The sequence below is a fragment of the Micromonospora sp. NBC_01412 genome (assembly GCF_045040215.1).
Lineage (GTDB): Bacteria > Actinomycetota > Actinomycetes > Mycobacteriales > Micromonosporaceae > Micromonospora > Micromonospora rubida.
Genome location: NZ_CP109528.1, coordinates 5,377,219 through 5,434,889, shown reverse-complemented (window position 1 = coordinate 5,434,889; position 57,671 = coordinate 5,377,219). Strand labels below are relative to the sequence as shown.

Annotated in this window: 23 protein-coding genes and 1 pseudogene (2 of these 24 only partly in view); 10 read left to right on the top strand and 14 right to left on the bottom strand. The window is 75.4% G+C overall.

Annotated features, from left to right (window positions below):
- The 4 genes from OG617_RS24050 to OG617_RS24035 all read left to right on the top strand — a co-directional run.
- Positions 1–79 carry the final stretch of an alpha/beta fold hydrolase gene (locus OG617_RS24050; protein WP_405103928.1) on the top strand. It extends 722 nt beyond the left edge of the window, so 79 of the gene's 801 nt are visible here — the last part of the coding sequence; the start codon falls outside the window, past its left edge; its stop codon occupies positions 77–79.
- Between the two features lie 86 nt (positions 80–165).
- Positions 166–795, top strand: a complete 630-nt coding sequence (locus OG617_RS24045) for a hypothetical protein (protein ID WP_405095237.1) — start codon at positions 166–168, stop codon at positions 793–795.
- Positions 796–893: 98 nt separating this feature from the next.
- A complete protein-coding gene (locus OG617_RS24040; protein ID WP_405095236.1) occupies positions 894–1,289 on the top strand; it encodes a hypothetical protein in 396 nt (131 codons plus the stop codon).
- Positions 1,290–1,441: 152 nt separating this feature from the next.
- Positions 1,442–2,491, top strand: a complete 1,050-nt coding sequence (locus tag OG617_RS24035; RefSeq protein WP_405095235.1) for an NAD(P)-dependent alcohol dehydrogenase — start codon at positions 1,442–1,444, stop codon at positions 2,489–2,491.
- 44 nt (positions 2,492–2,535) lie between these two features.
- Here the strand turns inward: OG617_RS24035 and OG617_RS24030 are convergent, their stop codons facing one another.
- The gene (locus OG617_RS24030) at positions 2,536–3,045 is read right to left on the bottom strand and encodes a mycothiol transferase (RefSeq protein ID WP_405095234.1); all 510 of its coding nucleotides are present in this window, start codon (positions 3,043–3,045) and stop codon (positions 2,536–2,538) included.
- 81 nt (positions 3,046–3,126) lie between these two features.
- Here OG617_RS24030 and OG617_RS24025 point away from each other — a divergent pair, with 81 nt between their 5' ends.
- Positions 3,127–3,642 (top strand): 2'-5' RNA ligase family protein, encoded by a 516-nt coding sequence (locus tag OG617_RS24025; protein WP_396684466.1) that lies wholly within the window; start codon positions 3,127–3,129, stop codon positions 3,640–3,642.
- A 34-nt stretch (positions 3,643–3,676) separates the two neighbouring features.
- Positions 3,677–5,932: an ATP-dependent RecD-like DNA helicase gene (locus OG617_RS24020; protein ID WP_405095233.1), complete on the top strand. Its 2,256-nt coding sequence runs from the start codon at positions 3,677–3,679 to the stop codon at positions 5,930–5,932.
- A gap of 96 nt (positions 5,933–6,028) precedes the next feature.
- On the opposite strand, the gene OG617_RS24015 is transcribed toward OG617_RS24020, so the two are convergent.
- The 4 genes from OG617_RS24015 to OG617_RS24000 all read right to left on the bottom strand — a co-directional run bounded on the left by OG617_RS24015 (position 6,029) and on the right by OG617_RS24000 (position 9,155).
- Entirely contained in the window at positions 6,029–6,340 is a 312-nt protein-coding gene (locus tag OG617_RS24015) for a DUF5988 family protein (protein WP_405095232.1), read from the bottom strand.
- A 207-nt stretch (positions 6,341–6,547) separates the two neighbouring features.
- Positions 6,548–7,285, bottom strand: coding sequence for an ABC transporter permease (locus tag OG617_RS24010; RefSeq protein ID WP_405095231.1), 738 nt, complete (start codon positions 7,283–7,285; stop codon positions 6,548–6,550).
- Complete coding sequence (locus tag OG617_RS24005) at positions 7,282–8,229, bottom strand: ABC transporter ATP-binding protein (RefSeq protein WP_396684474.1); 948 nt, start codon at positions 8,227–8,229, stop codon at positions 7,282–7,284. The genes OG617_RS24010 and OG617_RS24005 overlap by 4 nt, the downstream gene beginning before the upstream one ends.
- Before the next feature lie 137 nt (positions 8,230–8,366).
- Positions 8,367–9,155: an HAD-IA family hydrolase gene (locus tag OG617_RS24000; RefSeq protein ID WP_405095230.1), complete on the bottom strand. Its 789-nt coding sequence runs from the start codon at positions 9,153–9,155 to the stop codon at positions 8,367–8,369.
- 260 nt (positions 9,156–9,415) lie between these two features.
- Between OG617_RS24000 and OG617_RS23995 the strand changes: the two genes are divergently transcribed.
- On the top strand, positions 9,416–10,825 hold the full coding sequence (locus tag OG617_RS23995; protein WP_405095229.1) for an acyl-CoA synthetase: 1,410 nt from the start codon (positions 9,416–9,418) through the stop codon (positions 10,823–10,825).
- Between the two features lie 77 nt (positions 10,826–10,902).
- Here OG617_RS23995 and OG617_RS23990 read toward each other — a convergent pair whose 3' ends face one another.
- Positions 10,903–11,565, bottom strand: coding sequence for a 4'-phosphopantetheinyl transferase (locus OG617_RS23990; protein WP_405095228.1), 663 nt, complete (start codon positions 11,563–11,565; stop codon positions 10,903–10,905).
- Between the two features lie 156 nt (positions 11,566–11,721).
- Here OG617_RS23990 and OG617_RS23985 point away from each other — a divergent pair, with 156 nt between their 5' ends.
- Entirely contained in the window at positions 11,722–12,156 is a 435-nt protein-coding gene (locus OG617_RS23985) for a cold-shock protein (RefSeq protein WP_405095227.1), read from the top strand.
- A 33-nt stretch (positions 12,157–12,189) separates the two neighbouring features.
- On the opposite strand, the gene OG617_RS23980 is transcribed toward OG617_RS23985, so the two are convergent.
- Entirely contained in the window at positions 12,190–13,578 is a 1,389-nt protein-coding gene (locus tag OG617_RS23980) for an AMP-binding protein (protein WP_405095226.1), read from the bottom strand.
- Between the two features lie 1,556 nt (positions 13,579–15,134).
- On the opposite strand from OG617_RS23980, the gene OG617_RS23975 reads away from it, so the two are divergent.
- On the top strand, positions 15,135–17,969 hold the full coding sequence (locus OG617_RS23975) for an AAA family ATPase (RefSeq protein ID WP_405095225.1): 2,835 nt from the start codon (positions 15,135–15,137) through the stop codon (positions 17,967–17,969).
- A 498-nt stretch (positions 17,970–18,467) separates the two neighbouring features.
- Positions 18,468–21,305: an ATP-binding protein gene (locus tag OG617_RS23970; protein WP_405095224.1), complete on the top strand. Its 2,838-nt coding sequence runs from the start codon at positions 18,468–18,470 to the stop codon at positions 21,303–21,305.
- 60 nt (positions 21,306–21,365) lie between these two features.
- Here OG617_RS23970 and OG617_RS23965 read toward each other — a convergent pair whose 3' ends face one another.
- The 7 genes and pseudogenes from OG617_RS23965 to OG617_RS23935 form a co-directional block, all read right to left on the bottom strand.
- Entirely contained in the window at positions 21,366–22,208 is an 843-nt protein-coding gene (locus OG617_RS23965; protein WP_405095223.1) for an ABC transporter permease, read from the bottom strand.
- Positions 22,205–23,239, bottom strand: a complete 1,035-nt coding sequence (locus OG617_RS23960; protein WP_396674130.1) for an ABC transporter ATP-binding protein — start codon at positions 23,237–23,239, stop codon at positions 22,205–22,207. Before OG617_RS23960 ends, OG617_RS23965 begins: the two co-directional genes overlap by 4 nt.
- Positions 23,240–23,326: 87 nt before the next feature.
- Positions 23,327–28,861: pseudogene (locus OG617_RS23955) on the bottom strand (type I polyketide synthase); the annotation flags it as partial.
- Positions 28,862–28,886: 25 nt separating this feature from the next.
- Positions 28,887–38,333, bottom strand: coding sequence for a type I polyketide synthase (locus OG617_RS23950; protein WP_405095222.1), 9,447 nt, complete (start codon positions 38,331–38,333; stop codon positions 28,887–28,889).
- 45 nt (positions 38,334–38,378) lie between these two features.
- Positions 38,379–43,373, bottom strand: a complete 4,995-nt coding sequence (locus OG617_RS23945; protein ID WP_405095221.1) for a type I polyketide synthase — start codon at positions 43,371–43,373, stop codon at positions 38,379–38,381.
- 36 nt (positions 43,374–43,409) lie between these two features.
- Complete coding sequence (locus OG617_RS23940) at positions 43,410–54,410, bottom strand: SDR family NAD(P)-dependent oxidoreductase (protein WP_405103926.1); 11,001 nt, start codon at positions 54,408–54,410, stop codon at positions 43,410–43,412.
- An 11-nt stretch (positions 54,411–54,421) separates the two neighbouring features.
- Positions 54,422–57,671, bottom strand: partial view of a type I polyketide synthase gene (locus OG617_RS23935; protein ID WP_405095220.1) — the 3' portion only. The gene runs 11,030 nt beyond the window's last position; only the last 3,250 of its 14,280 coding nucleotides appear in the window; its start codon lies off the right edge, out of view — the gene reads right to left on this strand; it ends in the stop codon at positions 54,422–54,424.

Genomic DNA, 57,671 nt, shown 5'->3' with positions numbered 1-57,671 from the left:
CTTCGTCTGGGTACGCGCCAGCGCGCCGGTGGCCGCCCGGGTGGCCGCCTTCGCCGCCGGGCTCCCCCACCGGGACTGACCCCGCCCGAGGACCGGCCCGGCCACGGTGCGTACCTGCGGAATCGGCGGGTATGCCGCACTGCCCGTACGGTGGAAGGGGATCAGATGTCCGAACGGCACACCGCACTGCGTTCGATGCACGACCTGGGCCTGGCAGCCTGGTTCGGCGGCTCCCTGATGGGGGCGCTCGGCGTCAACGGCGCGGCGGCACAGATCAACGACTCGACCCAGCGACTGCCGGTGGCCTCGGCCGGGTGGGCCCGGTGGACCCCGGTGAACGCGGCAGCGATCGGCGCGCACCTGATCGGCGGCGTCGGCGAGCTGGCGACCGAGAGCCCCCGGGTGCTCGCCCAGTCCGGGGTGGCCCGGATGAGCGCGGCGAAGACGGCCCTCACGGTCGCCGCGCTCGCGGTCACCGGGTACAGCCGGCTGCTCGGCATGCGGCTGGAGAAGGCGGGCGGCCCGTCCGTCGAGGGGACGACCGAGCCGAACCCGCAGACGCCGGCCAACGTGGCCTCCTGCCAGCGGCAGATGAAGATGCTCCAGTGGGCCGTCCCGGCGCTCACCGGCGCGATGGTGGTGGTCACCGCGTACATGGGTGAGCAGCAGAAGCCGGGGCAGGTCCTCCGGGGCCTGCTCGGGCGCGCGGGCGGGCTGGCCAGCGCGCCCAAGGCGATGGGGAAGGTGGCCGCCCTGGGCGCGGCCAAGCGGCACATGGCCATGTCCGGCCGCTGACCGCCGCGCCGCCCGTGCCCGATCGGACCGGTGGGGCATGGGCGGCGCGCAGGCGGGCAATCAGCGCCCGTAGCACCGACCCGACCAGCGAGGTGACCATGACGAGCAGGGACGGATCGACGACCGGCGGGGACGAACGCGGACCGGGGTCCGCCGCCCCGTTCGGCACCAGCGACGGGTTCGACGCCGGTCCGCCGTGGGGTGCCGGCGAGGACTCCCCGATGGGCGAGGGCAGCGAGGAGACCGCCGTCCCGGAGGGGAGCCTCGGCGACCGGCGGGCCGGCGCGACCGCCGAACCCACCCCGCCTGCGGGGCGGCACGGGTTCGGCAACGTCGAGGAGCGGCCGGTCGCGGAGGCCGGCCCGGGGGCGCCGCCCGACCCGGCGCCGGCGCGGCGCACGTTCCCGAACGACAGCGCCGGCGGGGACCTGCCGGACAACGCGATCGAAGAGGCGACCGGGATGCACCCGGAGGGGATCAGCCGGCGCGGCTGACCGGCGTCCCGCCGGCCGGCACGCCCGCCCTCAGCCAGGATCTCCGCCAGACGGGCGGCGTCGCGCTGGGCCTGGTCGCCGCAGTCGTTTGCCCGCGCGCCGAACGGGCAGCCCACCTCGGGAAGACCGAAGCGGAGGAACAGGAGAAGCGGATGCGCGCGCTGCGGTTGCCGGGATGGAAGTCGGAACCCGAAGTGGTCGAGGTGCCCGAGCCCACGCCGGGCCCGGGCCAGGTGGTGGTGAAGATCGGCGGTGCCGGCGCCTGCCACTCCGACCTGCACCTGATGCACGATTTCGAGGCCGGGGCGGTCCCCTGGAACCCGCCGTTCACCCTTGGCCACGAGAACGCGGGCTGGGTGCACGCCCTCGGCGCCGGGGTGAACGGCCTCGAGGTCGGCCAGCCGGTGGCCGTCTACGGCCCGTGGGGCTGCGGCACCTGCGCCCGCTGTCGGGTCGGCGTCGACCCGTACTGCGAGAACCCGGCCGGCGCGCCCGTGCCGGGCGGGGGCGGCGGGCTCGGCCTCGACGGCGGCATGGCCGAGTACGAGTTGGTCCCGGACGCCCGGCACGTCGTGCCGCTGCCCGAGGGTCTCGACCCGGTGGAGGCGGCGCCGCTGACCGACGCCGGCCTCACCCCGTACCACGCCATCCGAAGGTCGTGGCACAAGCTGCCGCCGGACAGCACCGCCGTGGTGATCGGCGTCGGCGGTCTCGGGCACGTCGGCGTGCAGATCCTCAAGGCCACCACGGCGGCCCGGGTGATCGCGGTGGACACCCGCGCCGACGCGCTGAAGCTCGCCGAGGAGTACGGGGCCGACCTGACGCTGCGCTCCGGCGACCGGACCGCCGAGGAGATCAGGAAGGCCACCCCTGGCGGCCGGGGCGCGGACGTGGTCCTGGACTTCGTCGGCGCGGACGCCACGTTGGCGCTCGGCGCGGCCGCCGCCCGCACCGTCGGGGACCTCACCATCGTCGGGATCGGCGGCGGCACGCTACCGGTCTCGTTCTTCTCCGTGCCCTACGAGGTCAGCATCCAGACCACGTACTGGGGCAGCCGGCCCGAACTGATCGAGGTGCTCGACCTCGGCGCGCGCGGGCTGATCAAGCCGAAGGTCACCACGTTCGGGCTGGACGACGCGGTCGACGCGTACCGGCAGATGCAGGACGGGTCCCTGGAGGGCCGCGCCGTCATCGTGCCGTGACCGCCGGCGGGGCCGCGCCGCGACGCGCGGCCCCGACCGGTCAGTCAGTCCGCCCCGAGCAGGCCGCGCACGTACGCTGCCTGGCCGACGTGTTGCAGGTCGTCCTCGACGACGCTGACCAGCCGGACCCCGAGGGTCACCGGCGGGTCCCACGCCTCGTCGACCACCCGGTCCAGGTCCCTCGGCCGCAGCCCGGCGAGGAGCCCTCGGGTCCGCTCGGCGACCGCGTCGAAGTAGTCGAGCAGCGCCTCGGCGGTGTCCGGCCGGACGGTGGCGACCTGCTCCGGGGTGTGCCCGAAGCCGACGTCGTCCGGATCGGCGGGCAGCCCGAACCGGCCGGCCCAGTCCCCGCCGACCCACACCTGCTCCGCGTCGAGCAGGTCGGCGACGTGGTGGTCCTGGATCCTCGTCAGGTGCCACACCAGCCATCCCACCGGATTCGCGCCGGTCGCCGGCGCCCGGCGCAGTTGCTCCGGCGACAGTCCGTCGACGGCGCCGCGGACCAGCCCGGGCAGCCGGCCGTAGGCCTCGGTCAACACATCACTCACGTCCACCCGGTCCTCCTCGACGCTCGACTCCCCCGGCGCAGTACCGCGTCAGCGGGCCGGCAAACCTCGGGCCCTAGGGTGATCGGCGTGGTCGCGGCACTGGAGCTGTATCTGGACACCGACGCAACCCGGCGCATCCGGGTGCTGTGGGACGCGCTGGAGTCCGAGGGGGTGCAGAGCATGCGCTCCCTGCTGGAGCAGCGGCACCGGCCGCACCTGTCGCTGGCCGTGGCCCCCCGGCTGGACCCGGAGCGGGTCGTCGCCGCCCTCGCCGGCACGGCGGTGGCGCCGCCGCTGCGGCTGACGTTCCAGCACGCCGGGCAGTTCGTCGGGCGGGTGCTGTGGCTCGGGCCGTCCCCCACCGCCGAGCTGCTGGCCCACCACGCGCTCGTGCACGGCCGGCTCGCCGACGCCGGCGTCGGGCTGGCCGAGCACTACCGGCCGGGGCACTGGGTGCCGCACTGCACGCTGTCCATGCGGGTGCCCAACGCCCTGATGGCCGCCGCGGTGCGGCGCTGCCTGGAGGTGCTGCCGCTGGAGGCCACCGTGGTCGGCGCGGCGGTCACCGACCACGCCCGGGGCGTCTGCCGACCGCTGCCCTGACCGGCACGACAGGAGGTCTGCCATCATCGTCACGATGTCCGCCAACCCGTCCACGCCGACCGCCGACACCGCAGGCGCCCCGGTGCGGGGCACCGTGCTCGAGGCGGTGCTGGAACGCATCACCTACGCCAACGAGGAGACCGGGTACACCATCGCCCGGGTCGCCACCGACCGCTCCGGCGACGACCTGCTCACCGTCGTCGGCCCGCTGCCCGGCGCGCAGCCCGGGGAGCGGCTGCGGCTGGTCGGCCGGTGGGGGTCGCACCCGCGCTACGGGCGGCAGTTCGAGGTGCAGCACTGCACCACCGTGCTGCCCGCGACGGTGCAGGGCATCGAGCGTTACCTGGGCTCGGGACTGATCAAGGGAATCGGCCCGAAGATGGCGGCCCGGATCGTGGCCGCCTTCGGCGTGGACACCCTGCGGGTCATCGAGGAGGAACCCGGCCGGCTGGTCGAGGTGCACGGCCTCGGCAGGAAGCGCACCGCGGCGATCGGCACGGCGTGGCAGGAGCAGAAGGCCATCAAGGAGGTGATGATCTTCCTCCAGGGCGTCGGCGTCTCCACCTCGCACGCCGTGCGCATCTTCAAGCAGTACGGCGACTCGTCGATCGCGGTGGTGCGCGACGACCCGTACCGGCTGGCCGCCGACGTGTGGGGCATCGGGTTCCGGACGGCCGACAGCATCGCCAAGGCCGTGGGCATCCCGCACGACAGCCCCCAGCGGGTGCGCGCCGGCATCCGGTACACCCTCTCCGAGGCCGCCGACGGCGGGCACTGCTACCTGCCCGAGCCGAACCTGGTCGCCGACGCCGCGACGATCCTGGAGGTGCCGGCGGAGCTGGTCGCCGCCGGCCTGGCCGAGCTGGTGGCCACCGAGGACGGCGTGGTCCGCGAGGCGGTGCCGAACCCGAGCAGCGAGGGCGCCGTCATCCCGGCGGTCTACCTGGTGCCGTTCCACCGGGCCGAGTCGGCCCTCGCGGCGAGCCTGGTCCGGCTGCTGCGCGACCCGGTCGACCGGATGCCGGCCTTCGCCGACGTGGACTGGCCCAGAGCGCTGGCCTGGCTGCGGGCCCGCACGGGGGCCGAGCTGGCGACCGAGCAGGAACAGGCCGTACGGCTGGCGCTGACCTCCCGGGTGGCCGTGCTGACCGGCGGTCCCGGCTGCGGCAAGTCGTTCACCGTACGGTCGATCATCGAGCTGGCCGCGGCGAAGAAGGCGAAGATCGTGCTGGCCGCGCCCACCGGCCGGGCGGCGAAGCGGCTCACCGAGCTGACCGGTCACCCGGCCACCACCGTGCACCGGCTGCTCCAGCTCCGCCCCGGCGGGGACGCCACCTTCGACCGGAACAACCCGGTCGACGCCGACCTGATGGTGGTCGACGAGGCGTCCATGCTCGACCTGATCCTCGCCAACAAGCTGGTCAAGGCGATCCCGCCCGGCGCGCACCTGCTGCTCGTCGGCGACGTCGACCAGTTGCCCTCGGTCGGCGCCGGCGAGGTGCTGCGCGACGTGCTGGCCGCCGACACCGTGCCCCGGGTCCGCCTCACCCGCATCTTCCGGCAGGCGCAGGAGTCCGGGGTGGTGGTCAACGCGCACCGGATCAACGCCGGCCGGCCCCCGGTGTTCGGCGAGCACCCCGACTTCTTCCTTTTCCCCAGCGACGAACCGGAGGTCACCGCCGAGCAGGTGGTCGACATCGTGGCCCGGCGGATCCCGCGCCGGTTCGGCCTGCGCCCCCGCGACGTGCAGGTGCTCACCCCGATGCTGCGCGGCCCGGCCGGCGCCGGCAACCTGAACACCCTGTTGCAGCAGGCGATCGCCCCGCACCGCGAGGGCGCCCCGGAGCGGCGGCACGGCGGCCGGGTGTTCCGGATCGGCGACAGGGTGATCCAGGTCCGCAACAACTACGACAAGGGCACCGCCGGGGTGTTCAACGGCACGGTGGGGGTGGTCACCGCCCTGGACCTGGACGACCAGACGCTGACCGTGCGCACCGACGAGGACGAGGACGTGGGCTACGAGTTCCACGAGCTCGACGAGTTGCAGCACGCGTACGCCATCACGGTGCACCGGTCGCAGGGCAGCGAGTATCCCGCGGTGGTGGTGCCGGTGACCATGAGCGCGTACACGATGCTGCAACGGAATCTGCTCTACACCGCGGTCACCCGGGCCCGGAAGCTGGTGGTGCTGGCCGGGTCGCGCAAGGCGCTCGCCATCGCGGTGCGTACCGCGGGCACCGGCCGGCGGCACACCGCCCTCACCCACCGGCTCTCCCCCGACCGGCCCTGAGCCGGGGGCGGCCGGACCGCGCCGGGCCGAGCCGGGGACGCCGCCCGGCGCTACCCGGTGCGCGTGGCCCCGACGACCGCCCGGCGCTGCGTTCCGTTACTCCGCGATCCTGGTACGGCCGGTCCAGCGGAAGACCACGGGCAGCTCGTCGGCGACCCTGACGGAGTCCCGCTCGAAGTGCTCGTACCCGCCGTAGTGGCTTACCTTGATCTTGTGCTCCGCCGGGGAGATCCGGTGGCTGCGCTGCTCGGCGGGGAGATTGTTCGGGCCGCCCTCCAGCACCACGTCGATGATGCTGGCGGCGTCCCCGCCGATCGGCGTCCGCGCCGACCAGGCGCTCCGGTCGTCATCGTTGACGATGCGGCCCGCCGTCCGGACACCGGTGGCGGAATCGGAAGAATCTGTCATCGCACGACCTCCGTCGCTTGTCGCTCCGCGGCCTCGTTCAGGTAGAAAGTAATCTAGGTCACAATAGCCGAACACCCTTAACGACCCCTACCCCCAAGTTGGACGGACCCTGGGCCGGCGGGAACGGAACGGGCAGAGACGGCACGGGCCCTCCCCGCCACCCGGGCGGGAAGGGCCCTCGCTTCCGTCAGCTTCGCCGGGCGCTCGTCACTCCCAGCGGAAGAAGCGGGTGGCCAGCACGGATCCGAGCACCGCGGTGGCCGCCAGGACGAGGAGCTGCGACGGCGCCGGGCTGTCGCCGGCCCACGAGGCGGCAAGAGTGTCCACCGTGGCTCCCAGCGGCGAGTAGTCGCCGATCCGGGCCAGCACGGTCGGCATCTGGTCGCGGGGCAGCCAGGCCCCGGCGAGGAAGAGCAGCGGGAAGAACAGCGCCGGGCCGACGGACTGCGCCGCCCGGGCCGACGGCGCGAGCGCGGCGATGAGCAGGCCGATGGCGAACAGGCACGCCACGCCGAGCAGGAAGGCCAGCACGAAGCCGGGCATGTTCGCCGGGGACGACTGGTCCAGCAGGAACCGTACGCCGATCGCGGTGACCACCGCGCCGGCCACCCCCATCACCAGGTTCACCACGACCTGCGCGACCAGCAGCAGTCCCGGGTGGACCGGGGTCGTGGCGAGCCGGCGCAGCACCCGCCGCTCGCGGTAGACGCCCAGCGCCATCGGCAGGGTGAACAGCGCCAGCATGCCGATGGTGAGGGCCAGGGCCAGCGCCGGCAGGAAGGTCAGCTCGCCGTGCTGCCCCGCGCCCTGGGTGGACGATCCCCGCTGGGGCAGCCCGAAGACGAGCATCAGGCCGATCGGCAGCACGAAGACGAAGAACAGTGACACCGGTTCGCGTACGAACAGCTTCATCTCGACGGCGATGAGCTTGGTCAGGGCGTTCACGAGGACCTCTTGTCGGTCGGCGTCTGGGTGGCGGCGGCCCGGCCGCCGTGGCGACCGGTGAGCGAGACGAAGGCGTCGTCCAGGGTGGGCTGCTCGACCCGGAGGGCGGCGTACCGGACCTTGTGCTCCGCCAGCGCCGCGAGCACCGACTGGAGCACCTGCTCCGGGCCGGTCACGGTCACCTCGTCGACGCCGCGGCTGACCCCGGTCACGTCGGGCAGGGCGGCGAGCAGCGAGTCGTCCAGCTCGTCGAGCGGGCGGAAGTGCACCCGGTGCTCGGTGCCGACGCGGGCGAGCATGCCGGAGGGGGTGTCGATGGCCACGATGCGGCCGGCGTCGATGATGGCCAGCCGGTCGCAGAGCCGCTCCGCCTCCTCCATGAAGTGGGTGACCAGCACGACGGTGACGCCCCGGTCCCGGATCCGCTCGACCAGGTCCCAGGTGTCCCGCCGGCCCTGCGGGTCCAGGCCGGTGGTCAGCTCGTCGAGGATGGCCACCTCGGGGCGCCCGACCAGCGCCAGGGCCACCGAGAGCCGCTGCTTCTGCCCACCGGAGAGCTTGTGGAATGCGGTGTTGCGCTGCTCGGCCAGGCCCAGGTCGGCAAGCAGCTCGTCGATGTCGGCCTTCTGCCGGTAGAAGGAGCGGTAGAGGTCCAGCGCCTCGCGGACCCGCAGCTTGTCGGGGAGCTGGCTCTCCTGCAACTGGGCGCCGACGCGCTGGCGCACCTCGGTGCGGTCCCGGATCGGGTCCAGGCCGAGCACCCGCACGGAGCCGCCGTCGGCGCGGCGCAGCCCCTGCACACACTCGACGGTGGTCGTCTTGCCCGCCCCGTTCGGCCCGAGCACGCCGAAGATCTCGCCCTGCTCGACGGTGAAGGACACGTCGTCGACGGCCACCTTCTCCCCGTACCGCTTGTGCAGGTGCTCCACCTCGATGACCGGCATGGGCGTCGTCCTCCGTCACGTGCGGGTTGCCGTCGGGAGGGCGAACCCTCTGGAATCGCGGCCTGTCTTGCGGTACGCGGAATCGGTCGCACAACGGCGACCGACGCCGGACATCATCCGGGGATCTGAGTCACGAATCAACCCATCGGCTGACGAACCGGGGGGCCGTCCGGGGCCGACCGGCCCGACAGGGGTGCCCACCGGTCACCGCGCGTGTCCGCCGCCGCGCCCGGCCGGCCGGAGGGCGACCCGGAGCCGGGTGGCGGGCAGAGCGGCAGCAGGTCCGCCGGGCGGGCCAGCACGACGTCGGGGCCGGCCGCGAGCAGGACCTCCCGGTCCGACTCACCCCACAACGCGGCCACCGCCACCACCCCCGCGGCCCGGGCGCTGACCAGGTCGGCGGGCGCGTCGCCGAGCAGCACCGCCTCGCCGGGGCACACCCCGAGCAGCTCCAGCGCCCGCCGCACGATGTCCGGAGCCGGCTTCGGCCGGGGCACCTCGTCCGCGCCGACGACGTGGTCGACCAGCGGCAGCATGCCGAGCCCGCCGAGCAGGTCCCGGGCCCGGGTCCCGCTGCGGCCGGTGGCCACGGCCAGGCCCAGCCCTCGCCCGCGCAGGACGCCCAGCAGCTCGACCACCCCGTCGACCGGCGTCACCCGGTACGCCAGCCGGTTGCTCTCCCGGACGAACGGGCCGGCCATCGCCGCCGGCAGACCCAGCAGCTCCAGCACCTCGGGCAGGTACCGGCCCGGGTGCCGGCAGTATTCCTCGACCGGCGCCACCCCGTCGCCGACCACCTCGGCGTACGCGAGGGCGAACGCCTCCCGGGCCACGCCCAGGCTGTCCACCAACACGCCGTCGAGGTCGAACACGACCGCCCGGACCTGGCCGGACGTATCCCGCCGGTCTCCCGCCCCACCGGTCACCGGCGGCACCTCCTGAGGGACGTCGACGACACGGCCGGCGACGGCCGGTAGGGGTGGCCGGGCCGGGGGCACCCCGACTACGGTCGGGTCGTCCCGGGACCCGCCGTGCCGGGCCTCCGGCGACGACGCGCACCGCGCCGGCGCCCACGCGAACCCTACCGGCGACCCGGCCGGGCCGGCGGACCGGAGAAGGTCCGGCGTGGCGTCGGCCCGGCGTGGCGCCGGCGCCGGATCCGAGCCGCTGGAGAGGGGCGCAGGGCATGACGTTGCTGCGTTGGCTGGCAGAGTCCGACGACGAGCGCCCGGGCGCGGTCCGGGTCGACGACGGGGCGGTGTCGTGGGTGGAGCTGCGCCGCCGGGCCTCGGCGGTCGCCGACGAGCTGCGCGGCGTCGACCGGGTGGCCGTCGAGGCCACCGCCACCCTGGAGACGGTGGTCGCGGTGGTGGGCGCGTTGACCGCCGGCGCGGCGGTCGTGCCGGTGCCGCCGGACGCGGGGCCGATGGAGCGCGAGCACATCCTGCGCGACTCGGGCGCGGCGGCGCTCCTCGTCCCGGCGGGCGGTCCGCAGCCGGTCGAGGGCGCCGGCCCGCCGGTGGTCCCGGTCGACCCGACCCGCGGGTCGGACACCGTCCACCCGGAGCCGGACCCGGCCGGCACCGCGCTGATCCTCTACACCAGCGGCACGACCGGGGCCCCGAAGGGCGCGGTGATCTCCCGGGGGGCGGTCGCCGCCTGCCTGGACGGCCTCGCCGACGCCTGGTCCTGGACCCCGGACGACCTGCTGGTGCACGGCCTGCCGCTGTTCCACGTGCACGGGCTCGTGCTCGGCGTGCTCGGGCCGCTGCGGCTGGGCAGCCGGCTGCACCACGTGGGCCGCCCCCGACCCGACCGGTACGCGGCGGCGGCCGGCTCCGTCTACTTCGGCGTGCCCACCGTGTGGTCCCGGATCGCCGCCGACCCCGATGCGGCGCGGGCGTTGCGCCCGGCGCGGCTGCTCGTCTCGGGCAGCGCGGCCCTGCCGGCGGCGGTCTTCGCCGACCTCGCCACGCTCACCGGCCACCGGGTGGTCGAGCGGTACGGGATGACCGAAACGCTGATCACGGTGAGCGCCCGCGCGGACGGGCCCCGCCGGCCGGGCACGGTCGGCGTGCCGCTGCCCGGGGTGCGTACCCGGGTGGTCGACGAGCACGGCGCGGCGCTGCCCGCCGACGGCGCGGCGATGGGCGAGCTCCAGGTGTGCGGGTCCACCCTCTTCGACGGGTACCTCAACCGGCCGGACGCCGACGCGGCGACCCGCACCCCGGACGGCTGGTTCCGCACCGGGGACGTGGCCACCGTCGACCCGGACGGCTGGCACCGGATCGTCGGCCGGGCCGCCACCGACCTGATCAAGAGCGGCGGCTACCGGATCGGCGCGGGCGAGGTGGAGGACGCCCTGCTGGCGCACCCCGGCGTCCGGGAGGCCGCCGTGGTCGGCATCCCGCACCCGGACCTGGGCCAGCAGGTCACGGCGTACGTGGTGGGTGACGGGGTGGACGGGCCCGAGCTGATCGACTTCGTGGCCCGCCAACTGTCCGCGCACAAGCGCCCCCGCGAGGTGCGGTTCGTCGACGCGCTGCCCCGCAACGCCCTCGGCAAGGTGCAGAAGACGAGGCTGACGGCCGACTGACCGGCCGACTGGCGGCCCCGCCGGACCGGCGTGGCCCGCCGCGGGTCCGCGCTCGGACCGGCGGCCGGCGGCGGTGTTCAGGCGGTGGGCGCCGGGATGCTGATCGCGGTTAGCACCAGGCCCCGGCCCACCAGGAACCGGCCGGTGAAGGCGGTCACCGGCACGCCGCCCAGCACCGGGCCGGGCACCAGCAACTCGGCCACGAAGGTCCCGGCCGGGTCGACGACGATGTCCGCCTCGGCGAAGTCCAGCCACCGGCCGGTGAGCGGGAACCACGCCTTGTACACCGACTCCTTGGCGCTGAACAGCAGGCGGTCCCAGCAGACCGTGGGACGGGCGGCGGCCAGCGCGGCCGTGCGGGTCCGCTCGGCCGGCAGGGCGATCGCGTCGAGCACCCCCTCGGGCAGCGGCGCGTGCGGCTCCGCGTCCACCCCGAGGGTGGCGAACGCCGCCGCCCGGCCGAGGACCGCCGCCCGGTAGCCGTCGCAGTGGGTCATGCTGCCGACGATCCCGGCCGGCCAGATCGGGGCGCCGCGCGCGCCGGAGACGATCGGCACCGGCTCGACGCCCAGCTCACCGAGCGCCCGGCGGGCGCAGTGCCGCACGGTGGTGAACTCCCGGCGCCGCTTCTGCACCGAGTTCGCGACGAGCGCCTCCTCCTCGGGGAACAGGGTCAGTCCGGCGGGGTCCTCGAAGCACTCGGACACGGCCACGGAGGGGGGCAGGATCTGCTCGATCACCCGCCGATGGTAGGTGCGCCAGGTCGCCGCGCCGCCCCCTGGGTGGTCGATAGGGGTAAGGTACGGGTGCCCGCCGCCCGGGTCGCCTGCCAGTCTGTGGGATGCCGGCCCAGGTGGCCGAGGCGTGCGGAGTGGTCGGACGGATGCGGGAAAGCGATGCTCAGAGGCAAAGTGGTGCGGTTCGACGAGGTGCGGGGTTACGGGTTCATCGCCCCGGACGACGGCGGTGACGACGTGTTCGTCCACGCGAACACCGTCGATGGCGACAAGTGGACGATGGTGCCCGGCGTGCCGGTGGAGTACGAGGCGGTGGAGAGCGACCGCGGCCCGAAGGCGCTCACGGTGCGGGTGACCGGCGGCGCCCCCGGCACCGAGCGGAGCGCCGCGGCCGGTGCCGTGCGCGCCCGGGAGGTCCCGGCGGGCGCGGAGGACGAGGAGGGCCTGTGCGACGTGCTCTCCGAACGGGCACTCTCCGCGGAGACCACGGAGGCCCTGCTGACCGCCGTGCCGGACCTGACGGGCGCGCAGATCGTGGCGGTACGCGCCCGGGTGCTGGCGCTGGCCCGGCGGCACGGCTGGGTGGAGGGCTGACGCTCCGTCGCACCGGCCGGGGCGCGGGCGCGTTCAGCCTGCGGCGATCAGCAGCGACTTCCTGATCCGGCCCTGCACGCTGCGCGGCAGCTCGTCGACGAAGTGCACCCGACGGGGCCGATGGCAGGCCGACAGGTACCGCCCGACGTGGTCGATGAGCGCCTGGGCGGTGAGCCCCTCGGCGGCGACGACGTACGCGGTGACCTGCTCGCCGAGGACCCGGTGCGGGATACCGACCACGGCGGCGTCGTGGACCCCCGGGTGGCTCAGCAGCACCTCCTCGACCTGGCCGGCGTACACGCGGACGGAACCGTGCACCACGTCCGTGCGGCGCCGTCCGATGATCCGGTGTGAGCCGTCCGCGGCCACGGTCGCGAGGTCGCCGGTGGCGTGCCACCCGCCGGCGCCGGCGCCGGTGCGCTGCCCGCGCCGGTCGACGTACCCGCTGAACAGCGTCGGCCCCCGGATGCTCAGCTCGCCGACCGCCTCGCCGTCGGCGGGCACCGGCAGATCGTCCCGGCCCAGAACCCGGGCCTCCACCCCGGGTAGGGGCGCGCCGACCACGCCGACGGCCGGCGGGGCGTCCACCCGCCCGGCCAGCGCGATGAGGGTCTCGGTGGTGCCGTAGCCCTGGATGAGCGAGTGCGAGGTGAGCAGCCGGAGGCGTTCGGTCACGGCGGGCGCGAGCGGGGCGTCCCCGGAGACCAGGAGTCGGGCGCCGGCGAGGCTGCGCGCCCAGGGACGATCCCGGGCGATCCTCGCCCATTGCCCGGGCACCGCCAGGTACAGGGTGCCGGCGGGGCCGGCGGCGGCCTCCCGGTCGAGGTGGACGAAGCGGCTGCCCACCCGCAGCGCGCCGAGCAGCCCGGACACCAGACCGTACGCCCGGAACAGCGGGGCGCCCTGGACCAGGACGTCGTCCCCGGTCCACCGCCACGCGTCGGCCAGCAGGTCCAGGCCGGCGGCGATGGCCCGGCGGGAGATGCGCACGCCGCGCGGCGGCCCGCTGGTGCCTCCCGTGTAGAGGATCACCGCGTCGGCGCCCGGTTCCGGCTCAGGCTGCCGGGTCCAGGATCGCTGCCGCAGGTCGACCGGGACGGCCGGCAGGCCGAGGGTGCCGGGGCGGTCCCGGCCGAGGACCACGGTCACCCCGGCCTCGCGCAGGATGCGACGGCGTTCCCGCTCGTCGGCGGCCGGCGGCACGGGCACCAGCGGCACGCCCGCGTGGACGGCGCCGACCATGCCGACCACCGTCTCCAGGCTGGGGGTCGCATCGACGGCGACCGCGCCGGCGCCCCGGATCCGGTCGGCGACCGCGTTCACGCAGCCGAGCAGCGCCTCACTGGAGAGGGTCCGCCCGGCGACCCTGACCGCGTCGGCCCGGTCGGTACCGTGACCGCACAGTGCCGGCAGCAGTGTCATCTCCGTTAACCCCTGTCGGGGACGTGGTGGCGTCTCGGCAGTGGCTGGGACATCACGGCCACAGAACCCTTCGCGTCATGGGTACGTGCAGCCCATATCCGGCCTTCCCCGCCGTCCGCGCGGGTGCTCCGAAATTAGGCTGCCCTTTAGCTTGGCACAACCCCTAGCCGCGCGGGTCCGGGGCGCTGCTGACGGGGCGGGCTGCCGGGGCGTGACGGAGCGACAGGCCAGGTAGGACGTGATCCGCGCCGGCTCTGAGGGCGATGAGGGGGCGGGGGCGGGGGCGGGCCCGGGCGGCGGCTGGGCGGCGGCGGGGTGAGGGCGCCGCGGCGGCGCATTCCGTCGCGACGTGCAGTCGGAAAAGCGCGGCCCGGACCGGGTGGGAAATAATTGGCGACGACCGCCGCAGTGGAATTGCTAATCAGATTCCCATCCGCTTTCGCAATGTTGAGGCGGGGCGGTTGGCGGAATGGCTCGGGCACCACTCCGGGAACCGCGCGAACGCGGCGCGCGGACAACCATTGAGGCCACATAGCTCTTAATTAAGGTCAATCTCGCCTATCCGCTGTTAAAGGTTCTAATCGGGCAAGAGTGTGGCGATGCCGCCGATGCGGATCCTCCCGTTTCCTCCACCGTTCGGCCGCCGGCCGGCGCACACCACGGGGGCGGGCGCGACAGTGGCGGAAGGTGAATTCTTCTAACCTTTCGCCGACGGGACACCCGGTCGATCGGCAACCGGGAGGAACACCGGGAGCCCGGCCCCCAGGGGCGCGCTGCCGGCCCGCCGCCGGCCCCACCCGCCGGGGCCGGGGGCCGGAGTCCACCGGCGACATACCCCGCCCGGTGTGCACCGGCCGCCCACCCGACCCGTCGGCGCCGGGCCGCCCGATCGGGTGCTGAGCTGTGCCTTCTTCACACACGGCGACGGTCCGACACCGGACGGGCCCGGGCCGCGACCGGCCGCCCTGGGCGCGGGACGCGGATTCCGGGGCCGCCGCTCGCCGGCCGCCCGCGCCCGCCACGACGCCCGACGGGCGGGGCGCCAGGCCCGCCGCCCGAGGACGGGCGACGGCGGCACGGGTGCCGACGCCGATCGCCGCGACACCTCCCCACCAATCTTCGGCAAGCTCCGAAAGCGCCCCACTTCGCGAACAGCATCACGTTACGAATTCGGCCGGCAACTTTCCGTTGCGGGAGTGCGGCAGGGGTGGGTGCACCCCGTCGACACCAAACCAATGTTTGCCTATCCTTTACAACTTCCGGCTTGCCGCCCAATTCTGGGACTGCCATACTCCACCATGCACAGCGGTCGATAGCGGGGGGCAGCCCCGAGGGGGCGGGAATTGTCGATGACGCTGGTGGGGCCAGGATTCAGAGGCGCCATGCAGTCAAGTTAATCGATGGCCTGCTCCCTGAATGAGACGGCTGTCTATATTCGCCTATACGGGAATGGGTCGAAAATTGCCGGTCTCCGATCTCGTCAGGCCCCTCGGCAGCCCTGGGAAGGTGGCGTACCCGGTGTCGGCGGACCCCGCGCTCCCTCCGAGGCCACGACCATGGAGCTGACCGAACGGAGCAGCCAGCTCGCCTTCCTGGAGCGCCGGCTCGCCGACCTGCTCCGGCCGGCCGGCCGGCTCGCCGACGACCGGCCGTTGACCGTCCTGACCGGCCCGGTCGGCGGGGGCAAGACCACGCTGCTACAGGCGTTCGCCCGGCAGGTCGCCGGGTCCGGTGTCCGCTTCCTCGCCGCCGGCGCGTCCCGCGCCGAGCGCACCGTCCCGCTGGAGATCATCCGTCAGCTCGTCCGGGCCGCACCACTGGCCGACGGCGACCGCGACCGCCTCGGCCGGCTGCTCGACCGGAGCACCCTCGCCTGGGGCGACGCCGACGACCGGGACGCGGAGGGCCCCGCCCTGAGCACCGCCGCGCTCGGCGGCGCGCTGGTGGAGCTGGCCGGCCGGGGACCCCTGGTCATCGCGGTCGACGACGCCCACCACGCCGACATGCCCTCACTGCGCTGTCTGGACTACGTGGCGAGGCGGATCGCCGGCCTCCCCGTGCTGATCGTGCTCACCGAGTCGCCCCGCACCCGACCGTGGCATCCCGAGGTGTACGCCGAGCTGCTGCGACCCGCGCGGCTGCGCCGCATCCGGCTGCCCCTGCTCACCGCCGACGGGACGTACCAGCTTCTCGCCGGCCGGCTCGGCGCGCCCGCCGCCCGCCGCATCGCCGACGAGTGTCACGAGATCACCGCCGGCAACCCTCTGCTGGTGCAGGCGCTCAGCGACGACCACCTGGCCGCCACCGCGCAACGCCCGGACCGGCCGATCGTGGGCGAGGCGTTCCGGGAGGCCGTGCTGAGCTGCCTCTACCGCTGCGAGCACCTGGTACTCAAGGCCGCCCGGGCACTCGCGGTGACCGGGGGGCCGCTGCACGGCAACCTGCTGTCCCACCTCGTCGACGTCCGCGCCGAATCGGCGCTGCGGGCGATCGACGGGTCGACCAGCGGCGGCCTGGTCACCGAGGAGGGGCTGTGCCATCCGGCGGTGGCCCAGGCCGTGCTCGACGGGATGACGGCCGAGGAACGCGCCCGGCTGCACCGGGAGGCCGCCTGTCTGCTGCACGAGGACGGCACCGCGCCGGAGCGCATCGCGCGCCATCTGGTCAGGACAGAGGAGCTGGGCGAGCCGTGGATGGCCCAGACCCTGCTGGACGCCGGCGAGCAGGCGCTGGTCGACGGCGAACCCGGCACCGCCCTGCGGTACCTGCGGCGGGCCAACCGCGACTGCACCGACGCCTGCCTGCGGGCCCGCATCCGCTCGGCTCTCGCCCGGGCCGAGTGGCGGCTGGACCCGCAGGCCGCGGTCCCCCACCTGCCCGACATCGCCTCCGCGGTGCGGGCGGGGCACCTGGGCAGCCGGCAGGCCGCCAGCCCCATCCAGTACCTGCTCTGGCACGGCCAGATAGACAAGGCCGTCGAGCTCGTCCACCACCTCGGCGAACGCGCCGACAGCGCCGACCCGGGCTCCGCCGCGGCACTGCTGGTCACCAGGGGGTGGATGGCCACCTTCTACCCCGGGGTGACGGCCAACCGGCCGATGCCCTCGCCGGCCATCCGGGACCCGCTGACCCTGGCCAAGGTCAAACGGCGGCTCCAGGGCGTGACCATGCTGAACACCGTGCTCGAACAGGGCGACGTCGGCGTGGTCGAGGACGCCGAACGGGTGCTGTCCACCACCGGGCTCGACGACGAGCGCAACATGTGGACCGCCGTCTGCGCCCTCGTCGCGACCGTCTACGCCGACCGGCTGGAGCTGGCCGGCGACTGGTCCGAGAAGCTGGGCGGCACACCGGCGGCACACCGGCAGCCCACCCCGGCGGCGATGATCGCCGCCGTGCAGGCGGGGGTCGCCGGGCGCCTCGGCGACCTGAGCCGGGCCCGGGACCTCGCCGACACCGCGCTGACCCAGCTCTCCCACAAGGGCTGGGGCGTGGTGATCGGGATACCGCTCGCCGTCCGGCTGCGGGCCCTCACCCTCATGGAGGAACTCGACGCCGCGGCCGGCTGCCTCCAGGTCCCGGTGCCGCAGGCGATGTTCGAGACACCGTTCGGGCTGCACTACCTGCACTCGCGCGGCCTGTACGCCCTGGCCACGGGGAGCCTGGAGGCCGCCCTCGCCGACTTCCAGCTCTGCGGTCAGCTGATGACGTCCTGGCGGCTGGACCTGCCCGCCCTCGTCCCCTGGCGGACAGAGTCGGCCCGGACGCTGCTGCGGATGGGCCGCCGGGAGCGGGCCGAGAAGCTGGTCCGCGAGGAGCTGACCCGGCTGCGGCCCACGCACGTGCGGTACCGGGGGTTCGCGCTGCGCATCCTGGCCGCGACGGGGGAAGGGCCGGACCGGGTCCAGCACCTGCGCGCCGCCGTCCGGCTGCTGCGCCAGTGCGGGGACCGGGCGGAACTCGCCCACAGCCTCATCGACCTCGGCCACGTCTACCAGGAGGTCGGCGACCTGCGGCAGGCGCGCAACGCCACCCGCGCGGCCCGCACCCTCGCCCAGGAGTGCGGCATCCCGCTGCTGCGGCCCAGCGTCGCCACCGGGGGCGCCAGGTCCGGCGAGGTCGCCTCCGACGTGGCGGTGGTGGTCGACGGTCTCAGCGACGCGGAGTCGCGGGTGGCCACGCTGGCCGCCCGGGGCCACACCAACCGGGAGATCGCCGAGAGGCTCTTCCTCACGGTCAGCACCATCGAGCAGCGACTGACCCGGATCTACCGCAAACTCGACGTCAACTCCCGCAGCGACCTCGCCGTCCGGCTGCGCCTGGGCCGCCCCAACCCGGCCCCGACGGGGCACGGCGCCGCGCAGTCGACCCCAGGCGGCCCGGAGCGCTAGCCTCCGCCCCGCTCGCCGGGCCCCCGCTCGTTTCCTCTTCCCCCCGTCATCGCGCCGTCTCCCGCCGTTCGGCAGTGGGCGCGCCGGACAGGCGTCGGCGCCGACATTTCGACAACACCGGGCCACAGTTTCGTCACGGACCGTTTATCGTGTCCCCGCTCGCCCCCCTCCTGGGAGGCCACTCCCCTGACCGTCGTTCCGCAACCCCTATCGGCGAATGGGATCCGTAGGTTTGACGTGGGAACGGTGGGGTCTCAAGGACGTTGTCGCACACCCGACCCGGTGCCAGACTCGCCTGAGCATTGAGGATCGTCCGCTGGGGAGCGCGGTCCGAAAGGGAACTTACAAGTCCACCCGGCACGGCGGCCCGGTGCGCCTCACCCCTACCCGGCGTGCCGGGTGGGCGCGGTGAGGGGGCTGCCGCTCGGCTCGGGAGGGGCGGTGTCGGTCAGCACCGGTGACCCGGTTCGGCGCCGCGTATGAGAGAGGCTGACACGAGTGGTGCTGGTGCAGCGGGACGAACAGATCGCCTTGCTCCGGAGGGCGTTCCGCGCCTGCGAGGAGCAGCGACGCGGACACGTGGCGCTGGTGACGGGCGCGGTGGGAAGCGGCAAGACGAGCCTGCTGGAGACCCTCGACGAGTGGGTGGTGGCCGCCGGGGGGCGGGTGCTCAACGCGGCCGGTTCGCGGGCAGAACGAGGGCTCCGCCTAGGGGTGCTGGGGCAGCTGTTCCACAGCGCGCGGTTGGACCAGGAGTCGGCCGACCGGGTCGAGAAGCTGATGCGGGACGCCGCCTTCGCCGTACCGCTGCCGGAGCCCGGCGGTGAGGGGGTCGCCTCCGGGGAGCAGGTCTGGGCGCCGCTGCTGCACGGCCTGTTCACCGCGCTGCTCGACCTGACCAGGTCCGGGCCACTGGTCCTCACCGTCGACGACGTGCACCACGCGGACCCGGCCTCGCTGCACTGCCTGCTCTACGTCACCCGCCGGCTGCGGCACGCACGGATCATGATCGTGCTCGCCGAGGCGTCGACGCTGCGCCCGTCGCACCCGCTGTTCCGGGCGGAGCTGCTCAGCCAGCCGTACTTCTCCCGGATCAGCCTGCCGCCGCTGACCGTCGACGCCATCGCCCGGCTGATCGGCGCCGGCACCGACGCCGCGCAGGCCCGGGAGGCGGCCGAGAGCCTGCTCAGGATGACCGGCGGCAACCCGCTGCTCACCCGGGCCCTGATCGACGAGCGGGGCCGGGCCGAGTCGGCCGACGACGCCACCCCCGACCCGACCGCCGGCGACGGGTTCGACCAGGCCGTGCTCGGCTGCCTCTACCGGCACGAACCGGGGGTGCGCCAGGTCGCCCAGGCGTTGGCGGTGCTGAACCGCCCGGCCCCGCCGGAGCTGCTCGGTCACCTCCTCGACGTGGTGCCCGAGTCCGCCGTGCCGGCGGTGCGGGTGCTGCGCACTTCCGGGCTGATGGAGACCGACCAGCTACGTCACCCGCGCATCCTGCGCTCGATCCTGGCCGACATGTCCCCCGAGGAGCGTCGGGCCCTGCACCAGCGCGCCGCCGAGGTGCTGCACGAGCACGGCGCCGAGCCGGGGGTGATCGCCGAACACCTGGTCGCCGCCGGTTGGGCGGACGGCGCCTGGGTGGTACCGGTGCTCTCCGACGCCGCCGGGCAGGCGCTGGCCTCGGGCCGCCCGGACCTCGCCGCCGCCTACCTGCGCCTGGTCGGCCGCGCCGAGGTGGACGAGCAGCAGCGCAGCACCACCACCGCGATGCTGGTCAACGCCCGCTGGCAGGTCAACCCGCTGACCGCCAACGGGCACCTGACCGAGCTGGTGCAGGCCGCGCGGGCCGCCGGGTGGTCCACCACCGCGGCCCTGTCCGCCGTGCCGTACCTGCTCTGGCAGGGCCGGGTGGACGAGGCCACCGAGGCGGTCAGCGGCTTCTCCCCCGACGACGACCACGGCGCCGCCACCGGCGCCGCCAGCCGGCTGCGGGCGATGCAGCTGCTGGTCTCCCTCTCCCACCCCGACCACCTGGCCACCGTCCGGGAGACCCCGAGCACCTGGAGCCGGGCGGCGACCGCGCCGACGACTATCAGCCCGCAGTTGCAGGCGGTGACCGTGCTCGGCACGGCGCTGATGCCGACCGCCGAGAACGACACCGTGGCCACCGCCGAGCAGCTGCTGCAACGACACCACACCGACGACGGGGCGCTGGGCCTGCTCACCGCCCCCCTGCTGGCGCTGCTCTGGGCGGGCCGGGCCGACCGGGTGACGGTCTGGGGGGACGTGCTGCTCAACCGGCCGGCGGCCCGGCACGCCCCGGTGTGGCGGGCGATCGTGCGGGCGGTGCGGGCCGAGGCGGCGCTGCGCCTGGGTGACCTGCCGGGCGCGGAGCACCAGGCCCGGACGGCGCTGGCGGACCTGCCCGCCCCGGCGTGGGGGGTGGCGATCGCCGGCCCGCTGGCCACGCTGATCGGCTGCGCGACCGAGGCGGGCCGGTTCGCCGAGGCCGACCGGTGGCTGGCCCACCCGGTGCCGGCCAACATGCTCCGTACCCCGCTGGGTGTGCACTACCTGGCCGCCCGGGGCCGGCACCACCTGGCCATGGGCCGGCCGCACGCGGCGACCACCGACCTGCGCCGGTGCGGCGAGCTGGTGCGCGCCTGGGGCGTCGACGTCGCCGGACTGGTGCCGTGGCGACTGGAGCTGGCCCGGGTGCAGCTCAGCGTCGGCAACAAGACGCAGGCCACCCAGCTGTTGCAGGAGCAACTGCGGGGCGCCCACGGGGTCGACGACCGGACCCGGGGGCGGTCGCTGCGGCTGCTCGCCACGACCGCCGCCCCGGACCACCGGCGCAAGCTGCTCTCCGAGGCGGTGAACCTGCTGCAGTCCTGCGGGGACCGGCTGGAGCTCGTCCGGGCCCTCGGTGACACCGGTCAGACCCTGCAACGGGCCGGCGACTCCGCCCGGGCCCGGCTGCTGGTCCGCCGGGCGTACCAGCTGGCCCAGGACTGCGGGGCGTCGGTGCTGGCCCAGCGGCTGATCCGGCGGGAGCCGGGCGGCGGGCTGCCGGCATACCAGGCGAGCACCGAGCCGCAGGAACCGGACGACGGCCTGAGCGAGGCCGAGCGGCGGGTGGCCGCGCTGGCCGCCCAGGGGCACACCAACCGGCAGATCTCCAGCAAGCTGTTCATCACGGTGAGCACCGTCGAGCAGCACCTGACCCGGGTCTACCGGAAGCTGGACGTCAAGCGGCGCACCGACCTGCCGGCCCGGCTCATCGCGTTCGCGGAGCCGCTGGCCGAGGAGGCGCAGGGCGCGGCGTCCTGACCGGACGAGCGAAGGGGCGCCGGGTGGTCTCCCACCACGGCGCCCCTTCCACGTACGCGGTCAGTCCATGGATCGGCGCAGGAAGCCGCGGGTCCCGATCGCGGTGGCGACGACGAACACGCCGGCGAGGACGGTCAGGCACAGCCAGAGCGGCACCGACTCGACCCCGGGCGGGGCGACCAGCGACCGGGTGGCCTCGCTGACGTAGGTCAGCGGGTTGACCGCGCAGATCACCTGGAACCAGGGCAGGGAGTCCAGGGCCCGCAGCGGGAACTGGGTGGCGCCGGTGAACATCAGCGGCGTCATGATCACGGTGAACATGATCTGGATACGGTGCGGCGGGACCAGGGTGCCGAACGTGAGGCCCAGGGCCGCGCCGACCAGCGCGCCGGCCGCCAGCACCACGATCACCTTGAGCGCCGTCAGCACGGGCCAGGTGACCCCCAGCATGAGCATGCCGATCGGGATCAGCACCAGGCCGGCGATCGTGCCGCGAATGGCCCCGAAGACGATCTTCTCGAAGGCGACCAGGGGGATCGACAGCGGGGAGAGCAGTCGGTCCTCGATCTCCCTGGTGAAGGAGAAGTCCATCACCAGCGGCAGGGCGGTGTTCTCCAGGCCGATCAGGAAGGCGTTCAGCGCGATGACACCGGGCAGCAGGACGTTGGCGAAGTCGTTGCTGGCGTACCCCAGCTCGCCGAGCACCTTGCCGAAGATCAGCAGCATGAACAGCGGCTGGATGAAGACCTGGGCCAGGAACGCGCCCAGCTCGCGGCCGGTGACGAACAGGTCACGCGCGAGCACCGCGCGGAACGTGGCGAGCTGGTCCAGCCAGCGCACCGAACGAGGCGCCGTGAACGCCTGCGTCGGCGCGGACGGGTTGGCGGGGGCGGTGACGCTCACCGAAGTTCCCTTCCGGTCAGGTGGATGAAGACGTCTTCCAGGCTGGGCTGGCCGATGCTGAGGTCGCGGACCTCACAGTTCAGGTCGCCGAGGATCTTCAGCGCCATCGGCACGGCGTGGGCCGGCTGGGTGCCGGTGTAGACCCGGAAGGACAGGGTGGCGTCCGGGTCGGCCGGCGCGGCGGGCATGGGCATGGGCGGCATCCCCGGGAACGCCGGCATGCCGCCGCCCGCACCGCCGCGCAACTGCTCCACCCGCTCCACGTCCGCGATGTTGCCGAGCGCGGCCTGCACCTCCTCGGCCGGCGCGCCGGCACCGACCACCAGGGTCAGCGTGCTGCTGCCCGGCAGGGTGCGGGTCAGCGCGGCGGGGGTGTCCAGGGTGAGCAGCTTGCCGTGGTCGATGATGCCGACCCGGTCGCAGAGCTTCTCCGCCTCGTCCATGTCATGGGTGGTGACCACCACGGTCACCCCCTGCTGCTTCAACTCGGCGATCCGGTCGTGCACGAACAGCCGCGACTGCGGGTCGAGGCCGCTGGAGGGCTCGTCGAGGAAGAGCACCCGGGGCGAGTGCATCAGCGCCCGCGCGATCATCGTGCGCTGCGCCAGGCCGCCGGAGAGGAAGTCGGTGCGAAGCTTGGCCATCTCCGTGAGGCCCATCTGCTCCAGCAGCTCGTCCGCCCGCCGGTTGCGCTCGGCCCGCGGCACGCGGTGGTACGCCGCGTGGAACACCAGGTTCTGCCGGACGGTCAACGCCCGGTCCAGGTTCACCCGCTGCGGCACGACCGCCAGCAACTGCCGGGCCACGGCCGGCGCGCCGATCACGTCCGCGCCGCAGACGGTGGCCCGACCCGAGGTGGCTCGCACCCGCGTGGTCAGCACCCCGATCGTCGTCGTCTTGCCCGCGCCGTTCGGCCCGAGCAGACCGAAGACCTCACCAGCGGCGACGGTGAAACTCAGTCCGTCCACCGCCGGTGGCATGTTGGGCTGGTACTGCTTGACCAGCTCCGTGACCACCACTGCCTCGTCCACGTCGTCATGCTCCCGTCCAGGTCATCTGTGTGACAGATAGCGATCTTTGAATAGGGGGCGCTAGGGGGACCGCAGGGGCGCGGGCCCTCACAGGTCGTGCCCGGCCAGCCACCCCTGCAGGCTCGCGGCCAGCTCCGGGCCCCGGTCGGCGACCATGCTGAAGTGGTCGCCGGCCGCGTCCACCGTCTCGTGCGGGTACGGCCACCGGGACCGCCAGCCGTCGGCCTCCCCCGTCCACTGCCCCAGCGGCTCGCTGGCCCGCACCAGCAGAGTCGCCGACGTCATCGGGGCGGGCTGCCAGTCCAGGAACAACGGCAGGTACCCGGCCCAAGCGGTGGTCCGCCAGTCGTCCATCGGGGTGTACGCGCTGTCCCGCTCGGTCATCCCGTCGAGCAGCTCCGGCACCCAGCCGCCGAGCACCTCGCTGTCGGCCGGGTAGGTGTCCATCAGCACCACGGCGGCCGGCGGCCGGCCCTGGCGGTCCAGCTCGCGGGCGAGCACGTTGGCGACCATCGCGCCGCCGGAGTGCCCGCCCAGCACGTACGGGCCGTCGCCGACGGCGCGCAGCACCGTGTCGGCGTGCACCCGCAGCAGGGCGTCCAGGTCGGCGGGCAGCTCCTCGCCCGCCCCGAAGCCGGGGTTGGGCAGCGCCCAGACGTCGCGCAGGCCGCGGAAGCCGGACGCGAGCCGGGCGTACTCGTGCGCGCCGGAGAGCAGCGACATGGTGCAGCAGAAGACCAGCGACGCGCCGGCGCCGCCCTCGGCCAGCCGGAGGATCCCGGCCGGCCGGGAGAGCTGCCCGGGGTCGGTGAAGGACGGCCGGAACTGGGCGAGCTTGACCAGCAGCTCGGCGTACCCGGCGGAGTCCTCGCGAGCCTTGGGCTGGTTGAACAGCCCGCCGAGCAGCCCGCCGCCGCCCGCCCCGCCGCCGTCCCCCGCTCCGGTCCCCGCGTCGCCGGCCGCGCCCGCGCCGAGGAGCTGGCCGAGCAGGTGCCGGGCCAGCGCCGTCGGGGTGGGATGGTCGAACAGCAGGGTCGCGGACAGCTCCGCCCCGGTCTCCTGGCGCAGCGCGTCGCGCAGCTCCAGGGCGGTCAGCGAGTCGAAGCCGAGCTCCAGGAAATCCCGGTCGGCCTCGATCGCCCCGGGCGAGGCGTGCCCGAGCACCGTGGCCACCCGCGCCCGGACCAGGTCCAGCAGGATCCGCTGCCGGTCCGCGGCGGTGCTGCCGGTCAGCCGGGTCAGCAGCGCCCGGGCCGGGTCGCCGGCGTCGCCCCCGGCGGGCCCGTCCGCCGCTGCGGCGGCCATCGCCTCGGGAACGCCGCGCAGCAGCGGGCTGGGCCGTACCGCGGTGAAGGCCGGCACGAACGCGGGCCAGTCGATGTCGGCGACGGCGAGCTGGTCGTCGCCCCGGCCCACGGCCTGCTGCAACGCGGCGACGGCCAGCTCGGCGTCGAGCGGCCGGACACCCCGGCGGAGCAGCTGCCCCGGCTCGGCGACCTCGTCGGCCCACGGCACCCAGGCCAGCACGGTGGCCGGCCGGCCGGCGGCCCGGCGGTGGGCGGCCAGCGCCTCCAGGCCCGCGCCGGCGGCTGCCGTGACCGCCGCGCCGCCGCCACCCCAGGTGGCGGCGGTGGAGGTGAAGACCACGAACTCGTCGACGGGCCGGCCGGCGCAGGCGGAGTCGAGCAGCTCCACGGCGGCGACGCGGGCGGCGACGGCGGCGGCCAGCTCCGCCGGGTCCAGTCCGGCGACCGGCTCGCCGGCCCCACCGGCGTCGGCCACGTGGACGACCGTGCGGACCGGATGGCCGTCGGCGGCGAGCCGGTCCAGCAGGTCGGGCAGCGCGGCGGGATCGCCGACACCGGTGACCTCGACGCCCCGCCCGGTCAGCTCCGCCGCCGCCCCGGCGGGCAGGGCCGCCCCGGTCAGGACCAGGTGCGCCGCGCCCCGGTCGGCGAGCCAGCGCAGCACGTGCGGGCCCCGCACGCCGGCCGCGCCGTCGACCAGCACCGCTCCCCTGGGATGCCAGTCCTCGTCGGCGGCGGCGGGGCCGGTCGGGGCGGGTTCCAGCCGCCGCGCATACACCCCGGTGGGCCGGACCGCGAGCTGATCCTCGTCGCCCCCGGCCGCGACGAGCCGGGCCAGCGCCGCGAGGGCGGCGTCGTCCGGCTCCGCCGGCAGGTCGACCAGGCCGCCCCACAGCCGCGGCATCTCCAGGGCGAGCACCCGGCCCAGACCCCAGACGTACGCCCCGGCGACGCCCGGCGCGGGGTCGTCCTGGTCCACGGCGACGGCTCCCCGGGTCACGCACCACACCGGCGCACCGGCGTCGGCCGCGCCCAGGGCCCGGACCAGCGCGGCGGTACCGGCCAGCGCGGCGGTACCGGTCGAGGCGCCCACCGCCGAAGCGGCGGTACCGGTCGAGGCGCCCACCGCCAGCAGCGACACCACGGCCGACGGGGCGTCCCCGGCGGGCAGCACGAGGTCGCCGGGGTCGTCGCCCACGGGCACCAGCACCGGCGACAGGCCCTCGGCGCGCAGCGCGGCCAGCACCGGGTCCGCGTCCGTGCCGGTCGGCACGACCACCAGGCAGGGGCCGACCGGCGGGGTGCCGGCGGCCGGCGGGGCAAGTCCGGTCGGCGGGGCGATCCGCGCCCAGCCGGCCCGATACCGCAGGCCGTCCAGCTCCGTACGGCGGCGCTGCCGGCCCCGGTACGCCCCGAGGACGGGCAGCAGCTCGACCAGGGCGTCCCGCCGGTCGCCGCCGAGGCCGAGGACGGCGGCCAGCGCGGCGGGCTCGTCGGCCTCGACGGCGGCCCAGAAGTCCCCGTCCACGGCGTCCGCCGCCGGGGGCGGGGCGAGGTGGAACCCGGGCGGCTCCGGCCAGTACCGCTCGTGGTGGAAGGCGTAGGTAGGCAGGTCGACGCGGGCCGCGTCGGTGCCGGTGAACAGGGCGGGCCAGTCCACCGCCGCGCCCCGCAGGTCCACGGCGGCGAGGGCGGCGAGCAGCCCGGCCGCCTCCGGCTGGTCCCGGCGGGCCACCGGCACGAAGGCCGCCGCGTCGGCGTCGGGCAGGCACTCCCGGCCCAGCGCGGTGAGCGCGCCGTCCGGGCCCAGCTCCAGGAAGGTGCCCACCCCGGCGGCGGCCAGGGTGACGACGCCGGCGTGGAAGCGCACCGTGTCCCGGACGTGGTCGACCCAGTAGCCGGGGTCGGTGGCCTGCTCGGCGGTGAGCACGTCGCCGGTGCGGTCGGAGACGACCGGCAGCCTCGGCGGGTGCCAGGTGACCTTCTCGGCGACCACCCTGAAGTCGGCGAGCATGGCGTCCATCCGGGCGGAGTGGAACGCGTGGCTGACCCGCAGCCGGCGGGTCCGCCTGCCCTGCTCGGCGAGGCGCTCACCGGCCGCGAGCACGGCGTCGGCGTCACCGGAGAGCACCACCGACGCGGGGCCGTTCACGGCGGCCAGGGCGACCCGGTCGTTGAGCTGCGACGCCACCTCGGCCTCGGACGCCCGGACCGCCAGCATCGCCCCGCCGTCGGGCAGGGCCTGCATCAGCCGGCCCCGGGCGGCCACCAGGGTCGCCGCGTCGGCCAGCGACAGCACCCCGGCGACGTGCGCCGCGGCCAGCTCGCCGACGGAGTGCCCGAGCAGCTGCTGCGGGCGCAGCCCCCACGCGGTGACCAGCCGGTAGGCGGCCACCTCGTACGCGAACAGCGCCGGCTGGGTGAACTCGGTGCGGTCCAGCAGGGCCGCCTCGGGCGAGCCCGGGTCGGCGAAGACGACCTCGCGCAGCGGGCGGGCCAGGTGCCGGTCGAGTTCGGCGGCCACCTCGTCGAAGGCAGCGGCGAACACCGGGAACCGGCGGTGCAGCTCGGCGCCCATCCCGGGGCGCTGCGCGCCTTGGCCGGTGAAGAGGAAGGCGAGCTTGCCGGCCGGACGGGCCACCCCACGGGTCACGCCCGCGGCGGGCCGGTCCTCGGCGACGGCCCGCAGGCCGGCGCGCAGCGCGTCGCCGTCCGCGCCGGTCACGGCCGCCCGGTGCGGCAGCGCCGCCCGGGTGGTGACCAGCGAGTACGCCACGTCGGCCGGGGTCAGGTCGGGGTGGGCGGCCAGGTGGTCCAGCAGCCGGCGGGCCTGCCCCGCGAGGGCCGGCGCGGAGCGGGCGGAGACGATCCACGGCGCCGGTGGGGCGGGCGCCCCGGCGGGGCGGGGAGACGGCACGTCGGCGGGGTCGGGCTGCTCGATGATGGTGTGCGCGTTGGTGCCGCTGACCCCGAACGCGGACACCCCGACGCGGCGCGGCTGCCCGGTCTCCGGCCACGGCATCGCCTCCGTGAGCAGGGACACCGCCCCGGCCGACCAGTCGACGTGCGGGGTGGGCCGGTCGACGTGCAGGGTGGACGGCAGCGTCCCGTGCCGCATGGCGTGGACCATCTTGATGATGCCGGCGACCCCGGCGGCCGCCTGGGTGTGGCCGATGTTCGACTTCACCGAGCCGAGCAGCAGCGGCCGGTCCGCCGGCCGGTCCCGCCCGTACGTGGCGAGCAGCGCCTGCGCCTCGATCGGGTCGCCGAGGGTGGTGCCGGTGCCGTGCGCCTCCACCACGTCGACCTGGTCGGCGGTCAGCCCGGCGTTGGCCAGCGCCTGCTTGATCACCCGGCGCTGGGAGGGGCCGTTGGGGGCGGTGAGCCCGCTGCTGGCTCCGTCCTGGTTGACCGCGCTGCCGCGCACCACGGCGAGGACCCGGTGGCCGTTGCGGCGGGCGTCGGAGAGCCGCTCGACGAGCAGCATGCCGACCCCCTCGGACCAGCCGGTGCCGTCGGCGGCGGCGGCGAACGACTTGCACCGCCCGTCGGTGGACAGGCCACGCTGGCGGGAGAACTCCACGAAGACCGTCGGGGTGGCCATCACCGACACCCCGCCGGCCAGCGCCAGGGTGCACTCGCCCAGCCGCAGCGCCTGGCAGGCCAGGTGCAGCGCGACCAGCGACGACGAGCAGGCGGTGTCCACGGTGACCGCCGGTCCCTCCAGCCCGAGGGCGTACGAGATCCGGCCGCTGGCCACGGCGGCGGCGCTGCCGGTGCCGAGGTACCCCTCGACGCCGCCGCCGACCCCGGACAGCAGGGCCGCGTAGTCGCCCTGGCTGCTGGTCGCCGCGTACACGCCGGTGGGCGCTCCGCGCAGCGTGGTCGGGTCGATCCCGGCCCGCTCGAACGCCTCCCACGCGGCCTCCAGCAGCAGCCGCTGCTGCGGGTCCATGGCCAGCGCCTCGCGGGGGCTGATGCCGAAGAAGGCGGGGTCGAAGTCGCCGGCGGAGTAGAGGAACCCGCCCTCCCGAACGTACGAGGTGCCCCGGCTGGCCGGGTCGGTGTCGTACAGGGCGTCGAGGTTCCACCCCCGGTCGTCGGGGAACGGCGCCATCGCGTCGGCCCCGGCGGCGACCAGGTCCCAGAGCTGCTCCGGCGAGCGCACGCCGCCGGGGAACCGGCAGCTCATCCCGATGATCGCCACCGGTTCGGTGAGCGTGGCGGCGAGCTGCTGGTTCTGCTGCTTGAGCTTCTGGTTGTCGAGCAGGGACGCGCGCAGCGCGCTGACGACCTCGTCCAGTGAGATGCTCATCGAGGGCTCCTTGCGGCCAGCCGGGTCACGAGTCGGAGCCTTCCAGGGCCATCCGGACCAGACCGGCGACGTCCAGTTCGCGGATCTCGGCCTCCGGCGCGGCCGGGACGGCCACCGGCGTGTCCGCGACCGGTCCGGCCGCGCGGGCCAGCTGGAGCAGCTGGTCGAGCAGCCCGGCCTGGCGCAGCTGGTCCAGCGGGATCGCGGCCAGCACCCGGCGGACGGACTCCTCGTCGTCGCCGGCCGCCGCGCCCGCGTCGGGGAAGAGCTCCTCGTAGAGGTGGTCGGCCAGGCCGGCCGGGGTCGGGTAGTCGAAGACGACCGTGGTGGGCAGCTCGTGCCCGGTCGCCGCGGTGAGCAGGTTGCGCAGTTCCACGGCGGTCAGCGAGTCGAAGCCGAGGTCGAGGAAGCCCCGGTCGGTCTCGATCGCGTCGCCGGAGGAGTGGCCGAGCACCTTCGCCGCGTCCACCCGCACCATCTCCAGCAGCGCCGCCCGCCGCTCCTCGCCGGGCAGCGCGCGCAGCCCGGCGAGCAGGTCCCGGGTGGCCGGCGCGGCCGGGGCGGGGCCGTCGGCGACGGTCTCCGTCAGGGCCCGCACGGCTGGCAGGTCGGCCAGCAGCGGGCTGGGCCGCAGCGCCGTGAACAGCGGCTGGAAGGTGGCCCAGTCGACGTCGACGACGGTGACGGTGACGTCCCCGGCGGCGAGGGCGTGCCGCAGACCGGCCATCCCCACGCCCGGCGGCATCACCCGCAGGCCCCGGCGGCGCAGCTGCTCCGGCGCGTCGTCGGCGAACATGCCCGACTCGGTCCACGGCCCCCACGCCACCGAGGTGGCCGGCAGGCCCCGGCCGCGCCGCCGCTCGGCCAGCGCGTCCAGGTACGCGTTGCCGGCGGCGTACGCGCCCTGCCCGCCACTGCCCCACACCGCCGCGATCGACGAGAAGAGCACGAACGCGTCCAGCTCGACGCCGTCGAGCAACTCGTCGAGCAGCTCGGCACCGACCAGCTTCGGGGCGATGACGTACGCGAGGTCCTCCAGGGTGGTGTCGGCCAGCGGCACCACCTCGCTGACCCCGGCGGCGTGCACCACCGCGCGCAGCGGCGGGCCCTCCCGACGCAGCTCGGCGACGAGGTCGGTCATGGCGGCCCGGTCGGCGGCGTCACACCGGGCCACCCGGGCGGAGACGCCGAGGGCGTCCAGCTCGGCGAGCAGCTCGGCCGTGCCGGGGGTGTCGGCGCCGCGCCGGCTGGTCAGCACCACCCGCTCCGCGCCGGCGCCGGCCGCCCAGCGGGCCACGTGCCCGCCGAGCGCCCCGGTCCCGCCGGTGATCAGCATGGTGCCCCGGGGTTGCCACGGCGCGGGCTCCCCGGCGGTGACGGCCGGGACGAGCCGGCGGACCAGCACCCCGGAGTCGCGGACGGCGAGCTGGTCCTCCCCGACGCCGCCGGTGAGGATGCTGCCGAGGCGCATCGCCGACCAGCTCTCCAGGGTGGTGGGCAGGTCGATCAGCCCGGCCCAGCGGGCGGGCTGTTCCAGCGCGGCCACCCGGCCCAGCCCCCACAGCATCGCCTGGCGGGGGTTGACCGGCGCGTCGCCGTCGCCGACGCCGACCGCGCCCTGGGTGACGCACCACAGCCGGGCCGCCGCGTCGGTGTCGGTGAGCTCCTGGAGGAGCTGCACGGTCGCGGCGAGGCCGCGGGGCAGCACCGGGTGCTCGGCGTGCGGGGCGTCGTCCAGGCCGAGGAAGGACAGGATCGACAGCGTCCCGTCGGCTGCGGCGAGTGCCTCGCCGAGCACGTCGGCGAGCTGGCCGCCCAGCTCGTCGGGGTCGGCGGCGGTGTCGACGGGCACGGTGGTCACGTCGTCGCCGAGGGTCCAGGTGCAGGCGTCCAGGTCCGGGTCGTCGGCCCGGTCGGCGGGCAGCAGCACCAGCCAGGGGCCGGTGTCCTGCTCCGTCGGCGTGCCGGCCAGCGGCTCCCAGACCGCCCGGTACCGGGCGCCGTCCACGAGGGAGCGTTCCCGGCCGCGCCGCCGCCACGCGGACAGGGCCGGCAGCACCGCCCCGAACGGCTGGTCGCGGTCCACGTCCAGCTCGCGGGTCAGCGACTCGAAGTCCTCGGCCTCGATCGCCGCCCAGAACCGGCGCTCGACCTCGGTGCTGTCGTCCTCGGCGGGAGCGAGGGCGGCCCAGTCCGGCGGCTCCGGCCAGTAGCGCTGCCGGTCGAAGACGTACGTGGGCAGGTCCATCTCCTGGGCGCCGGTGCCCTCGTACAGGGCGGACCAGTCCGGGGAGACGCCGTGGGTGTGCAGCGCGGCGACGGCCCGCAGCAGGGCGGCCGGCTCCGGCCGGTCCCGGCGGAGGGTCGGCACGACCAGCGGGGCCCGGCCGCCGGCCGGGGCGCCCTCGGCGAGGACGGCCTGGGTGAGGGCGGTGAGCACCCCGTCCGGGCCGATCTCGACGTACCCGGTGCAGCCCTGGGCCCGCAGGGCCGTGACGGCGTCGGCGAAGCGCACGGCGTCGCGGGCGTGCCGCACCCAGTACGCCGGGCTGGCCAGCTCCGCCGCGTCGACCACCGCGCCGGTGACCGTGGAGACCATCGGCACGGTCGGGGTCCGCTGCTCCAGCCGGGCGGCGACGGCGGCGAGGTCGTCGAGCACCGGGTCCATCAGCGGGCTGTGGAAGGCATGGCTGACGGTCAGCCGCCGGACGCGTACGCCCCGGGCCGACCACTCGACGGCCAGCTCCTCGACGGCGTCGCCGGCCCCGGAGAGCACCACGGCGGCGGGGCCGTTGACGGCGGCGACGGAGACTCGGTCGGCGCGGTCGCCGAGTGAGGCCAGCACATCGGCCTCGGCGGCGGCGACCGCGAGCATCGCCCCGCCGTCCGGCAGCGCCTGCATGAGCCGGCCCCGGGCGGCGACCAGCTCGGCGGCCTCGGAGAGGCTGAGCATCCCCGCGGCGTGGGCGGCGGCGAACTCGCCGATGGAGTGCCCGGCGACCGCGTCGGGGCGGACGCCCCACGCCCCCAGCAGCCGGAACAGCGCCACCTCGACGGCGAACAGGGCCGGCTGGGTGTACTCGGTGCGGTCCAGCAGCTCCGCGTCGGCGGTGCCGGGCTCGGCGAACAGCACCGGCCGCAGCGGCCCCGGCAGGTGCGGGTCGAGGGCGGCGCAGACCTCGTCGAGGGCGGCGGCGAAGGCCGGGAACGCGGCGGCCAGCTCGCGGCCCATCCCGGCCCGCTGCGCGCCCTGCCCGGAGAACAGGTACGCCACCTTCGGCCGGGGCGCGACCGCGCCGGTGACCACCAGCGGCGACTCCTCGCCGGAGCCGAGGGCACGCAGCCCGGTGCGCAGCGCGATCCGGTCGGTGGCGAGGACGACGGCCCGGTGCTCCAGGGCGGCCCGGGACACCACGGACGACCAGCCGACGTCGACCATCGGCGGCGCCTCCGGCCCGGTGACCAGTTCGGCCCACGGGCCGGCCTGGGCGGCCAGCGCGGACGCGGTGCGCGCCGACAGCAGCACCGGCACCACCGGCAGCCGGTCCGGGTCCCCGGCCGGCTCGGCCGGTACGGGCAGCTCGGGGGCCTGCTCCAGGATGGTGTGCGCGTTGGTGCCGCTGATCCCGAAGGAGGAGACGGCAGCCCGCCGGGGGCGGCCGGTGACCGGCCAGGTCCGGCCTTCGTCGAGCAGCTCGACCGCGCCGACGCTCCAGTCCACCTCGTCGGTCGGCTCGTCGACGTGCAGGGTCTGCGGCAGGTATCCGTACCGCAGGGCCAGGACCATCTTGATGATGCCGGCGACCCCGGCGGCGGCCTGGGTGTGCCCGATGTTGGACTTGATCGAGCCGAGCCAGAGCGGCTGGTCGGCCGGCCGATCCCGCCCGTACGTGGCGAGCAGGGCCTGCGCCTCGATCGGGTCGCCGAGCTTGGTGCCGGTGCCGTGCGCCTCGACGGCGTCCACCTCGGCCGGGGTGAGGCCGGCGTTGGCGAGGGCCTGCCGGATCACCCGCTGCTGCGAGGGCCCGTTCGGGGCGGTGAGGCCGTTGGACGCGCCGTCCTGGTTGACGGCGCTGCCCCGGATCACCGCGAGCACGGGGTGGCCGTTGCGCTGGGCGTCGGAGAGCCGCTCGACCAGCAGCACGCCGAGGCCCTCGCCCCAGCTCGTGCCGTCGGCGGCGGAGGCGAACGCCTTGACCCTGCTGTCCGGGGCCAGGCCCCGCTGCCGGCTGAAGCCGACGAACACCCCGGGGGTGGACATCACGGTGACGCCGCTGACGAGGGCGAGGGAGCACTCCGCCTGGCGCAGCGCCTGGCAGGCCCAGTGCAGCGCGACCAGCGACGAGGAGCAGGCGGTGTCCACCGAGACGGCGGGCCCCTCCAGCCCGAGGGTGTACGACACCCGGCCGGAGAGCACGCTGCCGGCGTTGCCGGTCATCAGGTGTCCCTCGGCGCCCTCGGCGCTGTACATCAGGTTCCGGTAGTCCTGGTAGTTGGTGCCGACGAAGACGCCGGTGGGGCTGCCGCGCAGCGCCTGCGGGTCGATCCCGGCCCGCTCGATCACCTCCCAGGACGCCTCCAGCAGCAGCCGCTGCTGCGGGTCCATGGCCAGGGCCTCGCGGGGGCTGATGCCGAAGAAGCCGGCGTCGAAGTCGGCGACCCCGGCGACGAAGCCGCCCTCCTGGGCGTAGCTGGTGCCCTCGTTCTCCGGGTCGGAGTCGAACAGCCGGTCGAGGTCCCAGCCCCGGTCGGTGGGGAACTCGCCGATCGCGTCGCCGCCGGCGGCGAGGAGCTGCCACAGCCGCTCCGGGTCGTCCGCCCCGCCGGGGAGGCGGCAGCTCATCGCCACGATGGCGATCGGGTCGTCGTCCACGGCCGGGGCGGCCGGGGCGGGGGCGGTCACGGCCTGGACGACCCCGGTGAGCAGCTCGTCCAGGTGCGCGGCGAGCACCGTCGGGTTCGGGTAGTCGAAGGCGAGCGTCGCGGGCAGCCGCAGGTCGGTGGCGGTGGCCAGGAAGTTGCGCATGTCCACCGCGGTCAGCGAGTCCAGGCCCAGGTCCCGGAAGGGCCGGGTAGCCGGGATGTCGTCGGCCGCGCCGTAGCCCAGCGCGGTCGCCGCGCACTGGCGGACCAGTTCCAGCAGCGCCTCGGCGCGTTCCGCCGGGGTGAGCACGGCAAGCCGGCGGGCCAGCGCCCCGGACGGGGCTGCCGGCTCCTCCTCGGTGGCCTGCGGCGTGGTCTCCCGGGCCGCCTCGCGCACCTCGGCGAGGTCCCCGATCAGCGGGCTGGGCCGGACCAGGGTGAACGCGGGGGCGAACCGACCCCAGTCGATGTCGGCGATCAGCGTGGTGGTCTCGCCCCGGCGCAGCGCCCGGGCCAGGGCCTCGACGGCCAGGTCGGGGTCCATGCCGACCATGCCGCCACGGCGCAGCCGCTGCTGGGCGCGCTCGTTGTCGGCGGGCAGGCCGGCGCCGCTCCACGCCCCCCAGGCCACCGAGAGGGCGGGTAGGCCCTCGCCCCGGCGCCGCTCGGCGAGGGCGTCGAGGAAGGCGTTCGCGGCCCCGTACGCGCCCTGCCCGGCGTTGCCGGTGGTGCCGGCGACCGAGGAGAACAGCACGAAGGCGTCCAGGTCCAGGTCGCGGGTCAGCTCGTCCAGGTGGACGGCGGCGGCGCACTTGGGGGCGGCGACGGTGTGCAGGCGCTGCGGGGTGGTGGTGTCCACGATGCCGTCGTCGAGGACGGCGGCGGTGTGCAGCACGGCGCTCACCGGGGCGTCCCCGGGGGCGGTGGCCAGCAGGTCGGCGAGCTGCGCCCGGTCGGTCACGTCGCAGGCCGCGACGGTGACCCGTACGCCGAGGTCGGTCAGCTCCGCCTCCAGCTCGGCGGCGCCCGGGGCGTCCCGGCCGCGCCGGCTGGCCAGCAGGACGTGCGCGGCGCCGGAGCGGGCCGCCCAGCGGGCCAGGTGCCCGCCCAGCCCGCCGGTGCCACCGGTGATCAGCACGGTGTCGCGCATCCGCCAGCCGTCGTCCGCCGGGTCGCCGGACGCGGTCGGCTCGGGCTCGGTGATCCGGGTGAGCCGGCGGGCGAAGACCCCGGAGTCGCGGACGGCGAGCTGGTCCTCGCCGCCGTTGTCGCCGAGCGCCGCGCAGAGCCGCACCCCGGTCCAGGGGTCGAGGACGTCCGGCAGGTCGACCAGGCCGGCCCAGCGGCCGGGGTGTTCGAGGGCGACCGCGCGGCCGAGGCCCCAGACGGCGGCGGCGGCCGGGCTCGGCGCCGGTTCCCCGGCGTCGACGGCGACGGCCCGCCGGGTGGCGCACCACAGCGGCGCCTCGACGTCGAGCGATCCGAGCGCCCGCACGAGCAGGACCGTCCCGGTGACGCCCAGCGTGGTGGCGGGGTGTTCGGGGTGCGCCCGCTCGTCGAGCCCGAGCAGCGACAGCACCGAGGCGGGGCCCTCGTCGGGCAGCGCGTCGCGCAGCAGGCCGGCCAGCGCCGCCGCGTCGGCGGTGGTGTCCACCTCGACGGGTACGGCGTCCACGCCGACGCTGCCGAGCGCGGAGAGCACGTCCTGGACCAGCGGGTCCTCGCCCAGCTCGGCGGGAACCGGGACCAGCCAGGTGCCGGCGAGCCGGTCCAGCGGCAGGTCGGGCAGGGCGTCCCAGGTGACCCGGTAGCGCCATCGGTCGATGTCCGGCTCGTCGTCGGCGCGGGCGAGGAAGAGCGACGGCGCGGGCCAGTACCGGTGGTGGTCGAAGGCGTACGTGGGCAGGTCGACGGTGGCCGTGGCGGCGAGCACGTTCGTCAGGTCGACGGGCAGGCCGACCGTGTACGCGGTGGCCAGGTTCGTCAACAGCCGGGTCGCGTCGTCGTCGCCCCGCCGCAGGCTGCCCAGGGTGTGCCCGGTCGCCCCGGCGTCATCCAGGATCGCCGTCACCGGCATCGTCAACACGGGGTGCGGGCTGATCTCCACGAAGGTGCGGTGACCGGCCTCGATCGCGACCCGGACGGCGGCGTCGAACTGCACCGTCCGGCGCAGGTTGTCGTACCAGTAGTCCGCGCCCATGGAGGTCGGGTCCACCCAGTCCCCGGTCAACGTCGACACGAGACGAACGTCGCCCGCCTGCGGGGTCACGCCGGCCAGGTCCGCTCGCAACTGCTCGGCGACCTCCTGCACCGACACCGAGTGCGACGCGTAGTCCACCGGAATCAACCGGGCCCGCAGCCCCTCGGCCTGACACGCCTCCACCAGGTCCGCCACCGGCTGCGGCGGGCCGGAGACGACCACCGTGGCCGGGCCGTTCACGGCCGCGACGCCCACTCCGGGGAACTGCGCGAGGCGGGCGGTGACCGCGTCGGCGGACAGATCCACCGACGCCATCGCCCCGGTACCCCGCAACACCGCGAGAGCACGCGAACGCAGCGCAACCGTCTTCGCCGCGTCGTCCAGGGACAGGATGCCGGCCACACACGCCGCGCCGATCTCACCCTGCGAGTGACCGATGACCGCCTGCGGCACCACCCCCGCCTGCCGCCACACCGCCGCCAGGGCGATCCCGACAGCCCACAACACCGGCTGCACCACCTCGACCCGGTCCAACCACGACTCGTCGTCGCCGGTCAACACCGCAACAAGATCCACGTCGAGATACGGCGCGAGGGCCCGCTGACACTCCGCCAGCCGCGCGTCGAACACCGGGGTCCGACCCACCAGACCCGCCGCCATCCGCGCCGACTGCGCACCCTGACCCGGGAACACGAACACCGGACCCGCGCCCGGACCCGCCGCCACGCCGGAGACCACGTTCCCGGCCGGCATACCCGCGCCCAGGGCGTCCAGGCCGGCCAGCAACTCGTCGACGGTCGAACCGAGCACGGCGGCCCGCTGCTCGAACGTCGACCGGGTGGCCGTCAGGGACCAGCCCACCGCCGCCGGGTCGAGGCCCTCGCGTTCCCGCACGTACGACGCCAGGCGGGCGGCCTGGCCGGCGACGGCGGCCCTGGACCGGGCCGACACCGGCCACACCGTCACGCCCGAGGCGACCAGCCCTGGGTCCGTGGCGGGGACGGCGACCGGCTCGGCCGGCTCGTCGTCGGCCTGCTCGATGATCACGTGCGCGTTGGTTCCGGAGATGCCGAAGGAGGAGATGGCGGCCCGCCGGGCCCGGCCCGTCTCGGGCCACGGCCGCGCCTCGGTGGTCAGCTCCACCGCGCCGGCCGTCCAGTCGATGTGCGAGGACGGCTCGTCGACGTGCAGGGTGGCGGGCACGATCCCGTGCCGCATGGCCAGCACCATCTTGATGATTCCGGCGACGCCGGCGGCGGCCTGGGTGTGGCCGATGTTCGACTTGATGGACCCGAGCAGCAGCGGACCGGTGTCGCCCCGGTCCTGCCCGTAGGTGGCCAGGAGCGCCTGCGCCTCGATCGGGTCGCCCAGCGTGGTGCCCGTGCCGTGTGCCTCGACCACGTCCACGTCGGCCGTGGACAGCCGGGCCGAGGCGAGGGCCTGGCTGATCACCCGCTGCTGCGCCGGCCCGTTCGGCGCGGTCAGCCCGTTGGACGCGCCGTCCTGGTTGACGGCGGAGCCCCGGACCACCGCGAGGACGTGGTGACCGTTGCGGCGGGCGTCCGACAGCCGCTCGACCATCAGCCAGCCGACGCCCTCGGAGAACCCGGCGCCGTCGGCGGCGGCGGCGAAGGACCGGCACCGCCCGTCCGGGGAGAGTGCACGCTGCCGGCTGGAGCCGATGAAGAGGCCGGGGGTGGCCATCACGGTCACCCCGCCGGCCAGGGCCAGGTCGCACTCCCCCGCCCGCAGCGCCTGCACCGCGAGGTGCAGCGCCACCAGCGACGACGAGCAGGCCGTGTCGATGGAGACCGCCGGACCCTCCAGCCCGAGGGTGTACGACACCCGGCCGGACGCGACGGCCGCCGCGCCCCCGGTCATCGAGTGCCCCTCGTCGCCGTCGGGCGACATCATCAGCAGGGTGCCGTAGTCCTGCCCGTTGGTGCCGACGAACACCCCGGTCCGGCTGCCGCGCAGGGTGGCCGGGTCGATCCCGGCGGCCTCGACCGCCTCCCAGGACGTCTCCAGCAGCAGCCGCTGCTGCGGGTCCATGGTGAGCGCCTCGCGGGGCGAGATGCCGAAGAAGGCGGAGTCGAAGTCCCCGGCCCCGTCGATGAACCCGCCCTCCCGGGCGTACGAGGTGCCCGGGTTGTCGGGGTCGGGGTGGTAGAGCCGTTCCAGGTCCCAGCCCCGGTCGGTGGGGAAGGGGGCGACGGCGTCCCGGCCGTCCCGCAGCAGCTCCCACAGCTCGTCGGGGTTGCGCACCCCGCCGGGCAGCCGGCAGCTCATCGCCACGATCGCCACCGGCTCCAGTTCCTGGGACTGGACCTCGCTGAGTCGGCGGCGGGTGTCGTGGAGATCAGCCATGACCCGCTTGAGGTAGTCGCGGAGCTTGTCTTCATTGGCCATCGGAGTGCCGCTTCCTCGGGAGGGACGGGAGAGAGCCGGAGCGGGTCAGGAAATGCCGAGGTCCTTGTCCACCATCGCGAACAGTTCGTCGTCGGTGGCGTCGTCGAGGTGTCGGCCGATGTTGCCCCCACCGCTGTCCTGGCCGAGCCGGGACAGCATCGCCTGGAGCCGTACGGTGGCCCGCATTCGCGCCGCCTCGTCGCGCGCCACCACGTCGAGGCTGTCGGCGATCCGGTCGAGGTCGTCGAGGAGGGCGGTCGGGGTGACCACGTCGTCGTGGGCGACCTCGGCGAAGAGGTACTCCGCCAGCGTCGTCGGGGTCGGGTAGTCGAAGACCAGGGTGACCGGCAGGGCCACCCCGGTGGCCGAGCCGAGGCGGTTGCGCAGCTCGACGGCGGTGACGGAGTCGAAGCCCAGCTCCCGGAACGCCCGGTGCTCGTCCACCGACTCGGCGGACGCGTAGTTGAGCACGGCGGCGACCTGGCTGCGCACCAGGCCGAGCAGCACGGCGAGCCGCTCGGCGGCGGGCAGCCCGGCGAGCCGGTCCTGCAACGTCTCCGGGCCGTCGCCGGCCTCCACGCCGGCCACCGTCTCGGCCGTGGCGAGCCGGCGGACGTCCGGCAGGTCGCCGATCAGCGGGCCCGGCCGGGTGGCGGTGAACGCGACGGCGAACCGCTCCCAGGCGATGTCGGCGATGGTGAGGAACGCCTCGCCGTGGTCCACGGCCTGGTGCAGCGCGGCGATGGCCGCGTCGGGGGTCATCTCGGGTACGCCGTGCCGGTGCAGCAGCTCGCCGAGCGGCCCGTCGGCCATGCCGCCGCCGGCCCAGGCGCCCCAGGCGATGGAGGTGGCGGGCAGGCCGAGGCCGCGCCGGTGCTGGGCGAGCGCGTCGAGGAACGCGTTGCTCGGGGCGTAGTTGCCGACGCCGGAGCTGGCCACGCTGCCCGCGAACGACGAGAACATGATGAACGCGGACAGGTCCAGGTCGAGGGTCAGCTCGTGCAGGTTGTACGCGACGTCGGCCTTGGCCTGGAGCACCCGCTCGATCTGCTCCGGCCGAATGTCGTTGATCATCGCGTCGTCCAGCACGGCGGAGGCGTGCACGACCGTGGTGAGCGGGTAATCGGCGGGGATCGCGTCGATCAGGTCGGCCAGCGCGTCCCGGTCGGAGGCGTCGCACTCGACCACGGCGGCCTGGGCACCCAGCTCGGTGAGGTCGTCGACGAGCTGCTGCGCGCCCGGCGCGGCCAGGCCCCGCCGGCTGACGACGAGGATGTTCCCCACGCCGCTGCGGGCCAGCCAGCGGGCGGCGTGCCCGCCGAGCGCGCCGGTGCCGCCGGTGACCAGCGCCGTGCCGAACGGCTGCCACGGGTTCGAGGGCTGGCTGTCGCCGAGCGGGACCCGGGTGAGCCGGCGGGCGAGGACACCGCCGGGGCGTACCGCGATCTGGTCCTCCTCCCCGGCGGTGGTGAGGGCCGCGACCAGCAGGCCGGCGGAGCGCTCGTCGACGGCCTCGGGCAGGTCCACGAGGCCGCCCCAGCGCTCCGGGTGCTCCAGCGCGGCGACCCGGCCGAAGCCCCAGACCAGCGACTGCACCGGGGAGCGCAGCAGGTCGGCTCGGCCGACGGATGCGGCGCCGGAGGTGACGCTCCACATCGGGGCGCGCAGGCCGATGTCGCCGAGGGCCTGGAACAGCGCGACGGTGGCGGCGTAGCCGCCCGGCACGGACGGGTACAGCGGGTGGACCAGTTCGTCGAAGGCGAGCAGCGAGACCACGCCGGCCACCTCGACGGCCTCGCCGTCGCCGCCCGACGCGACGGCGAGCGCCTCCCGCAGCAGCTTGCCGAGCAGGTCGCGGTCGACGTCGGGGGTGGAGACGGGCACCGGGACGAGGGTCGCGCCGGCCGCGGCGAGCGCCTCGACGCAGGCGTCCTGCCAGGGCTCGACGATGTCGCCGGTCGGCATGACGACGACCCAGGTGCCGGTCATGCCCCGGTTGGCGACGCCGGGCAACGGCTTCCAGGTGTCCTGGTAGCGCCAGCTGTCGATGTCGGACTGCCGGCGCCGCTGCCGGCGCCACGAGGTGAGCAGCGGCAGGGCCGGGAGCAGCGCGTCGATGGCCTGGTCCGCCGGGGTGTCCTCGGTGGCGATGGTCTCGGCGAGGGCGGTGAGGTCGCCGCGTTCCACGGCGGCCCAGAAGCTGGCGTCGCTCGGGTCGGCCGCCTGCTGGAGCAGGCTCTCCAGGTCGGGGCCGCCGCTGCCGTCCAGCCAGAACCGCTGGTGGTCGAAGGCGTACGTGGGCAGCGGCACCACGTCGGTCTGCGCAAGCACCTTCGTCAGGTCGACGGGCAGGCCGATGGCGTGCGCGGTGGCCAGGTTCGTCAACAACCGGGTCGCGTCGTCGTCGCCCCGCCGCAGGCTGCCCAGGGTGTGCCCGGTCGCCCCGGCGTCATCCAGGATCGCCGTCACCGGCATCGTCAACACGGGGTGCGGGCTGATCTCCACGAAGGTGCGGTGACCGGCCTCGATCGCGACCCGGACGGCGGCGTCGAACTGCACCGTCCGGCGCAGGTTGTCGTACCAGTAGTCCGCGGTCATGCTCGCCGGGTCCACCCAGTCCCCGGTCAACGTGGAGACAAGGCGGGTGTGACCGGCCTGCGGGGTGACGTCGGCCAGGTCGGCGCGGAGCTGCTCGGCGACCTCCTGCACCGACACCGAGTGCGACGCGTAGTCCACCGGAATCAACCGGGCCCGCAGCCCCTCGGCCTGACACGCCTCCACCAGGTCCGCCACCGGCTGCGGCGGACCGGACACCACCACCGTGCCGGGACCGTTCACCGCCGCCACCCCAACACCGGGGAACTGCGCGAGACGGGCGGCGACCGCGTCGGCGGACAGATCCACCGACGCCATCGCCCCGGTGCCCCGCAACGCGGCCAGGGCACGGGAGCGCAGCGCAACCGTCTTCGCCGCGTCGTCCAGGGACAGGATGCCGGCCACGCACGCCGCGCCGATCTCACCCTGCGAGTGGCCGACGACGGCGTCCGGGACGACGCCGGCCGCGCGCCAGACGGCGGCGAGGGCGATGCCGACGGCCCACAGCACCGGCTGGACGACCTCGACCCGGTCCAGCCACGACTCGTCGTCGCCGGTGAGCACCGCGACGAGGTCCACGTCCAGGTACGGGGCGAGGGCCCGCTGGCACTCGGCGAGCCTCGCGTCGAACGCGGGGGCCCGGCCGACGAGGCCGGCGGCCATCCGCGCCGACTGGGCGCCCTGGCCGGGGAAGACGAAGACGGGACCGGCGCCGGAGCCGGTGACCGTGCCGGTGACGAGGTTGCCGGCCGGCTGGCCGGAGGCCAGGGCGTCCAGCCCGGCCAGCAGTTCCTCGGCGCCCGCGCCGACCACGGCGGCACGGTGGTCGAATGTGGACCGGGCGGTGGCCAGGGACCAGCCGACCGCCGCCGGGGCGAGGTCGCCGTGGTCGCGCACGTGCCGCGCGAGCCGGGCGGCCTGGCCGGCGAGGGCGGCCTTCGACCGGGCCGACACCGGCCAGATCGTCACGTCGGAGGCGATCAGGCCGGGCCGGCGCGCAGGCTCGACGGCGGTGGCCTCGCCGGCCTCCGCCCCGTCGACGGTGTCCGGGCCGGCGACGCGGGGCCGGTACTCCTCCAGGATCACGTGGGCGTTCGTGCCGCTCACCCCGAACGAGGAGACGCCGCCACGGCGGGGACGGTCCAGCTCCGGCCACGGCTTCGACTCGGTGAGCAGCGACACCGCCCCGGCGGTCCAGTCCACGTGCTGGGACGGCTCGTCGACGTGCAGGGTCTCCGGCATGACGCCGTTGCGCAGCGCCATCACCATCTTGACCAGCCCGGCGACGCCGGCGGCGCTCTGCGTGTGGCCGATGTTCGACTTCACCGAGCCGAGCCACAGCGGCCGGTCGGCGGGGCGGTCCTGCCCGTACGTGGCGATGAGCGCCTGCGCCTCGATCGGGTCGCCGAGGGTGGTGCCGGTGCCGTGCGCCTCCACCATGTCGACGTCGGCGGTGCCGAGGCGGGCGTTGGCCAGGGCCTGCCGGATGACCCGCTGCTGGGAGGGGCCGTTCGGGGCGGTGAGCCCGTTGGACGCGCCGTCCTGGTTGAGGGCGCTGCCCCGGATCACGGCGAGGACCGGGTGGCCGTTGCGCTCGGCGTCGGCGAGCCGCTCCACGACGAGCACGCCGCCGCCCTCGCCCCAGCCCGTGCCGTCGGCACCGTCCGCGAACGCCTTGCACCGGCCGTCGACGGACATGCCGCGCTGCCGGGAGAAGACGACGAAGACGCCGGGGGTGGCCATCACGGTGACGCCGCCGGCGATGGCGAGATCGCACTCGCCTCGGCGCAGCGCGTTCACGGCGAGGTGCAGGGCGACGAGGGACGACGAGCAGGCGGTGTCCACCGTGACGGCCGGGCCGTTGAGGCCGAGGGTGAACGAGATCCGGCCGGACGCGACGCTGGTGGTGTTGCCGGTGCCGAGGTACATGTCGACGCCCTCGGGCACGTTCGGCAGCCCGATGCCGTAGTTGGAGGTGCTCAGCCCGACGAAGACGCCGGTGGAGCTGCCGCGCAGCGACAGCGGGTCGATGCCGGCCCGCTCGACGGCCTCCCAGGACGTCTCCAGCAGCAGCCGCTGCTGCGGGTCCATGGCCAGGGCCTCGCGCGGCGAGATGCCGAACAGGGTCGGGTCGAAGTCACCGGCGCCGTCGAGGAAGCCGCCGACCCTGGTGTAGCTCTTGCCCGGCTTGTTCGGGTCGGGGTCGTAGAGCGCGCCCAGGTCCCAACCCCGGTCGCCCGGGAACTCGGTGAGGGCATCCCGGCCGTCGGCGACGAGGTCCCACAGGTCCTCCGGCGTCCGGACGCCACCGGGGAAGCGGCAGCTCATCGAGACGATGGCCAGGGGCTCCTGGTCGCGCGCCTCGACGGTCTGCAGCTTGCGCTTGGTGTCGTGCAGGTCGGCGGTGACCCGCTTGAGGAAGTACCGCAGCTTGTCGTCGCTCATCGGGTCACACCTGCCTCGATCCGGAAGTCGGTCATCTCAGGAGATTCCAAACTCTTTGCTGATGAAGTCGAAGATCTCGTCGTCGCTGGCCGAGTCGAGATCGGGCCGGTCCTCGGCGGCGGGCCCGGCGGCCAGGTCGGACGCCTTAGCGAGCAGGTCCTGCATCCGGGCGGTGAACCGGTCCCGGGCCACCGGGTCGAGCGGGATGGAGTTGAGCAGGCTCTCCACGGTGTCGATGCCCTGGAAGAGGGGCTGGGTGGAAGGCGCCTCGTCGGCGGCGATCTCGCTGGTCAGCTTCTCGGCGAGGGCGGTCGGCGTCGGGTAGTCGAAGACCAGCGTCGCCGGCAGCCGCAGCCCGGACAGGGCGTTGAGCCGGTTGCGCAGGTCCACGGCGGTGAGCGAGTCGAAGCCCAGGTCGGTGAAGAGCCGGCCGGGGTCGACCGAGTCGGCGCCGGCATGGCCGAGGACGGCGGCGATGTTCGCCCGGACCACGTCGAGCACCACCTTCAGCCGCTCCGGCCCGGCCAGTCCGGCGAGCCGCTGGCCGAGCGACACCCCGCCGGCGCGGGCGCCGGTGGCGTCGACGGAGCGGCGCAGCGGCACCCGGACCAGGGCGCGGAGCATCGGCGCGAGGGCGCCGGACTCCGCCTGGCCCCGCAGCGTCCCGACGTCCAGCCGCATCGGTACGACCGCCGCCGCGTCCAGCCGCCAGGCGGCGTCGAACAGGTCCAGCGCCTGCGCGGTGGCCAGGCCTGCGGCGCCCTGCTCGGTGATGCGCCGCACGTCGGCGGCGGCGAGGTGGCCGGTCATGCCGCTGGCCTGCGCCCACAGGCCCCAGGCGAGGGAGATCCCGGCGAGGCCCCGGGCCCGGCGGTGCGCGGCGAGGGCGTCGAGGAAGGCGTTGGCCGCCGCGTAGTTGGACTGGCCGGCGCTGCCCAGCGTGGCCGCCGCCGAGGAGAACAGCACGAACGCCGCGAGGCCCAGCCCTTCGGTGAGCCGGTGCAGGTGCCAGGCCGCGTCGATCTTCGGCACGGCCACCGCGTCGACGCGGTCGGGGGTCATCGACTCCAACACCCCGTCGTCGAGGACGCCGGCGGCGTGCACCACGGCGGTGAGCGGGTGCGCGGCGGGGACCCCGGCGAGCAGCGCCGCCAGGGCGTCCGGGTCGGCGGCGTCGCAGGCGGCGACGGTCACCTCCGTACCGTGGTCGGCGAGTTCGGCGACCAGGTCGGCGATCCCTTCGGCCGCCGCGCCGCGCCGGCCGGCGAGCAGCAGGTGCCGCACGCCGTGGGTGGTGGCGAGGTGGCGGGCCAGGATCCGGCCGAGCACGCCGGTGCCGCCGGTGATCAGCACGGTGCCGTCGGGGTCGATGCCGCCGGGCAGCGGCTCCGTCCCGGCCGGGACCCGGCCGAGGCGCGGGGTGCGGACCTGTCCGGCCCGCACCGCGAGCTGCGGCTCGGCCGAGGCGATCGCGGCGGCCAGCACGCCGGCGCTGTCCGGGTCGTCGTCGAGGTCGACGAGCTGCAAGCGGCCCGGGTGTTCGAGCTGGGCGGTGCGCAGCAGGCCCCACACCGGGGCCTGGCGCAGGTTGACCGCCGGCTGCTCCCCCGCCGCGACCGCGTCGCGGGTGACCAGGACCAGCCGGGACCCGGCGAACCGGTCGTCGGCGAGCCAGGTCCGCAACACCGCGAGGGTACGGTGCGTCGTGGCCCGCGCCCGCGCGGCGAGGGCCGGGCCCGCGTCGTCGTCGGCGGGGCCGCCGACCGGGACGATCACCGCCTCCGGCGCGGGCTCGCCCCCGGCGAGCAGGTCACCGAGCGAGTCCAGGTCGACGTCGGCGCGCACCCGCGTCCCCGCCGACTCGCAGGCGGCGCTGAGGGCGAGGTCGTCGCCGCCGAGCACCACCCAGCGGGTGGCCGCCGGGACCGGGCCGGTGGGCACCGGCAGCACCGGCCAGTCCACCTGGAACAGCGACTCGTGCCGGCCGGAGCGGGCCGCGCCGAGCGAGTCGCCGGAGACCCGGCGCATGATCAGCGAGTCGACGTGCAGCACCGGCGCGCCGGTGGCGTCGGCCACCTGGAAGGCCACCCCGACCTCGCCGGCCGCGGCGACGCGCACCCGCAGTGCGGTGGCCCCGGCGGCGAGCAGGGAGACCCCGGTCCAGGCGAACGGCAGCCGGGGGGCGGTGGCGTCGGCACCGTCGCCCATCCGGCCGAGGAAGCCCCCGATGGACATGGCCTGCAACGCGCCGTCGAGCAGCGCCGGGTGCACGCCGAACCGGCCCGCCTCGGCGTGGTGGTCGGCGGGTAGTTCCACCTCGGCGAAGACCTCGTCGCCGCGGGTCCACGCGGCGCGCAGGCCGCGGAACGCCGGACCGTACCCGAAGACGGTCGCCTCGATGCCGGCGTAGAAGTCGTCGGACTCGACGCGGGTCGCGCCGGGCGGCGGCCACACCCCAAGGTCGAAGGCGGGCGCGTCGGCCGACTGCGGGGCGAGCAGGCCGGTGGCGTGGCAGGTCCAGGCCACGTCGGCGAGGATCTCGTCGGAGCCGTCCCGGTAGGGCCGGGAGTAGAGCTGCACGCCCCGGCGGCCGTCGTCGTCCCGGTCGCCGACCGAGAGCTGCACCTGGAGGGAGCCCAGCTCAGGCAGGACCAGCGGGGCGAGCAGGGTCAGCTCCTCCACCTTCGGGCAGCCGGACTGCTCGCCTGCGTACGTCGCCAGCTCCACGAACGCGGTGCCGGGCAGCAGGATGTTGTCCATCACCCGGTGCTCGCCGAGCCACGGGTGGGTACGCACCGACAGCCGCCCCGTGAACACCATCCGCTCGCTGTCGGGGAAGGTGAGGGTGGCGCTGAGCAGCGGGTGCCCGGCGTCCTGGAGGCCGGCGGAGGCGACATCCTGCGCCCGGTGCACGGGCGGGTCCACCCAGAACCGCTGGTGCTCGAAGGCGTACGTGGGCAGCGGCACCACGTCGGTCTCCGCAAGCACCTTCGTCAGGTCGACGGGCAGGCCGATCGCGTGCGCGGTGGCCAGGTTCGTCAACAACCGGGTCGCGTCATCGTCGCCCCGCCGCAGGCTGCCCAGGGTATGCCCGGTCGCCCCGGCGTCATCCAGGATCGCCGTCACCGGCATCGTCAACACCGGATGCGGGCTGATCTCCACGAACGTGGAGTGCCCCGCCGCGACCGCGACCCGGATCGCGGCATCGAACTGCACCGTCCGGCGCAGGTTGTCGTACCAGTACTGCGCGCCCATGGAGGTCGGGTCCACCCAGTCCCCGGTCAACGTCGACACGAGACGAACGTCGCCCGCCTGCGGGGTCACGCCGGCCAGGTCCGCTCGCAACTGCTCGGCGACCTCCTGCACCGACACCGAGTGCGACGCGTAGTCCACCGGAATCAGCCTTGCCCGGAGCCCTTCGGCCTGGCACGCCTCCACCAGGTCCGCCACGGGCTGCGGCGGACCGGACACCACCACCGTGCCGGGACCGTTCACGGCCGCCACCCCAACGCCGGGGAACTGCGCGAGACGGGCGGCGACCGCATCGGCGGACAGATCCACCGACGCCATCGCCCCGGTGCCCCGCAGCGCGGCCAGGGCACGGGAGCGCAGCGCAACCGTCTTCGCCGCGTCGTCCAGGGACAGGATGCCGGCCACGCAGGCCGCGCCGATCTCGCCCTGCGAGTGACCAATGACCGCCTGCGGGACCACACCCGCCTGCCGCCACACCGCCGCCAGGGCGATCCCGACAGCCCACAACACCGGCTGCACCACCTCGACCCGGTCCAACCACGACTCATCGTCGCCCGTCAACACCGCAACAAGATCCACATCCAGGTACGGGGCCAACGCCCGCTGACACTCCGCCAGTCGCCCGTCGAACACCGGCGTCCGACCCACCAGACCCGCCGCCATCCGCGCCGACTGCGCACCCTGACCCGGGAACACGAACACCGGACCCGCACCGTGACCGGACACCGAACCGGTGACCGCGTTGCCGGCCGGCGTGCCCGCCGCGAGGGCGTCTAGGCCGGCCAGCAACTCCCCGACCGTCGACCCGACCACGGCGGCCCGCTGGTCGAAGACCGCGCGCGTGGCCGTCAGGGACCAGCCCACCGCCGCCGGGTCGAGGCCCTCGCGTTCCCGCACGTACGACGCCAGGCGGGCGGCCTGGCCGGCCAGGGCCGCCCTGGACCGGGCCGACACCGGCCACACCGTCATGTCCGAGGCGACCAGCCCCGGGTCCGTGGCGGGGACGGCGACCTGCTCGGCCGGCTCGTCGTCGGCCTGCTCGATGATCACGTGCGCGTTGGTGCCGGAGATGCCGAACGACGACACCGCCGCCCGACGCGGCCGGTCCACGGCCGGCCACGGGGTGGCCTCGGTGACCAGCGAAACGGCGCCCGCCGCCCAGTCGATGTGCGGGGACGGCTCGTCGACGTGCAGGGTGGCGGGCACGATCCCGTGCCGGATGGCCTGCACGACCTTGATCACCCCGGCGACCCCGGCGGCGGCCTGCGCGTGCCCGATGTTGGACTTGATCGAGCCGAGCAGCAGCGGCCGGTCGGCGGGCCGGTCCTGCCCGTACGTGGCCAGCAGCGCCTGCGCCTCGATCGGGTCGCCGAGGGTCGTGCCGGTGCCGTGCGCCTCCACCACGTCCACGTCGGCGGTGGTGAGCCCGGCGGTGGCGAGGGCCTGCCGGATCACCCGCTGCTGCGACGGCCCGTTGGGGGCGGTGAGCCCGTTCGACGCGCCGTCGGAGTTGATGGCGGAGGAGCGGACCACGGCGAGGACCTGGCGGCCCTGCCGGCGGGCATCGGAGAGCCGCTGCACGAGGAGCATGCCGACGCCTTCGGACCAGCCGGTCCCGTCCGCCGACGCGGCGAACGACTTGCACCGGCCGTCGGTGGCGAGGCCACGCTGCCGGGAGAACTCGACGAACGCCGTCGGGGTGGCCATCACCATCACGCCACCGGCGAGGGCCATGTCGCACTCGCCGCGGCGCAGCGCCTGGCCGGCCCAGTGCAGGGCGACCAGGGACGACGAGCAGGCGGTGTCGAGGGAGACCGCCGGCCCCTCCAGGCCGAACGTGTACGCCACCCGGCCGGAGATGACGCTGCTGGTCATCCCAGTCAACATGTAGCCCTCGGCGGCCTCCGGCGAGTACGCCAGCAGCGAACCGTAGTCCTGGCCGCTGGTGCCGACGAACACGCCGGTGCTGCTGCCCCGCACGGTGGCCGGGTCGATCCCGGCGGACTCGAAGGACTCCCAGGTGGTCTCCAACAGCAGCCGCTGCTGCGGGTCCATGGCCAGCGCCTCGCGGGGGCTGATGCCGAAGAAGCCGGGGTCGAACCGGTCGACGCCGCCCAGGAAGCCGCCGCCCCGGGCGTAGAAGGTGCCGCTGGCGTCCGGGTCGGGGCTGTAGAGGGTGTCGAGGTCCCAGCCCCGGTCGGTGGGCAGGTCGCTGATCGCGTCGACGCCGTCGGCGACGAGCCGCCACAGGTCGTCGGGCGACCACACCCCGCCGGGCAGCCGGCAGGCCATGCCGACGATGGCGATGGGCTCGTCGTCGCCGACGGCCACGGTGGCGGTCGTGGGCCGGACCGGCACGGGGGTGCCGGCGATCTCCGTGCCGAGGTGGACGGCCAGGTCGTGCGGGCTCGGGTAGTCGAAGACGAGGGTGGCCGGCAGCCGCATGCCGAACGCGTTGTTGAGCCGGTTGCGCATCTCCACGGCGGTGAGCGAGTCGAAGCCGAACTCGCTGAACGCCCGGCGCGGCTCGATCGCGGCCGGGTCGGGGTAGCCGAGCACTGCGGCGGCCTGGCCCCGGACGATCTCCACGAGCGCGGCCACCCGGTCGGCGTCGCCGAGCACGGCGAGCTGCTGGACCAGGGACGCGCCGGTGCTCACGGCGGCGGCTGCGCGGGCGGGGGTGCGGATCAGCGCCCGGTACAGCGGCGGCACGCTGCCGCCCGCGAACTGCGCCTTGATCGCGGCGAGGTCGAGGCGGGCCGGGACGAGCGCGGCATCGGGGGTGCGGCAGGCGGCGTCGAAGAGGGCGAGGCCCTCCTCGGCCTCCATGGCGGCGACGCCGGAGCGGGAGATCCGGTTGAGGTGGACGTCGTCCAGCTCGGTGGTCATGCCGCTGCGGTCGGCCCAGAGGCCCCAGGCGAGGGTGAGGGCGGCGAGGCCGCGCGCCTTGCGGTGGTGGGCCAGCCCGTCGAGGAAGGCGTTGGCGGCGGCGTAGTTGCCCTGGCCGGGGCCGCCGGCCGTGGCCGCGAGGGACGAGTACGAGACGAACGCCTTCAGGTCGTGGCCGGCGGTCAGCTCGTGCAGGTTCCAGGCGGCGTCGACCTTGGGCCGCAGCACGCCGTCCATCCGCTCGGGGGTGAGCGAGGAGATGACGCCGTCGTCGCGTACCCCGGCGGCGTGGATGACGGCGGTGAGCGGGTGCTCCGCCGGGATGCCGGCGAGCAGCTCCGCGACCGCGTCCCGGTCGGCGACGTCGCAGGCGGCGACGGTGACGGTCGCGCCGAGCGCCGCCAGGTCGGCGCAGAGCTCGGCGACGCCTTCGGCGGCCCGGCCGCGCCGGCTGGTGAGGATCAGGTGCCGGACGCCGTGCACGGTCACCAGGTGCCGGCTCATGAGCTGGCCGAGGGTGCCGGTGGCGCCGGTGATCAGCACAGTCCCGTCGCCGTCGAACGGGGCGGCGGGCGGCTCCGCGAGGGCCGGCACGCGGGTGAGCCGGGACCCGGCGGCGACGCCGGAGCGGATCACGACCTGCGGCTCGTCGGTGCCCACGGCCGGGACCAGGACGGCGGCGGAGCCGGCCACGTCGTCGACGTCGACCAGTACGAACCGGTCGGGGTTCTCCGACTGGGCGGAGCGGAGCAGGCCGATGACGGCGGCGCCGGCCAGGTCGGTCACGTCGGCGTCGGCGTCGGCGGTGGTGGCGACGGCGCCCCGGGTGAGCACGACGAGCCGGGAGTCGGCGTACCGGTCGTCGGCGAGGAACCCCTGGAGCACGGCGAGGGCCCGGTGGGTGACCTCGGCGACGGCCCGGGGCACGTCGGCCGCGGGCGGGTCGAGGAACGGCACGAGCAGCACGCCGGGCACGTCCGCGCCCTCGTCGAGCGCGGCGGCCAGGGCGGTCAGGTCGGGGTACGCCGCGACGGCCGTACCGGTGGCGGCGACGGCGTCGGCGAGGCCCGCGGCGTCGCCGACGACCGCCCAGCCGGCGGTGGACGGGCCGGCGGGGAGGGCGAGCGGGGCCCACTCGATCCGGAACAGCGACTCGGTGCCGCCGCCCCCGGCGACCCGGAGCTGGTCGGCGGAGACGGGCCGCAGCACGAGGGAGCCGACGGAGATGATCGGGGCGCCGGTGACGTCGGCGAGCAGCAGGGAGACGCTGTCGGTGCCGGTGTGCGAGACACGGACCCGGGCCGCCGCCGCGCCGGCCGCGTGCAGGGCGACGTCGTTCCAGGAGAACGGCAGCCGGCCGTACCCGGGGGGCATGTCCGCGCCGGACGGCTCACCGGCGGGCGTGGTGAGGCCGAGGGTGTGCAGGGCCGCGTCGAGCAGCGCCGGGTGCAGGCCGTACCCGCCGGCCTCGGCGGCCGGGGTCTCGGGCAGGGCCAGCTCGGCGAACAGGTCGTCGCCGCGCCGCCAGGCGGAGCGCAGCGCGATGAAGGACGGGCCGTAGTCGTAGCCCTGGGCGGCGAGGTTCAGGTACAGGTCGTCGGTGCCGACCTCGGTGGCACCGGGGGGCGGCCAGGCGGTCAGGTCGGACCAGCCCTGCGGGCCGCCCGGGGTCGCCGGCCCGCCGGCCAGGACGCCGCTGGCGTTGCGGGTCCAGGGTCGCTCGCCGGTGCCCTCGGCGGGTTCGCCGTCTGCGGCGGAGTGCAGGGAGACGGTCCGGCAGCCGGTCTCGTCGGCCGGGCCGATCCAGAGCTGGATGTCGACGCCGCCGGTCTCCGGCAGGATCAGCGGCGACTCCAGGGTCAGCTCGCGGACGTGGTCGGCGCCGACGTGCGCGCCGGCCTGGAGGGCCAGCTCGACGAAGCCGGTGCCGGGCAGCAGCACGGTGTCGAAGACGACGTGGTCGGAGATCCACGGATGGGTGCGGCGGGCCAGCCGCCCGGTGAACAGGAAGCCCTCGGCGTGCGCGACGCCGACGGCGGCGCCGAGCAGGGGGTGCTGGGCGGGACGCAGGCCGACGGCGGTGATGTCACCGGTCCACCCGGCCCCGGCCTCGGGCCAGTACCGCTGGTGCTGGAACGCGTACGTCGGCAGGTCGACCCGCCGCGCGCCGGTGTCGGCGAACCACGGCTGCCAGGTGACGGGGACGCCGTGGACGTGCAGTTCGGCCAGGACGGCGAGCAGGGCGTGGGTCTCGGGCCGGTCCTTGCGCTGGGCGGCGACGGCCAGCACGCCCTCGTCGCCGGGCAGGACGTCGGCGGCCATCGCGGTGAGCACGCTCTGCGGGCCGATCTCCAGGAACGTGCCCGCGCCGGCCGCCCGCAGGGCGGTGACCCCGTCGGCGAACCGGACGGCCTCCCGGACGTGCCGCACCCAGTACTCCGGGGTACACAGCTCATCGCCGTCAGCCAGCGCACCGGTCAGGTTCGACACCACCGGCAGCGTCGGCGCGGCGAAGCTCAGGGTGCCCAGGACGGCCCGGAACTCGGCGAGCATCGGCTCCATCAGCGGGCTGTGGAACGCGTGGCTGACGGTCAACCGGCGGGTCCGGGCGCCCCGGTCCCGCCACGCCTTCTCCAGTTCGTCGAGGGCGTCGACCGCGCCGGACACGACGACGGACGACGGGCCGTTCACGGCGGCGATGCCGACCCGGTCGGTCAGCCCGTCCAGGCTGGCCGCCACGTCCGCCTCCGGCGCGGCGACGGCCAGCATTCCGCCGCCGGCCGGCAGCGCCTGCATCAGCCGACCCCGCGCCGCCACCAGGGCGCACGCGTCCGCCAGGGACAGCACCCCGGCCACGTGGGCGGCGGTGATCTCGCCGATCGAGTGGCCGCCGACCAGGTCCGGCGCGACCCCGAACGACTCGACCAGCCGGAACAGCGCCACCTCGACGGCGAACAGGCCCGCCTGGGTGAACACGGTCTGGTCCAGCAGGGCCGCCTCGGCGGTGCCCTCCTCGGCGAACAGCACCGGCTTCAGCGGCTGCGGCAACAGCGGGTCCAGCCCGGCGCACACCTCGTCCAGCACGGTGGCGAACCCTGGGAAGTACCCGTACAACTCCCGTCCCATGCCGGCGCGTTGCGCGCCCTGGCCGGAGAACAGCACCGCGAGCGACCCCCGGTCCGCCGCCTGGCCCGCGACCACCGTGCCCGACGGATCCCCGGCTGCCAGCGCCCGCAGCCCGGCGATCAGGTCGTCGCGGCCGGTCGCCGGCACCACGGCGCGGCTGTCCAGGGCGGATCGCGAGGTGACCGACGAGAAGGCCACGTCGAGCGGGCTCAGGTCGGGGTCGGCGTCCAGCCACGCGGCCCATCGGCCGGCCTGCGCGGCGAGCGCGGCGGCATCCCGGGCCGACACCGGCACCGGCACGACCGGCCGTTCGACGATCGGCGCGGCGTCGGCCGGCGCGGCCTCGACGGCGGGGGCCTGCTCGACGATGATGTGCGCGTTGGTGCCGGACACCCCGAACGACGACACCGCGGAGCGGCGCGGGCGGTCCACCGCCGGCCACGGCGTGACCTCGGTGACCAGCTCAACGGCGCCGGCGTCCCAGTCCACCTGGGGGGTCGGGGCGTCCACGTGCAGGGTGGGCGGGACGACGCCGTGCCGCATCGCCAACACCATCTTGATCACCCCGGCGACGCCGGCGGCTGCCTGGGTGTGCCCGAGGTTCGACTTCACCGAGCCGAGCAGCAGCGGGCCCGAGTCGCCCCGGTCCTGCCCGTACGTGGCCAGCAGCGCCTGCGCCTCGATCGGGTCGCCGAGCCGGGTGCCGGTGCCGTGCGCCTCGACCACGTCCACGCCGCCGGCGGCGAGTCCGGCGTTGGCCAGGGCCTGCTGGATCACCCGCTGCTGGGACGGCCCGTTCGGGGCGCTCAGGCCGTTGGACGCGCCGTCCTGGTTGACGGCGCTGCCCCGCACCACGGCGAGGATCGGGTGACCGTTGCGCTGGGCGTCCGACAGCCGCTCCAGCAGCAGCACGCCGACGCCCTCGGACCAGGAGGTGCCGTCGGCGCCGGCGGCGAACGCCTTGCACCGGCCGTCCTCGGCGAGGCCGCCCTGCCGGGAGAACTCGACGAAGGCGGCCGGCGTGCACATGGCGGTGACCCCGGCGACGATGGCCAGGGTGCACTCCCGCTGGCGCAGCGCCTGACCGGCGAGGTGCAGGGCGACCAGGGACGACGAGCAGGCGGTGTCGATGGTGACCGCCGGGCCCTCCAGGCCGAAGGTGTAGGAGATCCGGCCGGAGACGACGCTGCCGGCGTTGCCGGTCATCAGGTGGCCCTCAAGGCCCTGCGCGGCGCCCATCAGCACGCCGCCGTAGTCCTGGCCGGTGCTGCCGGCGAAGACCCCGGTGCGGCTGCCGCGCAGCGAGTGCGGGTCGATGCCGGCCCGCTCCAGGACCTCCCAGGAGGCCTCCAGCAGCCACCGCTGCTGCGGGTCCATCGCCAGGGCCTCCCGGGGGGAGATGGCGAAGAAGCCCGGGTCGAAGTCGGCCAGTTCGGGCACGAAGCCGCCCTGCCGGGTGTGCGAGGTGCCGGCCCGCCCGGAATCGGTGTCGTGCAGCGAGCCGAGGTCCCAGCCCCGGTCGGCCGGGAAGTCGCTGATCACGTCCCGGCCGGACGCGACGACGTCCCACAGGTCCTCCGGCGTCCGCACGCCGCCGGGGAAGCGGCAGCTCATGGAGACGATGGCGACCGGTTCCTGCTCGCCGGCCTCCACCTCGCGCAGGCGTTGCCGCACCTGGTGCAGGTCGGCGGTGACCCGCTTGAGGTAGTCGAGAAGCTTCGCCTCGTCAGCCATGGACCGCCCACTCCTTGTGTTGACCCGTCGACACAGCAGCGATCACGTCAGGACACCCCCAGCTCCCGGTCGATGAAGTCGAAGACCTCGTCCGGCGTGGCGTCGTGGAGCTTCTCGGCGACGGTGTCCCCGCCGCCGCCCGCCGGGGCGTCGTCCTCGTTGAGGGAGGCGAGCAGCGCCCGCAGCCGCTCGGTGATCCGAATCCGGGCGCTGCGGTCCGGCGCCGAGCCGGTGAGCGCCGCTTCCAACCTGTCCAGTTCGCCGAAGACCGGCGCGACACCGACCACCCCGCCGTCGACGATCGCCGCCCGGACGTACTCGGCGAGCCCGGCGGCGGTCGGGTAGTCGAAGACCACCGTGGCGGGCAGCCGGACGCCGGTCGTCGCGGACAGCCGGTTGCGCAGCTCCACCGCGGTCAGCGAGTCGAAGCCGAGCTCCCGGAAGGCCCGGTCCGGCTCGACGGCGTCCATCGAGGCATGCCCGAGCACGGCGGCGGCCTGGCCGCGTACCAGTTCCAGCAGGGTCTTGCGCCGCTCGGCGTCGGTCTGCCCGGCGAGCAGGGCGGCCAGCGACTCGGGGGACGCCCCGGAGTCGTCGGCCCGCTCGGTGACGGCCCGCTGTGCCTCGGCGACGCCCGTGAGCAGTGGGCTGGGCCGGACGGCGACGAACCCCGGCACGTACCGGGCCCAGTCGATCGCGGCGACCAGCGTGGCCGGTTCGCGCCGCGCCACGCACCGCTCCAGCGCGGCGAGGGCGGGCGCGGTGTCGAGGCGGGCCACGCCCGTGCGGCGGCGGCGCTCCTCCACGGCCGCGTCGGTGGCGGCCATCCCGCCGGCCGCCCAGGGACCCCAGGCGATCGAGGTGGCCGGCAGCCCCTGCCGCTGCCGCTGCTCGGCGAGGGCGTCGAGGTACGCGTTCGCGGCGGCGTAGCTGCCCTGGCCGGCCGCGCCGAGCTGGCCCGCCATCGCGGAGAACAGCACGAACGTGCGCAGGTCCCGGCCGACGGTCAGCTCGTGCAGGTGCAGCGCGCCGAGCACCTTGGGGCGCAGCACGGTGGCGATCCGGTCGGCGGTGAGGCCGTCCAGGACCCCGTCGTCGAGGACGCCCGCCGCGTGCACGACGCCGGTCAGCGGCGCGTCGGCGGGCACGTCGTCGAGCAGCTTCGCCAGTGCCGCCCGGTCGGCCACGTCGCAGGCCGCGACGGTGACCCGGGTGCCCCCGTCGGTCAACTCCCGGGCCAGTTCGGCGGCGCCCGGCGCGTCCGCGCCCCGGCGACTGACCAGCAGCAGGTGCTCGGCGCCCCGGGCGGCCAGCCAGCGGGCCACCTCCGCGCCGAGCGCGCCGGTGCCGCCGGTGACCAGCGTGGTGCCCCGGTGGTCGGGCGCGTCGGCGGCGGGGGCTCCGGCGGGAGCCCGGACCAGCCGGCGGACGAGGACGGTGGCCCCGTCGACCGCGAGCTGGTCCTCGCCGTCGAGGCCGGCGAGGGCTGCGCAGAGCAGGTCCCAGCCGTGGTCGTCGAGGGTGGCCGGCACGTCGACGAGGCCGCCCCAGCGCTCAGGGTGTTCCAGGGCGACGACCCGACCGAGGCCCCAGAGCAGCGACTGCTCCGGCCGGTCGACGGTCCCGCCCCGGGTGGTGCCGGCGGCACCCCGGGTGACGCACCACAGCGGCGCGGACACGTCGAGGTCGCCGAGGGCCTGGATCAGGGCCAGCGAGCGGGCGAGGAACGGCGGCACCGGCTGGGTGTCGTCGACCGCGCCGTCGGCGAGGGCCAGCAGCGACAGGACGCCGTCCGCCGGGGCGGTGTCCCCGTCGGCGGTGCGGGTGGCGGCGGCCAGGTGCTCGGCGACGGCGGCCCGGTCGGCCAGCCGTTCGGGCAGCAGCACCAGCCGGGCGTCGGCGCCCCGGCGGGTCAGCTCGGCGACCGCCGTCTCGCCATCGGCCGCGTGCCGCTCGTCGGCGACGACCCACCAGGCGCCGGGGATGAAGCTGACGGGCGTCCCGGTGTACGGCTGCCAGACGCTGCGGTAGCGCCAGTCGTCGAGGGTGGACCGTTCCCGCTGCTGCCGCCGCCAGGAGGCGAGCACCGGCAGGGCCGCGCCCAGCCGTTCGAGCGAGTCGGCTGCGCTCTGCGCGGTGAGTTCCGCCAGCGCGGGAAGGTCCTCCCGCTCGACGGCGGCCCAGAACGCGGAATCGACGCCGGTGGGCGCGTCGTCCTGACCGGGCTGCCCGGCGGCGGTCGGCCAGAACCGGTCCCGGTCGAAGGCGTACGTGGGCAGCGGCACCACGTCGGTCTCCGCAAGCACCTTCGTCAGGTCGACGGGCAGGCCGACCGCGTGCGCGGTGGCCAGGTTCGTCAACAACCGGGTCGCGTCATCGTCGCCCCGCCGCAGGCTGCCCAGGGTATGCCCGGTCACCCCGGCGTCATCCAAGATCGCCGTCACCGGCATCGTCAACACCGGATGCGGGCTGATCTCCACGAACGTGGAATGCCCCGCCGCGACCGCGACGCGGATCGCGGCATCGAACTGCACCGTCCGGCGCAGGTTGTCGTACCAGTAGTCCGCGGTCATGCTCGCCGGGTCCACCCAGTCCCCGGTCAACGTCGACACGAGACGAACGTCGCCCGCCTGCGGGGTCACGCCGGCCAGGTCCGCTCGCAACTGCTCGGCGACCTCCTGCACCGACACCGAGTGCGACGCGTAGTCCACCGGAATCAGCCTTGCCCGGAGCCCTTCGGCCTGGCACGCCTCCACCAGGTCCGCCACGGGCTGCGGCGGACCGGACACCACCACCGTGCCGGGACCGTTCACCGCCGCCACCCCAACACCGGGGAACTGCGCGAGACGGGCGGCGACCGCATCGGCGGACAGATCCACCGACGCCATCGCCCCCGTACCCCGCAACACCGCCAAAGCACGCGAACGCAGCGCAACGGTCCTCGCCGCGTCGTCCAGGGACAGGATCCCCGCCACACACGCCGCGCCGATCTCACCCTGCGAGTGACCGACCACCGCCTGCGGCACCACCCCCGCCTGCCGCCACACCGCCGCCAGGCCGATCCCGACAGCCCACAACACCGGCTGCACCACCTCGACCCGGTCCAACCACGACTCGTCCTCGCCCGTCAGGACGGAGACGAGATCCACATCGAGATACGGGGCCAGAGCCCGCTGACACTCCGCCAACCGCGCGTCGAACACCGGTGTCCGACCCACCAGACCCGCCGCCATCCGCGCCGACTGCGCACCCTGACCCGGGAACACGAACACCGGACCCGCACCGTGGGACGCGACA

What these genes read in the sequence shown, in the direction of transcription:
- OG617_RS24045 (WP_405095237.1), top strand. Translation starts at nt 166, where the DNA reads ATGTCCGAACGGCACACCGCACTGCGTTCGATGCACGACCTGGGCCTG.
- OG617_RS24040 (WP_405095236.1), top strand. Translation starts at nt 894, where the DNA reads ATGACGAGCAGGGACGGATCGACGACCGGCGGGGACGAACGCGGACCG.
- OG617_RS24035 (WP_405095235.1), top strand. Translation starts at nt 1,442, where the DNA reads ATGCGCGCGCTGCGGTTGCCGGGATGGAAGTCGGAACCCGAAGTGGTC.
- OG617_RS24020 (WP_405095233.1), top strand. Translation starts at nt 3,677, where the DNA reads ATGTCCGCCAACCCGTCCACGCCGACCGCCGACACCGCAGGCGCCCCG.
- OG617_RS24015 (WP_405095232.1), bottom strand. Translation starts at nt 6,340, where the DNA reads ATGACAGATTCTTCCGATTCCGCCACCGGTGTCCGGACGGCGGGCCGC.
- OG617_RS24005 (WP_396684474.1), bottom strand. Translation starts at nt 8,229, where the DNA reads ATGCCGGTCATCGAGGTGGAGCACCTGCACAAGCGGTACGGGGAGAAG.
- OG617_RS23995 (WP_405095229.1), top strand. Translation starts at nt 9,416, where the DNA reads ATGACGTTGCTGCGTTGGCTGGCAGAGTCCGACGACGAGCGCCCGGGC.
- OG617_RS23985 (WP_405095227.1), top strand. Translation starts at nt 11,722, where the DNA reads ATGCTCAGAGGCAAAGTGGTGCGGTTCGACGAGGTGCGGGGTTACGGG.
- OG617_RS23980 (WP_405095226.1), bottom strand. Translation starts at nt 13,578, where the DNA reads ATGACACTGCTGCCGGCACTGTGCGGTCACGGTACCGACCGGGCCGAC.
- OG617_RS23975 (WP_405095225.1), top strand. Translation starts at nt 15,135, where the DNA reads ATGGAGCTGACCGAACGGAGCAGCCAGCTCGCCTTCCTGGAGCGCCGG.
- OG617_RS23950 (WP_405095222.1), bottom strand. Translation starts at nt 38,333, where the DNA reads ATGGCCAATGAAGACAAGCTCCGCGACTACCTCAAGCGGGTCATGGCT.
- OG617_RS23945 (WP_405095221.1), bottom strand. Translation starts at nt 43,373, where the DNA reads ATGAGCGACGACAAGCTGCGGTACTTCCTCAAGCGGGTCACCGCCGAC.